The 55,166-nt window shown below is 65.5% G+C and carries 54 protein-coding genes, 1 tRNA gene and 1 pseudogene (1 of these 56 running past the window's edge); 24 read left to right on the forward strand and 32 right to left on the reverse strand.

The features are described 5' to 3' along the window. The 7 genes from WAQ08_RS04285 to rimP form a co-directional block, all read right to left on the reverse strand. Nucleotides 1-120, reverse strand: the start of a protein-coding gene (locus tag WAQ08_RS04285) for a GMC oxidoreductase (protein WP_422189397.1). It extends 1,545 nt beyond the left edge of the window; only the first 120 of its 1,665 coding nucleotides appear in the window; the start codon lies at nucleotides 118-120; its stop codon lies off the left edge, out of view. 154 nt (nucleotides 121-274) lie between these two features. Beyond that, nucleotides 275-2,107, reverse strand: coding sequence for a translational GTPase TypA (gene typA / locus WAQ08_RS04290; RefSeq protein ID WP_422189398.1), 1,833 nt, complete (start codon nucleotides 2,105-2,107; stop codon nucleotides 275-277). 55 nt (nucleotides 2,108-2,162) lie between these two features. Then, the gene (gene truB, locus WAQ08_RS04295) at nucleotides 2,163-3,200 is read right to left on the reverse strand and encodes a tRNA pseudouridine(55) synthase TruB (protein ID WP_422189399.1); all 1,038 of its coding nucleotides are present in this window, start codon (nucleotides 3,198-3,200) and stop codon (nucleotides 2,163-2,165) included. Nucleotides 3,201-3,234: 34 nt separating this feature from the next. Then, nucleotides 3,235-3,600 (reverse strand): 30S ribosome-binding factor RbfA, encoded by a 366-nt coding sequence (gene rbfA, locus WAQ08_RS04300; protein WP_422189400.1) that lies wholly within the window; start codon nucleotides 3,598-3,600, stop codon nucleotides 3,235-3,237. A 96-nt stretch (nucleotides 3,601-3,696) separates the two neighbouring features. Next, entirely contained in the window at nucleotides 3,697-6,717 is a 3,021-nt protein-coding gene (gene infB, locus WAQ08_RS04305; protein WP_422189401.1) for a translation initiation factor IF-2, read from the reverse strand. Between the two features lie 68 nt (nucleotides 6,718-6,785). Beyond that, nucleotides 6,786-8,264, reverse strand: a complete 1,479-nt coding sequence (gene nusA, locus WAQ08_RS04310) for a transcription termination factor NusA (RefSeq protein ID WP_422189402.1) — start codon at nucleotides 8,262-8,264, stop codon at nucleotides 6,786-6,788. Next, nucleotides 8,261-8,842 carry a ribosome maturation factor RimP gene (gene rimP, locus WAQ08_RS04315; protein ID WP_422189403.1) on the reverse strand — a complete coding sequence of 194 codons (582 nt, stop codon included), beginning with the start codon at nucleotides 8,840-8,842 and terminating at the stop codon, nucleotides 8,261-8,263. Before rimP ends, nusA begins: the two co-directional genes overlap by 4 nt. Nucleotides 8,843-9,167: 325 nt before the next feature. Between rimP and fabI the strand changes: the two genes are divergently transcribed. Beyond that, nucleotides 9,168-9,956, forward strand: a complete 789-nt coding sequence (fabI, locus tag WAQ08_RS04320) for an enoyl-ACP reductase FabI (protein WP_422189404.1) — start codon at nucleotides 9,168-9,170, stop codon at nucleotides 9,954-9,956. Nucleotides 9,957-9,985: 29 nt separating this feature from the next. On the opposite strand, the gene WAQ08_RS04325 is transcribed toward fabI, so the two are convergent. Then, complete coding sequence (locus WAQ08_RS04325) at nucleotides 9,986-10,909, reverse strand: metallophosphoesterase (protein ID WP_422189405.1); 924 nt, start codon at nucleotides 10,907-10,909, stop codon at nucleotides 9,986-9,988. Between the two features lie 99 nt (nucleotides 10,910-11,008). Between WAQ08_RS04325 and WAQ08_RS04330 the strand changes: the two genes are divergently transcribed. Next, complete coding sequence (locus WAQ08_RS04330) at nucleotides 11,009-11,695, forward strand: LON peptidase substrate-binding domain-containing protein (RefSeq protein WP_422189406.1); 687 nt, start codon at nucleotides 11,009-11,011, stop codon at nucleotides 11,693-11,695. Here the strand turns inward: WAQ08_RS04330 and kefC are convergent. From kefC to WAQ08_RS04345, 3 genes are read right to left on the reverse strand one after another with little or no spacing between them, the layout of a single operon-like run. Next, nucleotides 11,692-13,569: a glutathione-regulated potassium-efflux system protein KefC gene (kefC, locus tag WAQ08_RS04335; RefSeq protein ID WP_422189407.1), complete on the reverse strand. Its 1,878-nt coding sequence runs from the start codon at nucleotides 13,567-13,569 to the stop codon at nucleotides 11,692-11,694. The genes WAQ08_RS04330 and kefC overlap by 4 nt on opposite strands. Nucleotides 13,570-13,573: 4 nt before the next feature. Continuing rightward, complete coding sequence (locus WAQ08_RS04340; RefSeq protein ID WP_422189408.1) at nucleotides 13,574-14,188, reverse strand: NAD(P)H-dependent oxidoreductase; 615 nt, start codon at nucleotides 14,186-14,188, stop codon at nucleotides 13,574-13,576. A gap of 18 nt (nucleotides 14,189-14,206) precedes the next feature. After that, nucleotides 14,207-14,566, reverse strand: a complete 360-nt coding sequence (locus WAQ08_RS04345) for a winged helix-turn-helix transcriptional regulator (RefSeq protein WP_422189409.1) — start codon at nucleotides 14,564-14,566, stop codon at nucleotides 14,207-14,209. A gap of 101 nt (nucleotides 14,567-14,667) precedes the next feature. On the opposite strand from WAQ08_RS04345, the gene WAQ08_RS04350 reads away from it, so the two are divergent. The 4 genes from WAQ08_RS04350 (at nucleotide 14,668) to WAQ08_RS04365 (ending at nucleotide 16,718) form a co-directional block, all read left to right on the forward strand. Next, nucleotides 14,668-15,141: an SDR family NAD(P)-dependent oxidoreductase gene (locus WAQ08_RS04350; RefSeq protein ID WP_422189410.1), complete on the forward strand. Its 474-nt coding sequence runs from the start codon at nucleotides 14,668-14,670 to the stop codon at nucleotides 15,139-15,141. After that, a complete protein-coding gene (locus tag WAQ08_RS04355) occupies nucleotides 15,072-15,746 on the forward strand; it encodes an MFS transporter (RefSeq protein ID WP_422189411.1) in 675 nt (224 codons plus the stop codon). Before WAQ08_RS04350 ends, WAQ08_RS04355 begins: the two co-directional genes overlap by 70 nt. Before the next feature lie 104 nt (nucleotides 15,747-15,850). Beyond that, nucleotides 15,851-16,267: a MarR family winged helix-turn-helix transcriptional regulator gene (locus WAQ08_RS04360; RefSeq protein ID WP_422189412.1), complete on the forward strand. Its 417-nt coding sequence runs from the start codon at nucleotides 15,851-15,853 to the stop codon at nucleotides 16,265-16,267. 58 nt (nucleotides 16,268-16,325) lie between these two features. Beyond that, nucleotides 16,326-16,718, forward strand: coding sequence for a tautomerase family protein (locus WAQ08_RS04365; RefSeq protein WP_422189413.1), 393 nt, complete (start codon nucleotides 16,326-16,328; stop codon nucleotides 16,716-16,718). A gap of 19 nt (nucleotides 16,719-16,737) precedes the next feature. Here WAQ08_RS04365 and arfB read toward each other — a convergent pair whose 3' ends face one another. After that, on the reverse strand, nucleotides 16,738-17,157 hold the full coding sequence (gene arfB, locus WAQ08_RS04370) for an alternative ribosome rescue aminoacyl-tRNA hydrolase ArfB (protein ID WP_422189414.1): 420 nt from the start codon (nucleotides 17,155-17,157) through the stop codon (nucleotides 16,738-16,740). A 178-nt stretch (nucleotides 17,158-17,335) separates the two neighbouring features. Here arfB and WAQ08_RS04375 point away from each other — a divergent pair, with 178 nt between their 5' ends. Continuing rightward, nucleotides 17,336-17,887 carry an NADPH-dependent FMN reductase gene (locus tag WAQ08_RS04375; RefSeq protein WP_422189415.1) on the forward strand — a complete coding sequence of 184 codons (552 nt, stop codon included), beginning with the start codon at nucleotides 17,336-17,338 and terminating at the stop codon, nucleotides 17,885-17,887. Here the strand turns inward: WAQ08_RS04375 and WAQ08_RS04380 are convergent. The 8 genes from WAQ08_RS04380 to WAQ08_RS04415 form a co-directional block, all read right to left on the reverse strand. Beyond that, complete coding sequence (locus WAQ08_RS04380) at nucleotides 17,868-19,421, reverse strand: methyl-accepting chemotaxis protein (RefSeq protein WP_422189416.1); 1,554 nt, start codon at nucleotides 19,419-19,421, stop codon at nucleotides 17,868-17,870. The two genes, WAQ08_RS04375 and WAQ08_RS04380, sit on opposite strands and share 20 nt — an antisense overlap. Nucleotides 19,422-19,563: 142 nt before the next feature. Further along, nucleotides 19,564-21,198 carry an ABC transporter ATP-binding protein gene (locus tag WAQ08_RS04385; protein ID WP_422189417.1) on the reverse strand — a complete coding sequence of 545 codons (1,635 nt, stop codon included), beginning with the start codon at nucleotides 21,196-21,198 and terminating at the stop codon, nucleotides 19,564-19,566. After that, on the reverse strand, nucleotides 21,195-22,274 hold the full coding sequence (locus WAQ08_RS04390; protein ID WP_422189418.1) for an ABC transporter permease: 1,080 nt from the start codon (nucleotides 22,272-22,274) through the stop codon (nucleotides 21,195-21,197). The genes WAQ08_RS04385 and WAQ08_RS04390 overlap by 4 nt, the downstream gene beginning before the upstream one ends. Before the next feature lie 10 nt (nucleotides 22,275-22,284). Next, nucleotides 22,285-23,328, reverse strand: a complete 1,044-nt coding sequence (locus WAQ08_RS04395; protein ID WP_422189419.1) for a microcin C ABC transporter permease YejB — start codon at nucleotides 23,326-23,328, stop codon at nucleotides 22,285-22,287. Between the two features lie 5 nt (nucleotides 23,329-23,333). Then, entirely contained in the window at nucleotides 23,334-25,148 is a 1,815-nt protein-coding gene (locus WAQ08_RS04400; protein ID WP_422189420.1) for an extracellular solute-binding protein, read from the reverse strand. A gap of 40 nt (nucleotides 25,149-25,188) precedes the next feature. Continuing rightward, on the reverse strand, nucleotides 25,189-26,241 hold the full coding sequence (locus WAQ08_RS04405) for an LD-carboxypeptidase (RefSeq protein WP_422189421.1): 1,053 nt from the start codon (nucleotides 26,239-26,241) through the stop codon (nucleotides 25,189-25,191). 35 nt (nucleotides 26,242-26,276) lie between these two features. After that, nucleotides 26,277-26,876 carry a 5'-deoxynucleotidase gene (yfbR, locus tag WAQ08_RS04410; RefSeq protein WP_422189422.1) on the reverse strand — a complete coding sequence of 200 codons (600 nt, stop codon included), beginning with the start codon at nucleotides 26,874-26,876 and terminating at the stop codon, nucleotides 26,277-26,279. 9 nt (nucleotides 26,877-26,885) lie between these two features. After that, the gene (locus WAQ08_RS04415) at nucleotides 26,886-27,401 is read right to left on the reverse strand and encodes a MarR family winged helix-turn-helix transcriptional regulator (protein WP_422189423.1); all 516 of its coding nucleotides are present in this window, start codon (nucleotides 27,399-27,401) and stop codon (nucleotides 26,886-26,888) included. 175 nt (nucleotides 27,402-27,576) lie between these two features. Between WAQ08_RS04415 and WAQ08_RS04420 the strand changes: the two genes are divergently transcribed. Next, on the forward strand, nucleotides 27,577-27,798 hold the full coding sequence (locus tag WAQ08_RS04420; protein WP_422189424.1) for a hypothetical protein: 222 nt from the start codon (nucleotides 27,577-27,579) through the stop codon (nucleotides 27,796-27,798). Between the two features lie 92 nt (nucleotides 27,799-27,890). Then, nucleotides 27,891-28,241 carry a hypothetical protein gene (locus tag WAQ08_RS04425; protein WP_422189425.1) on the forward strand — a complete coding sequence of 117 codons (351 nt, stop codon included), beginning with the start codon at nucleotides 27,891-27,893 and terminating at the stop codon, nucleotides 28,239-28,241. A 10-nt stretch (nucleotides 28,242-28,251) separates the two neighbouring features. Here WAQ08_RS04425 and WAQ08_RS04430 read toward each other — a convergent pair whose 3' ends face one another. Next, the gene (locus WAQ08_RS04430) at nucleotides 28,252-30,108 is read right to left on the reverse strand and encodes an amidohydrolase (protein WP_422189426.1); all 1,857 of its coding nucleotides are present in this window, start codon (nucleotides 30,106-30,108) and stop codon (nucleotides 28,252-28,254) included. 96 nt (nucleotides 30,109-30,204) lie between these two features. After that, nucleotides 30,205-31,436, reverse strand: a pseudogene (locus tag WAQ08_RS04435) (MFS transporter). Between the two features lie 110 nt (nucleotides 31,437-31,546). Between WAQ08_RS04435 and WAQ08_RS04440 the strand changes: the two are divergent. Then, nucleotides 31,547-32,497, forward strand: a complete 951-nt coding sequence (locus WAQ08_RS04440; RefSeq protein WP_422189427.1) for a LysR family transcriptional regulator — start codon at nucleotides 31,547-31,549, stop codon at nucleotides 32,495-32,497. A gap of 38 nt (nucleotides 32,498-32,535) precedes the next feature. Beyond that, nucleotides 32,536-32,612, forward strand: a tRNA-Pro gene (locus WAQ08_RS04445). A 7-nt stretch (nucleotides 32,613-32,619) separates the two neighbouring features. On the opposite strand, the gene WAQ08_RS04450 is transcribed toward WAQ08_RS04445, so the two are convergent. Both WAQ08_RS04450 and WAQ08_RS04455 read right to left on the reverse strand, forming a co-directional pair. Continuing rightward, entirely contained in the window at nucleotides 32,620-32,769 is a 150-nt protein-coding gene (locus tag WAQ08_RS04450; RefSeq protein WP_422189428.1) for a hypothetical protein, read from the reverse strand. 8 nt (nucleotides 32,770-32,777) lie between these two features. After that, nucleotides 32,778-33,041 (reverse strand): DUF2024 family protein, encoded by a 264-nt coding sequence (locus WAQ08_RS04455; RefSeq protein ID WP_422189429.1) that lies wholly within the window; start codon nucleotides 33,039-33,041, stop codon nucleotides 32,778-32,780. A gap of 249 nt (nucleotides 33,042-33,290) precedes the next feature. Between WAQ08_RS04455 and WAQ08_RS04460 the strand changes: the two genes are divergently transcribed. The 3 genes from WAQ08_RS04460 (at nucleotide 33,291) to WAQ08_RS04470 (ending at nucleotide 35,432) form a co-directional block, all read left to right on the forward strand. Continuing rightward, nucleotides 33,291-33,857 carry a peroxiredoxin family protein gene (locus tag WAQ08_RS04460; RefSeq protein ID WP_422189430.1) on the forward strand — a complete coding sequence of 189 codons (567 nt, stop codon included), beginning with the start codon at nucleotides 33,291-33,293 and terminating at the stop codon, nucleotides 33,855-33,857. Nucleotides 33,858-33,874: 17 nt separating this feature from the next. Beyond that, nucleotides 33,875-34,576 (forward strand): MOSC domain-containing protein, encoded by a 702-nt coding sequence (locus WAQ08_RS04465; protein WP_422189431.1) that lies wholly within the window; start codon nucleotides 33,875-33,877, stop codon nucleotides 34,574-34,576. Between the two features lie 280 nt (nucleotides 34,577-34,856). Next, entirely contained in the window at nucleotides 34,857-35,432 is a 576-nt protein-coding gene (locus WAQ08_RS04470) for a Fur family transcriptional regulator (RefSeq protein WP_422189432.1), read from the forward strand. Here WAQ08_RS04470 and WAQ08_RS04475 read toward each other — a convergent pair. Beyond that, entirely contained in the window at nucleotides 35,425-36,201 is a 777-nt protein-coding gene (locus tag WAQ08_RS04475; RefSeq protein ID WP_422189433.1) for an FTR1 family protein, read from the reverse strand. The genes WAQ08_RS04470 and WAQ08_RS04475 overlap by 8 nt on opposite strands. 134 nt (nucleotides 36,202-36,335) lie before the next feature. On the opposite strand from WAQ08_RS04475, the gene WAQ08_RS04480 reads away from it, so the two are divergent. Next, nucleotides 36,336-36,659 carry a hypothetical protein gene (locus WAQ08_RS04480; RefSeq protein ID WP_422189434.1) on the forward strand — a complete coding sequence of 108 codons (324 nt, stop codon included), beginning with the start codon at nucleotides 36,336-36,338 and terminating at the stop codon, nucleotides 36,657-36,659. Between the two features lie 28 nt (nucleotides 36,660-36,687). Here WAQ08_RS04480 and WAQ08_RS04485 read toward each other — a convergent pair whose 3' ends face one another. From WAQ08_RS04485 to WAQ08_RS04495, 3 genes are all read right to left on the reverse strand, one after another. Beyond that, a complete protein-coding gene (locus WAQ08_RS04485; RefSeq protein ID WP_422189435.1) occupies nucleotides 36,688-37,017 on the reverse strand; it encodes a FecR/PupR family sigma factor regulator in 330 nt (109 codons plus the stop codon). A gap of 46 nt (nucleotides 37,018-37,063) precedes the next feature. After that, the gene (locus tag WAQ08_RS04490) at nucleotides 37,064-39,253 is read right to left on the reverse strand and encodes a TonB-dependent receptor (RefSeq protein ID WP_422189436.1); all 2,190 of its coding nucleotides are present in this window, start codon (nucleotides 39,251-39,253) and stop codon (nucleotides 37,064-37,066) included. A 354-nt stretch (nucleotides 39,254-39,607) separates the two neighbouring features. Further along, nucleotides 39,608-40,402: a hypothetical protein gene (locus WAQ08_RS04495; protein WP_422189437.1), complete on the reverse strand. Its 795-nt coding sequence runs from the start codon at nucleotides 40,400-40,402 to the stop codon at nucleotides 39,608-39,610. Nucleotides 40,403-40,517: 115 nt separating this feature from the next. Between WAQ08_RS04495 and WAQ08_RS04500 the strand changes: the two genes are divergently transcribed. Further along, nucleotides 40,518-41,405, forward strand: a complete 888-nt coding sequence (locus WAQ08_RS04500; protein ID WP_422189438.1) for an AraC family transcriptional regulator — start codon at nucleotides 40,518-40,520, stop codon at nucleotides 41,403-41,405. 285 nt (nucleotides 41,406-41,690) lie between these two features. Here WAQ08_RS04500 and WAQ08_RS04505 read toward each other — a convergent pair whose 3' ends face one another. Both WAQ08_RS04505 and hrpA read right to left on the reverse strand, forming a co-directional pair. Continuing rightward, on the reverse strand, nucleotides 41,691-42,563 hold the full coding sequence (locus tag WAQ08_RS04505) for an EamA family transporter (protein WP_422189439.1): 873 nt from the start codon (nucleotides 42,561-42,563) through the stop codon (nucleotides 41,691-41,693). A 16-nt stretch (nucleotides 42,564-42,579) separates the two neighbouring features. Further along, the gene (hrpA, locus tag WAQ08_RS04510; RefSeq protein WP_422189440.1) at nucleotides 42,580-46,521 is read right to left on the reverse strand and encodes an ATP-dependent RNA helicase HrpA; all 3,942 of its coding nucleotides are present in this window, start codon (nucleotides 46,519-46,521) and stop codon (nucleotides 42,580-42,582) included. A 234-nt stretch (nucleotides 46,522-46,755) separates the two neighbouring features. Here hrpA and WAQ08_RS04515 point away from each other — a divergent pair, with 234 nt between their 5' ends. After that, nucleotides 46,756-47,862 carry a diguanylate cyclase gene (locus WAQ08_RS04515; protein WP_422189441.1) on the forward strand — a complete coding sequence of 369 codons (1,107 nt, stop codon included), beginning with the start codon at nucleotides 46,756-46,758 and terminating at the stop codon, nucleotides 47,860-47,862. Here WAQ08_RS04515 and WAQ08_RS04520 read toward each other — a convergent pair. Then, nucleotides 47,824-48,528 (reverse strand): hypothetical protein, encoded by a 705-nt coding sequence (locus tag WAQ08_RS04520; RefSeq protein WP_422189442.1) that lies wholly within the window; start codon nucleotides 48,526-48,528, stop codon nucleotides 47,824-47,826. The genes WAQ08_RS04515 and WAQ08_RS04520 overlap by 39 nt on opposite strands. 375 nt (nucleotides 48,529-48,903) lie before the next feature. Between WAQ08_RS04520 and argA the strand changes: the two genes are divergently transcribed. The 7 genes from argA (at nucleotide 48,904) to WAQ08_RS04555 (ending at nucleotide 54,092) form a co-directional block, all read left to right on the forward strand. Then, complete coding sequence (argA, locus tag WAQ08_RS04525) at nucleotides 48,904-50,286, forward strand: amino-acid N-acetyltransferase (RefSeq protein WP_422189443.1); 1,383 nt, start codon at nucleotides 48,904-48,906, stop codon at nucleotides 50,284-50,286. 45 nt (nucleotides 50,287-50,331) lie between these two features. Further along, nucleotides 50,332-50,604 (forward strand): oxidative damage protection protein, encoded by a 273-nt coding sequence (locus WAQ08_RS04530; RefSeq protein ID WP_125241751.1) that lies wholly within the window; start codon nucleotides 50,332-50,334, stop codon nucleotides 50,602-50,604. A 104-nt stretch (nucleotides 50,605-50,708) separates the two neighbouring features. Further along, nucleotides 50,709-51,173 carry a YeeE/YedE family protein gene (locus tag WAQ08_RS04535; RefSeq protein ID WP_422189465.1) on the forward strand — a complete coding sequence of 155 codons (465 nt, stop codon included), beginning with the start codon at nucleotides 50,709-50,711 and terminating at the stop codon, nucleotides 51,171-51,173. 16 nt (nucleotides 51,174-51,189) lie between these two features. Then, on the forward strand, nucleotides 51,190-51,630 hold the full coding sequence (locus tag WAQ08_RS04540; RefSeq protein WP_422189444.1) for a DUF6691 family protein: 441 nt from the start codon (nucleotides 51,190-51,192) through the stop codon (nucleotides 51,628-51,630). Then, nucleotides 51,627-52,280, forward strand: coding sequence for a DUF599 domain-containing protein (locus WAQ08_RS04545; RefSeq protein ID WP_422189445.1), 654 nt, complete (start codon nucleotides 51,627-51,629; stop codon nucleotides 52,278-52,280). The genes WAQ08_RS04540 and WAQ08_RS04545 overlap by 4 nt, the downstream gene beginning before the upstream one ends. Nucleotides 52,281-52,427: 147 nt before the next feature. Then, entirely contained in the window at nucleotides 52,428-53,591 is a 1,164-nt protein-coding gene (locus tag WAQ08_RS04550; RefSeq protein ID WP_422189446.1) for an SGNH/GDSL hydrolase family protein, read from the forward strand. Nucleotides 53,592-53,687: 96 nt separating this feature from the next. Continuing rightward, a complete protein-coding gene (locus tag WAQ08_RS04555) occupies nucleotides 53,688-54,092 on the forward strand; it encodes a hypothetical protein (protein WP_422189447.1) in 405 nt (134 codons plus the stop codon). Nucleotides 54,093-54,129: 37 nt separating this feature from the next. On the opposite strand, the gene WAQ08_RS04560 is transcribed toward WAQ08_RS04555, so the two are convergent. Continuing rightward, on the reverse strand, nucleotides 54,130-55,092 hold the full coding sequence (locus tag WAQ08_RS04560; RefSeq protein ID WP_422189466.1) for an alpha-E domain-containing protein: 963 nt from the start codon (nucleotides 55,090-55,092) through the stop codon (nucleotides 54,130-54,132). Nucleotides 55,093-55,166 lie beyond the last annotated feature (74 nt).

The raw sequence follows: 55,166 nt of genomic DNA on the forward strand, positions 1-55,166 counted from the left end.
CGTGGGCGCTGCCGCCATCGACAGCAGCTTGCCGGGCATGGCCACACTGGCCAGACCCAACTGGCCGCCAACTGCCAAAACCCGTTGTCCCCACAGGCGCCGATTCATCTTGTTGTCCATGAGTTTGTCTCCTGATCCAAATGCATTGAAAGATGCATGGATGCTAGAAAACGAAGGCCGGCGTGACATTCGCCACGCCGGCCACTCATTCACCGAATCAGCCAAAACCCGGGAAACTCCTCAGACAGAGCCCCAGGGGGAAACCATCAGCCGATCAGGCCTGGGATTCGCGCGAGGCGCGCTTGCGGTCATGTTCCTTCAGGTGGCGCTTGCGCAGGCGCACCGACTTGGGCGTGATCTCGACCAGCTCGTCGTCGTCGATGAAGTCCACGCCGTACTCCAGCGTGAGGTCGATCGGAGGCGTGATCTTGATCGCGTCTTCCTTGCCGGACACGCGGAAGTTGGTCAGCTGCTTGGTGCGGGTGGCGTTCACGACCAGGTCGTTGTCGCGGCTGTGGATGCCGACGATCATGCCTTCGTAGACCGGGTCGTTCGGCTTGACGAACATGCGACCGCGGTCGTCCAGCTTGCCCAGGGCGTAAGTAAAGATTTCGCCTTCGTCCATGGAGATCAGCACGCCGTTCTTGCGGCCGCCGATGTCACCCTTGTGGGCTTCGTAGCCGTCGAAGATCGACGAGATCAGGCCGGAGCCGCGCGTCAGGTTCAGGAACTCGTTGCTGAAACCGATCAGGCCACGGGCGGGGATGCGGTACTCCAGGCGCACACGGCCACGGCCGTCCGGCTCCATGTTGATCATCTCGCCCTTGCGCAGGCCCAGGGCCTGCATCACGCCACCCTGGTGAAGCTCTTCCACGTCGGCGGTGACCAGCTCCATCGGCTCGCTCTTGACGCCGTCGATGTCCTTGAACATCACGCGGGGCTTGGAGACGGCCAGCTCGTAGCCTTCACGGCGCATGTTTTCCAGCAGGATGGTCAGGTGCAGTTCGCCCCGGCCGCAGACCTCGAAGATGCCGTCTTCGTCGGTTTCCTTCACGCGCAGGGCCACGTTGTGCTGCAGTTCCTTCTGCAGGCGGTCCCAGATCTGGCGGCTGGTCACGAACTTGCCTTCACGGCCGGCCAGCGGCGAGGTGTTCACGCAGAAGTTCATGGTCAGCGTGGGCTCGTCCACCTTCAGCATGGGCAGCGGCGCGGGGTTGGCGGGGTCGGTCACGGTCACGCCGATGCCGATGTCCTCGATGCCGTTGATCAGCACGATCTCACCGGGGCCGGCTTCGGTCACCTGCACGCGGTCCAGGCCCTGGAAGGTCAGCACCTGGTTGATGCGGCCCTTGACGCTCTTGCCATCGGGGCCTTCCATCACGACCACGTCCTGGCCGGGCTTGGCGCGGCCCTGGCTGATGCGGCCCACGCCGATGCGCCCCACGAAGGTGGAGAAATCGAGCGCAGAAATCTGCAATTGCAGCGGCGCATTGGGATCACCCTTTTGTGCCGGCACGTGCTTGAGCACGGTGTTGAACAGGGCCGACATGTCGGGGCCCCACTGCTCGCCAGGTGTGCCTTCTTCCAGCGAGGTCCAGCCATTGATGCCCGAGGCGTACACCACGGGGAAGTCCAGTTGCTCGTCGGTGGCACCCAGCTTGTCGAACAGGTCGAACGCGGCGTTGATGACGGCGTCGGGCTTGGCACCAGGCTTGTCCACCTTGTTGACGACCACGATGGGCTTGAGGCCCAGGGCCAGCGCCTTCTTGGTCACGAAGCGCGTCTGGGGCATCGGGCCCTCTTGCGCGTCGATCAGCAGCACCACGCCGTCCACCATGGACAGCGCGCGTTCGACTTCACCGCCGAAGTCCGCGTGGCCCGGGGTGTCGACGATGTTGATGTGCGTGCCTTCCCAGCTCACGGCGCAGTTCTTGGCCAGGATGGTGATGCCGCGCTCGCGTTCGATGGCGTTGTTGTCCATCACGGTGTCGACGACCTTCTCGTGGTCGGCGAAGGTGCCGGACTGGCGCAGCAGTTGGTCAACCATGGTGGTCTTGCCATGGTCAACGTGGGCAATGATGGCGATGTTGCGGATCTGGGTGCTCATGGGAGGGCTCGGTTTCTTGAGAATCATGTCGGGCCGCTGTGGCGACCCAGGGGAATCAGCGGGCGGGAGTTGCGTCGGCCGGCGCCCCAGGAAGCGGGGCATCGATCTGGCCTTGCACCTCCAGCGGGCTCAGCAGGCGGGAGGGAATCAGTTCTCCCTCCTTCACGTGGGCACTGCCCAGGAAGATGCGCGGGCGCTGGTCACGCGTGGCGGCCGGGTTGTGACCGTACACGCGCACGGCCTCCATGTTGGGCAAGGTGGTGCGGCGGCGCAAGCCAGTCAGGAAACGCCCTGCGTCCTCGTCGGACAAGAGCGTGTCGGGCCAGTGCGTCACCAGCACGTCCAGCGGCTGCAGGAAGGCATCGCGCTCGGGTTCGGTCATCGCCAGCAAGGCATCCAGCGTCACGGCGCCGTCGAGCGACACCAGGCCGCTGCCTGTGCGGCGCAGGGCCGTGAGGTGGGCGCCACAACCCAGCGCCTCGCCGATGTCCTCGGCCAGGGTGCGGATGTAGGTGCCCTTGGAGCAACGCACGTCGATCATCAGGACGTCATCGTGCCAATCCAGGATGTCGATGGCGTGAATGGTCACGCGGCGCGCTTCGCGCTCGATCTGCACGCCTTCGCGGGCGTATTCGTACAACGCCCTGCCCTGGTGCTTGAGCGCCGAGTGCATGGGCGGCACCTGGTCGATCGGGCCGGTGTAGCGGGCGCAGGCCTGCTCGATGGCCTCACGGCTGGCGGCCACAGGACGCGTGCTCAGGACCTCGCCCTCGGCATCGCCCGTGGTGGTGCGCTCGCCCAGCTTCAAGGTGGCGGTGTAGCGCTTGTCGGCATCGAGCGCCACCTGCGAGAACTTGGTGGCCGCACCGAAGCACAGGGGCAAGAGGCCCGTGGCCAGCGGATCGAGCGTGCCGGTGTGGCCCGCCTTGTCGGCGCGCAACAGGCGCTTGACCTTCTGCAGCGCATCGTTGCTGGACCAGCCCAGGGGCTTGTCGAGCAACAGCACGCCGTGCAGCGACCGACGCGGCAAGCGCGCGGGCCGGCCTTGCGGGGCAGCAACCTGGGCGATCGGGGTGTCGGTCGTGGCGTTCATGGTGGGATACAGCGACTGGCAGCAGTGAACTGCGTCAGTCGTCCTTGGCCTTGTCGGCCACGGCCTTGTTGATCAGCGCGCTCATTTCCGCCGCGCGCTCGGTGGTGCGGTCGAAATGGAAGTGCAACGTCGGGACGGTGTGGATCTGCAGACGCTTGAACAGGCCATTGCGCAGGAAACCCGCGGCCTCGTTCAGGGCGGCTTCGCACTCGTCGGGCTTGCCGATCAACAACGAGAAGAACACCTTGGCGTGGGCGTAATCGGGCGTCACCTCGACGCTGTTGATCGTGACCATGCCGATGCGCGGGTCCTTGAGCTCGCGGATGAGCTCGGCCACATCGCGCTGGATCTGGTCCGAAACGCGCAGGCTGCGGTTGGGGGTGGAGCGTTTATGGCGCATGGTGATTTCCTGCCGTGAAACGGTGCTGGCTCTTTCAAGCACAAACCCCGCCTGCGGCTGGCAGGCGGGGTTGTGTGGGGGAGCCTGCGCGGTGGTTTACAGCGTGCGGGCCACTTCCTTGATTTCGAAGAACTCGAGGACGTCGCCTTCCTTGATGTCGTTGTAGCCCTTGATGTTGAGGCCGCACTCGAAGCCTTCCTTGACTTCCTTGACATCGTCCTTGAAGCGCTTGAGGCCTTCGAGCTCGCCGGTGTAGATGACGACGTTCTCGCGCAGCAGGCGCAGACGGGCGCTGCGACGCACCACACCGTCGGTGACCATACAGCCCGCGATCGTGCCGATCTTGGAGGCCACGAACACCTGGCGGATCTCGGCGGAGCCGATGACTTCCTCGCGCTGCTCGGGGGCCAGCATGCCGGACATGGCTGCCTTCACCTCATCCACGGCGTCGTAGATGATGTTGTAGTAGCGGATGTCCACGCCGTTGTGCTCGGCCAGCTTGCGCGCACCGGCATCGGCACGCGTGTTGAAGCCGATGATGACGGCCTTCGACGCGATGCTGAGGTTGACGTCCGACTCGCTGATGCCACCAACGGCGGCGTGCACGATCTGGACCTTGACCTCGGGGGTCGACAGCTTGAGCAGCGAGGCAGCCAGAGCTTCCTGCGAGCCTTGCACGTCGGCCTTGATGATCAGGCCCAGGGTCTGGACATCGCCCTGACCCATGGTCTCGAACATGTTCTCCAGCTTGGCGGCCTGTTGCTTGGCCAGCTTGACGTCACGGTACTTGCCTTGGCGGAAGGTGGCGATTTCACGGGCGCGGCGCTCGTCGGCCAGCACCATGAACTCGTCACCGGCACCCGGCACCTCGGTCAGGCCCTGGATCTCCACCGGGATGGAAGGACCGGCTTCGGTGGCGGCCTTGCCGTTCTCGTCCAGCATGGCGCGCACGCGGCCATAGCTGGAGCCAGCCAGCACCACGTCACCGCGCTTGAGCGTACCGGATTGCACCAGCACGGTCGCCACAGGGCCGCGGCCCTTGTCCAGGCGGGCTTCGATCACCAGGCCCTTGGCCATGGAGGTGACAGGCGCCTTGAGTTCCAGCACTTCGGCCTGCAGCAGCACTTGCTCCAGCAGGTCGTCGATGCCGGTACCCACCTTGGCCGACACGGGCACGAAGGGCGAATCGCCGCCGTATTCTTCCGGCACGACCTCTTCGGCGACCAGTTCCTGGCGGACGCGCTCGGGGTTGGCACCCGGCTTGTCGATCTTGTTGATGGCCACGACGATGGGCACACCCGCCGCCTTGGCATGGTGGATGGCTTCCTTCGTCTGGGGCATGACACCGTCATCCGCCGCCACGACCAGGATGACCAGGTCGGTGGCCTTGGCACCGCGAGCACGCATGGCCGTGAAGGCCTCGTGACCCGGGGTGTCCAGGAAGGTGATCATGCCGCGCGGCGTGTCGACGTGGTAGGCACCGATGTGCTGCGTGATGCCGCCGGCTTCGCCAGAGGCGACGCGCGTGGTGCGTATGTAGTCCAGCAGCGAGGTCTTGCCGTGGTCGACGTGACCCATGACGGTCACGACCGGCGCACGCGGCAGGGCCTCGGCGGTCTGATCTTCGTGCTCTTCCTCGAGGAAGGCATCCGGATCGTCCAGCTTGGCGGCAAACGCCTTGTGGCCCATTTCCTCGACGAGGATCATGGCCGTTTCCTGGTCCAGCTGCTGGTTGATGGTGACCATCTGACCCAGCTTCATCATCTGCTTGATGACCTCGGACGCCTTGACCGACATCTTGTGCGCCAGATCGGCCACGGAGATCGTCTCGGGCACATGCACCTCGATGATCTGCGGCTCGGTCGGCGCCACGAAGTTGGACGAGCTTTCGCCACGGTCACCACCGCGACGGCCACCACGGCCACCCGGGGCTTTCCAGCTGTTGCGGCCGGCGCCAGAATCGTTGCGGCCCTTGTTGGCCGTGGGTGCGCCACGCTTCTTGGCGTCGTCGGCCCAGCTGGAGGACAACTTCTCGGACTTGACGGACTTCTTGTCGCCCGGCTTGGCGGCACCAGCAGGCGCGGGGGCGCCAGCGGCCGTCTTGGGCTTGTGGATAGTGCCCTTGATGCCCGCGGCGGCCGCATCGGCCGGCTTGGGCGCCACTTCGGGCTTCTTGGCGGTCAGCACCTTCTTGGGGGCGGCCATCATCGCGCGGATGGCGGCTGCCTCGGCCTCGGCGGCCTTGCGACGGCGCTCGAGGTCACCCAGACGCTTTTGCTCTTCGGCTTCGATGTCAGCAGCCTTGACCACGCGCACGGCCGGAGCCGGTGCGGGGGCAGGTGCCGGCGCTGCAGCAGCGGAGGCTTCAGCCACGGCGGGCGCTGGCGCAGCGGCCTCGGCCGGCGCGGCCACAGCCACGGTTTCACCTTGCGCGGCGGCAGCGGCGGCGTCGGCACGGGCCTGCTTGGAGGCGCGCGCGGCCGAGTTCAGGGCAGCAGCCTCAGCCTGGGCGGCAGCCTGGGAGGCAGCACGGCGGGCAGCGGCTTCGGCCTTGGCGGCTTCGCCATCAGCGGCGGGCGCGCTTTCAGCGGCTTCGCGGGCAGCGCGCTCGGCGGCTTCGCGGGCAGCCTGGGCTTCACGCTCACGGGCTGCGGCGGCTTCACGCTCGGCACGCTCCTGCTCTTCGCGCAGGCGGCGCTGCTCGGCCAGGGCTTCTTCCTGACGGCGCAGCTCTTCGGCCTGGGCGCGGGCTTCTTCCTCGCGGCGCTGCAGATCGGCGGCTTCTTCGGCAGCGGCGGCCGCTTCATCGACACCGTCTTCGCGCTTGACGAACACACGCTTCTTGCGCACTTCGACCTGGATGGTGCGGGCCTTGCCCGAAGCGTCGGCCTGCTTGATTTCGGTCGTCGACTTGCGGGTCAGCGTGATCTTCTTGCGGTCGGCGCCGGCAGAGCCGTGCGACTGGCGCAGGTGATCGAGCAGACGTTCCTTGTCGGCTTCCGTGAGCACGTCATCGGGCTGCGCCTTGGGGACGCCAGCCGAATGAAGCTGCTCCAGCAGTGTCGCAGCCGGGCGGTTCAGCTCCGCGGCGAGTTGTGCGACGGTGGTCACGGCCATTGTGTTGATCCTTGCGATGTGCTTTGTGCGGTGTTCGAGGTCTTGGGAAGTGTGGGGCGCGCGTGTGATCAGTTGACGAACCAGTGCTCGCGGGCCTTGAGGATCAAGGCTTTGGCCTGCTCGTCGTCGATGCCGGTCAGATCGACCAGCTCATCGACGGCCAGATCGGCCAGATCGTCGCGGGTGTGGATGCCACCTTCAGCCAGCTTGGCGATGAGCTCAGGGGTCAGACCTTCCAGACCCTTGAGGCTCTCGGACAGCGCTTCGACTTCTTCTTCCTTGGCGATTTCCATGGTCAGGAGCGCGTCCTTGGCGCGGGTGCGCAGCTCGTTGACCGTGTCTTCGTCGAAGGCTTCGATTTCCAGCATTTCCTGCAGCGGCACGTAGGCCACTTCTTCCAGGCTGGTAAAGCCTTCGGCGATCAGGATGTCGGCGACCTCTTCGTCCACATCCAGTTTCTCGACGAACAGCTTGCGGATCGAGGTGGACTCGACCTCTTGCTTCTCGGCCGATTCCTCGGCCGTCATGATGTTGATCTTCCAGCCCGTCAGCTCGGAAGCCAGACGCACGTTCTGGCCACCACGGCCGATGGCGATGGCGAGGTTCTCCTCGTCGACCACCACGTCCATGCCGTGCTGCTCTTCATCGACGAAGATGGACTGCACGTTGGCCGGGGCCAGGGCGCCGATCACGAACTGGGCCGGGTCTTCCGACCACAGCACGATGTCCACGCGCTCGCCAGCCAGTTCGTTGGTCACGGCGGTGACGCGCGAACCGCGCACGCCCACGCAGGTGCCGATCGGATCGACACGCTTGTCATGCGACAGCACGGCGATCTTTGCGCGCGAACCGGAATCACGGGCGCAGCTCTTGATCTCCAGCAGGCCCTGCTCGATCTCGGGCACTTCCTGGCGGAACAGCTCGATCATGAAATCAGGGGCGCTGCGCGACAGCATGATCTGGGGGCCACGGGCCGCGGAATCGATGCCAGCGATGTAGGCGCGAACGCGGTCACCCGAACGGAGGTTTTCCTTCGGGATCATCTCGGTGCGCTTGAGGCGGCCTTCGACACGGCCCGACTCGACGATGATGTCGCCCTTGTCCAGACGCTTGACGGTGCCCACGAAGATCTTCTCGCCACGGGCGAGGAAGTCGTTGAGCAGCTGCTCGCGCTCGGCGTCACGGATCTTCTGCAGGATGACCTGCTTGGCAGCCTGGGCGCCGATGCGACCGATGGGCACGGATTCGACGGACTCTTCAATGTAGTCATCGACTTCGATGTCGGGGATCTGCTCTTCGGCTTCGAACAGCAGGATCTCGGCGTCGGGCAACTGCAGGCCGGCCTCGTTGGGCACGACGTGCCAACGACGGAAGGTTTCGTACACGCCGGACTCGCGGTCGATGGACACGCGGATGTCGACCTCGCCGCTGTAGAGCTTCTTGGTGGCCGAGGCCAGAGCGGATTCGACGGCGCCGAAGACGACATCGCGGTCCACGCTCTTCTCGCGCGAAATGGCGTCCACCAACATCAAGAGTTCACGGTTCATTTGTTTTGATCTCCGAGTTCCTGCACCTCTGGGGCGGCAGTGTCATCGACAGCCGGGGTTGCCGCCCGACGGCCGCGTCCTTTGAAGTCGATCACGGGCACCAGACGGGCCTCGCGGACTTCATCGAACGTGAATCCCAGCACCTGCTCGACGGCGGTCTTGCCCTCGCCCTGCTTGAAGACGATCTGCCAGCTGGCAGGCGTTTCGCCCTGGGCGGGCACGGCGTCGAGCACGCCTTTGTATTTCTTGCGGCCCTGGAAGGCCAGCTTGAGCGTGATTTCGACCTCTGTCCCGACGAAACGGGCGTAGTGCGCCTCGGTCTTGAGGGGGCGGTCGAGCCCGGGGGATGAGACCTCCAGGCGGGCGTAATCGGTGTTGGCCACTTCCAGCGCGTACTGCAGCTGGCGGGTGACTTTTTCGCAGTCTTCGACAGTGACGAACTCACCGGGCAGATCGTAGGCCTGACCCGGGAGGCGGTCGATGTACACGCGCAGCAAGCCCTGCGGGCTGCGTTCGCAGTCCACAAGTTCGTAACCCAAGCCGGTCACCGTGTCTTCAACAGCCTTCAACCAGTTCATGCACCCTTGCCAATTCGATCAGGCCCCTGCTGCGCACCCAGAAACAACTTCCGGGAAGAACCAACAGGCGCCCTTGACACATCAAGAAACGCCAATGCAAAAAAAATGGGCTGGATTCCTCCGCCCACACAACTACGTGTCACAAGACGTGCCGCAAGCCTTCCAACACCCTGATTAATCAATGCCAAGGAAAGAGCCTTGCGAGCCAATCCAGGATTTTACCCTGAGGAATGCACTGCAGCAAGACTTACCCCTCAAATTCAGGCGGACGGCCATGCGCGTGCCACAATCCGCCCCGTTTTAGCCATCCTCTCCTGGAGACCTCATGGGATTTCTCGCCGGCAAACGACTGCTGATCACCGGACTGCTGTCCAACCGCTCCATCGCCTACGGCATCGCCAAGGCCTGCAAGCGCGAGGGGGCCGAGCTGGCCTTCAGCTACGTGGGCGAGCGTTTCAAGGACCGGATCACCGAATTTGCCAAGGAATTCGATTCGACCCTGATTTTCGACTGCGACGTGGGCAGCGACGAGCAGATTGAGGCGCTGTTTGCCGATCTGGCCAAGACCTGGCCCAAGTTCGACGGCTTCGTGCACTCCATCGGTTTCGCCCCCCGCGAGGCGATCGCCGGTGATTTCCTGGAAGGCCTGTCGCGTGAAGGCTTCCGCGTGGCGCACGACATCTCCAGCTACAGCTTCCCGGCGCTGGCCAAGGCTGCCCTGCCCTACCTGAACGACAAGGCCGCCCTGCTGGCCCTGACCTACCTGGGCGCCGAACGGATCGTGCCGGCCTACAACACCATGGGCCTGGCCAAAGCCTCACTGGAAGCCAGCGTGCGCTACACCGCCGCCAGCCTGGGCCCCAAGGGCATCCGTGCCAACGGCATCTCGGCTGGCCCGATCAAGACCCTGGCCGCCTCGGGCATCAAGGGTTTCAGCAAGATCCTGGACGTGGTCGAGCAGAACGCCCCTCTGCGCCGCAACGTCACCATCGACGACGTGGGCAACGTGGCCGCCTTCATGCTGTCGGACCTGTCCGCGGGCGTGACGGCCGAAATCACCTATGTGGATGCCGGCTTCAGCCACGTCATGGGTGGCCTGAGCGAACTGGGCTGATCGCCTGATCGCACAGCTGCCGCCTGCGCTCAGCGCAGGTCGATGATGTCGATCACCGGCGGCACCAGCCAGCGCAAGGGCACACGGCTTTCGCCCATGCCCGAGGTGACGTAGACCGGCACGGGGGCCCAGTCGTGCAGCCCCCGGTCGAAACCGTTCTCGCTGTCAATCACCTTCTTGTACAGACCCGGCAGCCGAATCTGGCCGCCGTGCGTGTGCCCGGCCAGCACCAGCCTGGCCATGCCCGGCTCCAGCTGCATGGCCGAATCCGGGTTGTGCATCAGCACCACGATGGGCTTGTCATGGGGCGCCGCCTGCACGGGCGCGATGCCGTCCTTGCCCGCCCAGCGATCACCCATGCCTACCAGCGTGAAGCTGCCCAGGTCGGCATGCGTGTACTCGACCGGCGTCACGCCCAGGGACACCAGGGTCTGGTGAAGCTCGCGCTCCAGCCGGGGGCCGGGGCGCTGTTCATCATGGTTGCCCGGCACCGAGTAGGCTGGCATGGTCAGGCGCTTGAGGGGCGCCAGCAACGTGGTCAGGTTCTGGTCAGGCTCGCCGGTCAGATCGCCCGCGATCAGCACGGCATCCGGTTTGAGCTCGTTGAGCCGATCAACCACCCGCTCCAGGTAAGCCGGCGATTTGTAAAGCCCCAGGTGCAGGTCTGAAATCAGGGCCACCCGGGCCGGCACGCCAATGGGGATGGCCGTCTCCTGAACCGTGATCCGGTAGCGCTCGATGAAGCGCGCATCGATGAAGACCAGCAAGGCCGCCAGCACCACCACGGCGCCCGCCCTGCGCCCCCATGACCAGCTCGCCCCGAGGCGCCACAAGCGCCAGCCCTGCCAAGCCAGCAAGGGCCAGCTCAGCCAGCTGCTCCACAACAAGGCAAGTTTCAGATACCAGGACAAGGACAAGGACACGGGTTCGTAAGCGGGAACAGGTAGCAGCATGGGTAACAGAGCGGCAGCGCGTGTCAGAGTTCCCATGGATGGAACAGGCTCTTGCCGGCTGCCCTTGCCCAATCGGCGCCAAGGCGGACAATGGGCTGCATGGTTGCCCCCGCCTCCTCCTCGCTGGTCACGCGCATCCCGCTGTTCCCGCTGCAGACGGTGTTGTTCCCGGGCGGGCGCCTGCCCCTGCGCATCTTCGAGGTGCGCTACCTGGACATGATCGCGCGCTGCCATGCGGCGGGCACCCCCTTCGGCGTGGTGTGCCTGACGCGCGGTGGCGAGGTGCGCGTGCCACGACGCCCCAGCGCGGGCAATGGCTCAGGCGCCCCGGCTTATGCCCCCGAGGCATTCCACATGGTGGGCACCTTGGCCACCATCGATGAACTGGACCGGCCTCAGCAAGGCCTGATGATGGTGCGCTGCACGGGCACGCAACGCTTCAAGCTGCGCACCAGCGAGCAATTGCGGCACGGCCTGTGGATGGGCGAAATCGAATTGCTGCCGCAAGACCCGATCGTGCCGGTGCCCGATGACCTATTGCCCGCCATGCAGGCCCTGCAGCACCTGGTGGACAACCTGTCGGCCCGCCCCGAAGGCCTGGGAGACCTACCTCTGCAGGAGCCCTACCACTGGGACGATTGCGGCTGGCTGGCCAACCGCTGGTGCGAACTGCTGCCGGTGTCGAGCGACATCAAGCAGCGCTGCATGGTGCTGGACAACCCCTTGCTGCGGCTGGAGCTGGTCAACGACATGCTCGAACGCCTGGGAATCCGGGTGCCGCACTAGCCCCCTGCTGCCGGCGGCTCCGCCTTCGGTGATGGCGTGGGTGTGGGCGCATCACCCCAGCCCTGACGCTGCCGACGACGCTGATCCTCGCGCGCCTGCTCGCGCTCCTGCGCGAACAGTTCCTCGAGTTGCTGGCGGCCCTGCTTGGCCATGGACACCATCATGCCCTCGTCACGGTGGTGCGGCCACATGCGCTCGAGCTGCGCCACGGAATGACGCCTGAAGCGCTTGGCCAACTGGCGCGCCTGGTAAGGCGGCCACCCCATCAGCTCCAGCACGCTGCGGCTGCTCATCAGGGCGGCGTCCAGGGTTTCACGCTCGATCAGCTGCACGCCACGGTCACGCAAGGCATACCAATGCTGCACATTGCGGGCGCGCGCCACGATGCTCAAGCCCGGGAAGTGCTCACGGGCGATGTCGACCAGCTTGAGGCTTTGCTCCACGTCGTCGATGGCCACCACCAGCACCCGGGCGGATGCCGCACCGGCGATGCGCAGCAGATCCAGCCGCGTGGCATCGCCGTAGTGCACCCTGAACCCGAAGCGGCGCAGGGCCGCCACCTGTTCGGCATCGTGGTCCAGCACGGTGGCCTTCAGGCCATTGGCGTAAAGCAGGCGCCCCACCACCTGGCCGTAGCGGCCGAAGCCAGCGATGATGATGGGCGCTTCCTGCGGCTCGGCCAGCGCGTGGTCAGCAGCCTGCGCCGCGCCTTGCGAGGCCGAGGTGCGGCGCCCCCAGCGGTCCACCAGCACCAGCAGCAAAGGCGTCACCAGCATGGACAAGGCCACCGTACCGATCAGGATGGAGGTGGCCTGCGGGCTGAGCAGTTGTTCACCCGCCGCCTGCTGGAACACCACGAAGGCGAACTCGCCGCCTTGCGCCAGCAGCAAGGTGAACACCGGGCGCTCGCCAGCCGGCACGCCTACCGCCCGGCCCAGCAACCACAGCACCAGTGCCTTGGCTGCCAGGAAGCCCACCAGCAGCGCCGCCACCCAGCCGGCCTGCGCCCATAGCGCCGAGAAATCGATGGACATGCCCACCGCCATGAAGAACAGGCCCAGCAGCAAGCCCTTGAAGGGCTCGACATCGGTCTCCAGCTCGCGCTTGTATTCGCTCTCGGCCAGCAGCACACCACCCAGGAAGGCGCCCAGCGCCATCGACAGGCCCACCGCCTGCATCAGGCTGGCGATGCCCACCACCAGCGCCAGCGCTGCGGCCGTGAAGATCTCGGTGGATTGGCTGCGGGCCACCCAGCGCAAGGCATGGCGCAACAGCAGGCGCCCCAGCACCACGATGCCAACGATGACGCCGACCGCCTTGAGCGCCTCGACCCACGGGTTGCCCGCGGCCGCGGCATGCGTGCCCAGCAAGGGAATCAGCGCCAGAATGGGAATGGCGGCCACATCCTGGAACAGCAGGATGGCAAAGCCCGCCTGCCCACCGGAGGTGCCCAGCAGATTGCGCTCGTGCATGACCTGCAGGGACACGGCCGTGGACGACAGCGCCAGGCCCAACGCAGCCACCACCGCCACCGGCCAGGACACGCCACAGGCCAGCGCGACACCGCCCAGCACCGCGGCGCAGCCCAACAATTGCACGCTGCCCCAGCCGAAGATGGGCCGACGCAAAGCCCACAGCCTGGGAGGCTCCAGCTCCAGCCCGATCAGGAAGAGCATGAGCACCACACCGAACTCGGCCACGTGCAGGATGGATTCCGTGTCCCGCACCAGGCCCAGCCCGAAGGGGCCGATGGCGATGCCGGCCGCCAGGTAGCCGATGATGGAACCCAGGCCGAGCTTCTTGGCCAGGGGCACCGCGATGATGGCCGCGCCCAGGTAGACCAGGGCCGCTGCCAGCCAGTTGCTGTGTTCCATGGTCTCAGGCCTCCTGCGGGCGATCGGTGTCGGGCACGCGGCACTCCGGGCAATCGCCCAATTCCGCCATTTCGGGCCACTGCGGGTAGCTGGCCAGGCGCTGCTGGTAGACATCGGCATGCGCCTGCAGATCAGCCTCGCTCACGGCATGGGCGCCATGCAGCACCAGCGGTGGCAGGAAGCGCAGCCCGCACAGGGCGGCCGTCTGTTCATACGGCGGCACGAAGGCGTCGAAGAAGTAGCGGTTGTAGCCCTGCGGGTGGTAGGCGGACGCCGGCCCACCGGTGCTCACTGACAGCCACAGGTCCTTGCCGCGCAAGGCATGCCCATCATGACCATAGGCCCAACCGTGCGCCAGCACCTCATCGAGCCAGAGCTTCATCAGGGGTGGCATGCTGTACCAGTGCAGAGGGTGCTGCCACACGATCAGATCGGCATTGGCCAGCAAGGCCTGCTCGGCTGACACGTCGATGTCGAAATCGGGGTACAGGGCGTACAGGTCACGCACCTGGACCTGCGAGCCCACGCTGGCCGCGGCCTGCAGGAGCCGATGGTTGACGCGGGAATGGCGCAGATCCGGGTGGGCAGCCAGGACAAGGATGCGGGGGGCTTCGGGCATGGTGTGGATCAGGATTTCTCAGGCCGTGTCTTTGGCGTCTTCGAGATCGCCCGCGTGCGTTTCCATCCAGGCGGCCAGCGAGGCCAGGGGCTTGCGCAGGGTTTTGCCCAACGGGGTGACGTGGTATTCGACACGGGGCGGCACTTCGGCGTAGACCTTGCGGTGCACCAGGCCACGCTGCTCGAAGGCACGCAACTGGCGCGTGAGCTCCTTCTGCGTGATGGGGGCCACGGCGCGCTGCAACTCACCGAAGCGTACCGGCGCATCGATCAGGATCAGCCGGTAGAGGATGGGGATGGCCCATTTGCCGGACACCAGATCGACGAAGCGCACCATGGGGCAGCGCGCCACGGCATGGGTTGCATCATCAATTGGCATGGTTTCCTGGCGCCTCATTAGTATCCAAACGGTGCCTACTATACATTGCATACCAATGGATCAACAATGGGCCATCGACACCCTTGCGAAGGCACACGGCCATGGCTGGCAGACTCCATGACAAGTACACCCTCATCACCGGCGGCACGGGCGGCATCGGGCTGGAAACAGCGCGCCGCTTCCTGGCCGAAGGTGCCCATGTGGCCATCACCGGGCGCAACGAAGCCGCACTGAAGGCCGCTGGGCAAAGCCTGGGGCCACAGGCCCTGCTGCTGCACAGCGATGCCGGCCGGCTTGAGGACCAGGCGGCATTGGCCCGGCAACTGCGTGAGCATTGGCCCCGGCTGGATGCCGTCTTCGTGAACGCAGGCGATGTAACCCACCGCCCGGTCGAAGCCTGGGACGAAGCCACCTACGATCAGTTGATGACCACCAACCTCAAGGGGCCCTTCTTTTTGCTGCAGACGCTGCTGCCGCTGCTGGCCAATCCCTCGTCGGTGATCCTGTGCGGCTCGGTCAGCGCGCACATCGGGCTGCCGCAGAGCGGCGTCTGCGCATCTGGTGCGGCCAACTGACCGACCCGGCCCTGCCCCTGCTGTTCATGGTGGGCTGCCAGTGCACGGGCGTGTTCGTCACGATCTACAACGATGCGGGCTTTCGGCTGCTGGCGCCGCCCTTCGGGCTGAGCCCCACGCAGATCGGCCTGATCTTCTGTGCCTACGTGTTCGGCATGGCAGCGTCCTCGGCGGCTGGCGGCATGGCCGACAAGCTGAGGCAAGCACCCGTGCTGATTGCGGGCGTGTTGACCACCACGGTGGGCGTGCTGATGACCTTGTGGCCCCACCTGATCGGTGCCATCGGCGGCATCGTGATCCTGGCCATCGGCTTTTTCATGACCCATGCCGTGGCCAGTGGCTGGGTGGGGCGCATGGCCGGTGCGCACAAGGGGCATGCGGCCTCGCTCTACCTGCTGGCCTACTACCTGGGCTCCAGCGTGCTGGGGTCGATCAGGGGTTGGTTCTGGGAGCACGGCGGCTGGCTGGGTGTGTGCCTGTTCGCACTGGCAAGCGCCGGGATCATGATGGGCTGCGCCCTGAAACTGCGGCAATCGCGGATGCCCTTCTCATCAACGAGCGCCACTTTGCCCACCTCCAACGCCACGGCTCCTTCCAACGACTGAGCTCCGCACTTTGAACCGTCTGCCATAGATCTTCTTCGGCATCGACTTGAAAGCGGCTCAGGCAACTAGTTGTATAGCGAATTAATTACCATTACACTGCGGCCATGTTCGATCAATGCCTGTACTTCAACACCTCGGCCCTGGCCCGCCGGCTGGACAAGGAGTGGTCCGACGCCTTTGCGCCCTTCGGGCTCACGCCATCGCAGGCCTTCATGCTGCGCGCCCTGCTGGACCGCCCAGGCCTGTTGCAACGTGAACTGTCAGATGCCTTGTCGATCTCCCGCTCCACGGCCACGCGGGCGCTGGACCACCTGGAGGCCAAGGGCCATGTCGAGCGCCACAAGGCAGGCAGCGACGGCCGCGAAGTCGCCCTCTTCCCCACGCCTCAGGCCATGAAGATCAAGGCCGCTCTCAACGAGGCCAGCGGTGCCGTCACCGCCCGGCTCAAGAAGGTTCTGGGCGCACAGCACTTCACCGACACGGTCAGCCAGATCAAAGGCGTGCGTTCAGCCTTGGAATGAGTGCATTTTCAAAACCCAAATAGTTGTATAGCGAATTATTTTCAAACGGAGCCCGATCATGCCCATCCTGAACGTGAAAGTCAGCGCCACGCGCAGCCCCGAAACCACCCAGCGCATCGCCAGCCTGCTGCTGGAGTTGACCACCCGCATCCTGCACAAGGATCCGAAGGTCACGGCCATCGCCATCGATTACGTTCCCCGCGAGGACTGGATCGTGGGCGGGCGCACGCTGGCCGAGCAAGGCAAGCACAGCGTCTACTTCGACATCAAGATCACAGACGAGACCAACACCAAGGCCGAGAAGGCCCAGTACATCCGCGAGGCCTTCGATGGTTTCGCGGCCCTGCTGGGCGATCTGCATGAGGAGAGCTATATCTACGTGCAGGATGTGCGGGCCGCGGCCTACGGTTATGGCGGCCGCACGCAGGAGTGGCGCTACCAGCACGCCTGAGGGAACGACAGCGCCGGGCTCAATCCCCGCCCGACACCTTGCCCCGAAGGCGCTTCACGCCGGACCGGCTGGCCTTGCCCTCCAGCCGGCGCTTCTTGGACGCCAGCGTGGGCCGCGTGGGCCTGCGCTTCTTGGGTGGCACGGCCACGCTGTCCACCAGGGCCTGCAGGCGTTCGAGCGCTTCGGCACGGTTCTGCTCCAGGCTGCGGCTGGTCTGCGCCTTGATCACGACCACGCCATCCTGCGTGATGCGCTGGTCGCTCAAGGCCATCAACCGTTCCTTGATCACCTCCGGCAGGCTGGAATCCGGGATGGAGAAACGCAGGTGCACCGAGTTGGACACCTTGTTGACATTTTGTCCGCCCGCGCCCTGGGCACGGATGGCCGAGAGCTCGATCTCGTCTTCGCGCAGGGCAATGAGGGGGGCTGGGGGCTTCATGGTGTCTGTGGTCCTGGGCAGCACTGTAGGCCATGGCGGCCGCATCCCTGCGCCGGCTGAGGCTTTGCCAAAGCCAGATGGCACATGCAGCGCCAACGCTTATAGTGATCTGGTCCCGCTGCCTGCAGACGCGCTCAAGACGTCGATCGTTTCACCATCCACGTTCCTGGAGATTTGAATGGCCCAGTACCAGATCGCCGTGGTCGTCGGCAGCCTACGCCGCGACTCCTTCAACCGCAAACTGGCGCATGCGCTGACCAAGCTGGCGCCGCCGGAGTTCACGTTCAAGCTGGTCGAGATCGGCGATCTGCCGCTGTACAACCAGGATGACGACGGCTCACCGGCCGAGTCGGTCAAGCGCCTGAAATCCGAGATCAGCGCGGCCCAGGGCCTGCTGTTCTTCACGCCCGAGTACAACCGCTCCATCCCCGGCGTGCTCAAGAACGCGCTGGACCACGCCTCACGCCCCTATGGGCAGAGCGTGTGGAAGGGCAAGCCGGCCGGCGTGATCGGCGTGTCCGTCGGGGCCATTGGCACCGCGCTGGCACAGCAGCACCTGCGCAATATCCTGGCCTACCTGGATGTGCCCACCCTGGGCCAGCCCGAGGCCTTCATCCAGGCCAAGGACGGGCTGTTCGATGCCGACGGCAACGTCGGCGAAGGCAGCAAGCAGTTCCTGCAGGGCTGGGTGGACCAGTACGTGGCCTGGGTCAAACGCCACTCGGGCTAAGCCGGAACACCGACACCGCCTGGGCCAGTTGCGCGGCCTGGTGCTTGAGGCTTTCGGCCGCCGCGGCCGATTCCTCCACCAGCGCGGCGTTCTGCTGCGTGACCTGATCGAGCTGGTTCACGGCATCACCGATCTGGCCGATGCCCGTGCTCTGCTCCAGGCTGGCGGTGGTGATCTCGCCGATCAGGTCGGACACGCGCTGAACCTGGTTGACCACCTTGCTCATGGTCTCGCCGGCGGTGTGCACCAGGCGTGAGCCGTTCTCCACCTTCTCGACGCTCTCGCCGATCAGGCTCTTGATCTCCCGCGCGGCCTGGGCGCTGCGTTGCGCCAAGGAGCGTACCTCGCCGGCCACCACGGCAAAGCCACGGCCCTGCTCACCCGCCCGCGCGGCTTCCACCGCGGCATTGAGCGCCAGGATGTTGGTCTGGAAAGCGATGCCGTCGATCACGCCGATGATGTCGGCCACCTTGCGTGAGCTGGTGGTGATGTCTTCCATCGTGGCGACCACCTGGCCCACCACCGCACCGCCATCCACGGCCACGGCCGAAGCATTGGTGGCCAGTTGAGACGCCTCACGGGCCGTCTCGGCGTTCTGCTTCACGGTGGCCGTGAGCTGTTCCATCGACGCGGCCGTTTCCTGCAGATTGCTGGCCTGCTCTTCGGTGCGCTGAGACAGGTCGGCATTGCCGGTGGCGATCTGGGCCGAACCCGTGGCGATGGAATCCGAGCTGTTGCGCACCGAGGCGACGATGCCGCGCAGGGATTCGACCATGTGCCCCATGGCCTGCGTGAGCTGCCCGATCTCGTCATGGCTGTCGGTCTGGACCTGAACGCTCAGATCTCCATTGGCGATGGCTTCGGCCGCGGCCTGCACACGGCGCACGGGCAACACCACTGAACGCGTCAGCCACCAGGCCAGCAAGCCACCGGCCAAGGCGGCCAGCAGCGTGCCGATGATCAGGGCGGTGATGCCCTGGCGCGCCACCGTGCTGGCCTCTTCACGGGTCTGAGCCATGAAATCCTGCTGGTAGTCGGCCAGCTTCTCGACGGCATCGAGGTAGGCCTTGGCCGCCGGGAACACCTTGTCGAGCACCTCGGCGTTGACGTTCTCACCCGCGTCCTTGCGCTTGAGCAGGGCATTGCGCTGTGACTGGAAAGCCTCGCGCTGCGTGGTGATCACCTCGATCAGGCGGCGGGCCTCGTCGGTGTTCGCCAGTTCGTTCATGCGCTTGATGCGCTCGGTGGTGGCTGCCACCGTGACCTTGAGCTCATCCTTCACGCGAGCCACGGCGGCCTCGTCGGTGGCGAAGAAGAGCACCCAGGTGCGTGCGGTGTTGGCTTCGATGGCGCGGGCCCAGCTTTGGCTCAGCACCAGCATCTCGGCATCCTGGCCGCCCAGCTGATCGGTGATGGCATCCACCGCCCTGATCCGCTGAACCCCTACCCCGGCCGCGATCAGGCTGAGCAGGATCAAAGCGGCGAAGCCTATTGCCAGGCGCGTGCCCAGCTTGAGATGTCTGAAAAAGTCCATGGCACCCTCGTGTTTCTGCTGTGTGAGCTGGCCGGCCCATCAGCGCCGGGGCGGATGCGACCGTGGCGCGACTCAGGACTGCACAGCCGGTCTGTCCTTATCGACAGATCGGGGAAACGACTTGATGCCAGCAGGTGAAAATTCAGGCTGCGGGCGCACTGGCAGAAGCCAGCAAGGTCCGCGTGTAGGGGTGCGTGGGCGATGCCAGCAGTTGGGCGGCCGGCCCTGCCTCGACGATGTCACCGTCCTTCATCACGATGACGTGGTGGGCCATGGCAGCCACTACGTCCACATCGTGCGTGATCAAGAGGTAGCTCAGGCCACGCTCGCGCTGCAGGCGCTGCAGCAGGGCCAGCACCTGCTTCTGGATGGTCACATCGAGCGCGCTGGTCGGCTCGTCAAGCACCAGCACCGAAGGCTCGACGATCAGCGCGCGGGCCAGGGCCAGGCGCTGCCGCTGCCCACCGGAGAACTCGTGCGGGTAGCGCTCCAGCAAGCGGGGGAATGCCGCCTCCGTCAGGCCGACATCGGCCAGGGTGGCCAGCACACGCTCGCGCCGCTGTGCCTCGGTCAAGTTGGGGTGATGGATGCCCAGGCCCTCTTCCACCAGTTCGCCAACCGTCAAACGGGGCGAAAGAGATGAGAACGGGTCCTGGAACACCACCTGCACGATGCGGCGCAGGGGCTTGTCGGGCTGGGGCTTGAACTGCCAGGCCTGGCCTTGCACCTGCAGCACGCCTGTAGCCGGTTGCAGGCCCAGCGCGGCCAGGGCCAGCGTGGACTTGCCTGAGCCCGATTCACCGATCACACCCAGGGTCTGGCCAGCGTTCAGGCGCCAATCCGCACCCTTCACGGCCACGAACTCCCCCGACTTGAACCAGCCCTGGATGCCCGGCCTGGGCACGGGGTAGCTCACGCGCAGGCCGCGGGCCTCGATCAAAGGGGCCGCGTCAGGTGAGGGCTCGATCACATCGCGCACCGGCTTGCTGTCCAGCAGCTTGCGCGTGTAGGCATGCTTGGGCTGGGCGAACACATCGGCCACGGCGCCCTGCTCCACCAGCACGCCATGCTCCATCACGGCCACGCGGTCGGCGAAGCGGCGCACCAGGTTCAGGTCGTGCGTGATCATCAGCACGGCCATGCCATGGCGTCGCTGCAGATCGGCCAGCAGGTCCAGGATCTGCTGGCGCAAGGTCACATCGAGCGCGGTGGTGGGCTCGTCCGCCAGCAGCAGCTTGGGCTCGCAGGCCAGGGCCATGGCGATCATGGCGCGTTGACGCTGGCCGCCGGAAAGCTGGTGCGGAAAAGATCGCGCGCGTCGCTCGGGCTCGGGGATGCCGGTGCTGTCCAGCAGATCCACGGCACGCCGCCAGGCCTGCGCCTTGGACAAGGCCTGGTGCAGCTCCACCACCTCGGCAATCTGGTCGCCGATGGTGAACAGCGGGTTGAGCGCCGTCATGGGCTCCTGGAAGATCACCGCCACATCCTGCCCACGGATGCCGCGCAAGGTACGCTCGGGCAAGGTCAGCAGTTCGCGCGGCCCTTCGGGCGCGACATCGAGCACTGCGCGGCCCGTGGCCCAGGCCTGGGGCACCAGGCGCAGCAGGCTCATCGCCGTGATGGTCTTGCCCGAGCCCGATTCGCCCACCAGCGCCAGCTTTTCACCGGGGCGGATGTCAAAGCTCACGCCCTTGACCACGGTCTTGTCCCCAAAACCGATTCGAAGGTCACGCACGGACAGCAATGGGCGAGCGCCCTGATCAGCAAGGCCGCTCATGCGTTCATCTCCTTGCGGGGGTCGAGCGCATCGCGCAGGGCATCGCCCATGAAGGTCAACAGCAGCAGGGTCGTGACCAGCACCACGAAGGTCGACACCACGATCCACCAGCAATCCAGGTTGTTCTTGCCCTGGTTGAGCAGCTCGCCCAGGCTGGCCGTGTCAGGCGGCACGCCCAGGCCCAGGAAATCCAGCGAGGTCAATGCCAGGATCGCCGCGCTCATGCGGAACGGCAGGAAGGTGACCACGGGCGTGAGGCTGTTGGGGAGCACGTGCCGCCAAATGATCTGGCCATTGCTCAGGCCCAATGCACGTGCGGAGCGCACGTAATCAAGCTGGCGGTTGCGCAGGAACTCCGCGCGCACGTAATCGGACAAGCCCATCCATCCGAACAGGCTGAGCAGCACCAACAGCAGGCCCACGCTGGGGTCGAACACCGATGCGAAGATGATCAGGAGATAGAGCTCGGGCATGGAGCCCCAGATCTCGATCAGGCGCTGGAAGGTCAGGTCCGTGCGCCCGCCGTAGAAGCCCTGGATGGCGCCGGTGAGCACCCCCAGCACCACCCCGATCGCCGTCAGCGCCAGCGCGAAAAGCACCGACACCCTGAAGCCGTAGAGCAACCGGGCCAGCACGTCGCGCCCCCGGTCATCGGTGCCCAGCCAGTTGTCGCTGGAGGGCGGCGACGGGTTGGGCTCCTTGGCGAAGTAGTTGATGGTGTTGAAGTGATTGCGGTTGGGCGGATACAGCGCGAAGTTGCCCGGCTTGTCGAACTGCTCGACGATGAAGGGATCGAGGTAATCCGTGGGCGTGTCGAAATCACCGCCGAACGCGGTCTCGGGCACATCCTGGAAGATGGGCGCGTACCAGTGGCCGTTGTAGCGCGCGATCAGGGGCTTGTCGTTGGACAGCACCTCGGCGAAGAGGCTGATCACCACCAGCACACTGAAGATGATCAGGCTCCAGTAGCCCAGGCGGTGGCGCTTGAAGCGCAGCCAGGCGCGGCGCGCAGGCGATGTTGATGAGGCCTGGGAAGCGGCGGCAGTGGGCATGGGCGCAGAGGTGGTTTGGCTCATGTCCGTCCCGTCAGTCGAACTTCACCCGGGGGTCGACCCAGACGTAGCACAGGTCGCTGACCAGCTTGGTGAGCAGCCCGATCAGCGTGAAGAGGTAGAAGGTGCCCAGCACGACCGGGTAGTCACGCCGGATCACGGATTCATAGCCCAGCAAGCCCAGCCCGTCGAGCGAGAACAGGGTTTCGATCAGCAGCGCGCCCGTGAAGAAGGCCCCGATGAAGGCCGCCGGAAAGCCCGTGATGATGGGGATCAGCGCGTTGCGGAACACGTGCTTCCACAGCACGCGGCGCTCTTCCAGGCCCTTGGCCCGCGCGGTGATCACGTACTGCTTGCGGATCTCTTCGAGGAAGGCGTTCTTGGTCAGCATGGTCAGCGTGGCAAAGCTGCCCACCACGCTGGCCGTGACCGGCAGCGCGATGTGCCACAGGTAATCCACCACCTTGCCCCACAGGCTCAGTTCATCCCAGTTGGGCGACGTGAGCCCGCGCAGCGGGAACCAGGCCAGGAAGGTGCCGCCACCGAACAGCACCAGCAGCAGCACGCCCAGCACGAAGCCCGGGATGGCATAGCCGAACAGCACGATGATGCTGGTGACCAGGTCGAAGCGGCTGCCGGCACGCACCGCCTTGGCAATGCCCAGCGGCACCGATATCAGGTAACTGAGCACGAAGGTCCATAGGCCCAGCGTGATGGACACGGGCAGTTTTTCCTTGATCAGGCCCCACACGTCCTGGTGGTGGAAGAAGCTCTTGCCCAGGTCGAACTTGGCGAAGGAGACGACCATCTGCACGAAGCGCTCATGGGGCGGCTTGTCGAAACCGTAGAGCTTCTTGATCTCTTCGATCTGGGCGGCATCCACGCCCTGGCGGCCACGGTAGCCGGCGCCGCTGGAGCCTGCAGCCTCGCCCCCGCCACCGCCCTGCCCCCGCAACTGGGCCACCATCTGCTCCACCGGGCCGCCAGGCACGAACTGGATCACCCCGAAGGTGATGGCCAGAGCCCCCAGCAGGGTCGGGATCATCAGCAGCATGCGCTTGAGGATGTAGGACCACATGGGCGTCACTTCCCGGGTTGCTTGGCCCACCAGGTGGACAGGATCCAGTTTTCAGGCTGGTAGTACAGCGGCATCACCGATGGCTCGGCGAAGCGATGATTCCAGTAGGCCACCCGGTGCGTGGGCGAGTGCCAATGGGTGACGGTGAGGTGCTCGAAACGCAGCACGCGGTCCAGCGACTTGAGCGCCGCGGCCAGCTCGGGGCGGCTGTGCGCGCTGATCACCTTGTCCAGCAGCGCGTCCACCGCCGGGTTCTTGATGCCCAGGATGTTGTTGGAACCTTCGATGTCAGCCGACTTGGAACTGAAGCGATCAACCAGTTCGTTGCCAGGCGCCAGGCTGCCCAACAGACGATTGATGGTGATGTCGTAGTCGAAGACATCCATGCGCTTTTGCAGCACCGCAAAATCCGTCATCTTGTAGCGTGCGGTGATGCCCAGCTTGGCCAGGTTCTGCATGTAAGGCGTCAGCACGCGGGCCATGCTGCTGGTGCTTTCCAGGAACTCCACCTCGAAGATCACACCCTCGGCGTTGCGCAGCGCGCCATCGCGGTAGGTCCAGCCCGCCTCGGCCAGCAGACGGCGGGCTTCGCGCAGGTTGGCCCGCAGGCTGCCAGGCGGGTTGGTGTTGGGCGGCAACGGCACGGGCTGGGTGAACAGCTCAGGGCGCAGGTGCTTGCGCAGGGGCTCCAGCAGCGCCAGCTCGTCAGGGCCGGGCAGGTCACGCGCCTCGAAATCGCCATCGCCAAAGTAGCCCTTGACCCGTGTGTAGGCGTTGAAGAACAGCTGGCGGTTCATCCACTCGTAGTCCATCGCCAGGTTGAGGGCGCGGCGCACACGGGGGTCCTTGAACTTGGCCCGGCGCGTGTTCAGGAAGTAACCCTGGAAATCAGAAGCGTTGTGGTGCTTGAGTTCGCGGCGCACCAGCTCACCGCTGTCGAACTTGGCACCGATGTAGCGGCGCGCCCATTCACGGGCCGAGAACACCTGGACCATGTCGAACTCACCGGCCTTGAAGGCCTCGAGCTTGGCCGTGTCGTCCTGGTAGACCTTCTCGGTGATGCGGTCGAAGTTGTAGTGCCCCTTGCGCACGTTCAGGTCACGGGCCCAGTAATTGGGGTCACGCTCGTAGGTGATGTCCTTGCCGAAGTTGACGCGGCCGATGCGGTAGGGCCCCGAGGCGATGGGGATGTCGGTGATGATCTGGTCGAAAGGCTTGAGCTTGCCGTCCTTGCCCATCCCCCACTTGTGGCTGAAGACGGGCATGGAGCCAGCCAGCAGTGGCAGCTCGGCGTTGGCGCGCTTGAAATCGAAGCGCACGGTGCGTTGGTCGACAATGGTGACGCCCTGGATCTCACCGAACACGGAGCGGAAGGCCGGCGCGGCCTGCTTGCTCATCAGGCGGTCGAACGAGCTTTTCACATCGACGGCCAGCACGGCATCGCCATTGTGAAAACGCGCCTTGGGGTTCAGGCGAAAGGTGGCCGAGCGCTTGTCGGCAGCCACCTCGATGTCCTCGGCCAGCAGGCCATAGGAGGTGGTCGGCTCGTCCAGGTTGCCGGTGAGCAGGGTCTCGAAGACCAGCTCGCCCAGGTCGGGCGGCGCGTTGCCCTTCAGGGTGAAGGGGTTGTACTTGTCGAAGTTGGTGATGCGCAGGGGCGGCACCAGCGTGATCTGGCCACCCTTGGGCGCATCCGGGTTGACGTACTCGAAGTGAGTGAAGCCGGGCGGGTACTTGATGTCCCCGAACAGCGCATAGGCGTGGTCAGCCCAGGCGGGCAGGCAGGCACTGAACAGGAGGAAGGTCCAGAACAAACGCATGCCGTTGATTCTGCACCATCCTCAAGGGCCTGCTGCCCCGTCACCACATCACGAAGACATCGCGTCCCTGAACCGCCACATTCACTTTCCGCCCCAGCGGAAGTGAGAGCTTGGTGGGCACGTGGCCAAAGGGCAGGCCGGTGAGGATCGGCGTGCGCGTGAGGCCACGCAGGTGCTCGATGGCCGACTTGATGGTGTAGCCCCTGTCCAGCGGGGACTTGTTGTAGTCGGTGAAGGCCCCCAGCAGAATGGCCTTTTGCTGATCCAGCACACCGGCCTGATGCAGCTGCAGCAGCGCACGTTCGATGCGGTAGGGGTGCTCGTTCACATCCTCCAGGAAGAGGACGCCGTTGCGGATCTTGGGGAAATGCGGCGTACCCAGCAGGGCCTGCAGGATGGACAGGTTGCCGCCCCACAGGCGGCCGCCCGCTTCCAGGCCATCGAAACCGGCCTCGGTGCGAAAGCCCACGGCTTCGAGCTGGCCGGTCATGGCCTCCACAAAGCACTCCTGGGTGATGTCGTCCCCACCGTCGGGGTGTTCATCATTGCCGAAATCACCGCAGGCCATGGGGCCGGCCCACACGCCGGCCGTGACGCCGTGCGGCGTGTTGGCCGAGCCCGCAGCGTTGTGCGCCAGGGCCGCCAGCTGGAAGGCGGTGACATCGCTGTAGCCCACCCAGGCAGTGCCGCGCTCCACGCTGCGCGCGATCAGTGGCCAGTCGATGCGGTCCAGCAGGCGCATCAAGCCGTAGCCACCACGGGCAGCCAGGGCCACATCGGGCGAATCCTGGGCCACACGGTGCAGCGCCGCCAGGCGGACATCGTCATCGCCCGCAAAGCGCTGGTGCTTGCTCAGGGCATTGAGGTCCAGCGAGGCATTAAAACCGAGGGCCTTGAGCCGCTTGATGGCCTTGCGGGCGTTGCCGGCCTTGGCCACGACACCAGCCGGGCTGAACACGGTCAGACGGCGAGGCCGCTCGTGATCGTGCCCGCACGCCGGGCCGCAAGCAGGGCCATGTTGATGACCATGGTTGTGATCGTGCTGATCCTGGGCTGGGGCAGCGGGCTTCTTGGCGGCGGAGCGTGCAGGCATGGGTCGGTACAACAAGGGTTCAGGGGCGCCTGACCTCACTCGCCACGCATCAGCGAATCGAGTGTGAGGTCGTAGGCGGGGCCGAAGGTGTCCAGAAAGTAGCGCACCTCGGGCAGCATGTGTTCGAGGATCTTGCGTTCGATCTGCTGAGCCGCCTGCTCGAACTCGCGGTTGCCATAGCGCAGTTCGGCACGGCATTTGAGCCAGGCGGCCAGGCGGTCGGCGGCCTTGACGAGTTGGGCTTCGTGCTCGGGCCACTGCGTGTGGTCCATGGCCGATTGCACGCCCGGCTGCAAAGGCGCAGGCAGCAGCTTGATCATTTCCTGGCCGATTTGATCTTCCAGGTGGGCCGTGGCCTGGCGCATGGCCGGCGAGTATTTCACGGGTGTAGGCAGATCGCCCGTGATGGCCTCGGTGGCGTCATGAAAAAGCGCGCGCGTGGCCACGGCGTTGGGGTCGATGGGCTTGCCCAGCACATCGCGGGCGATCAGGGCCAGCGCATGGGCCAGCACGGCCACTTCCCAGCTGTGCTGGGCCACGTCTTCTTCGGTGGCATTGCGCATCAGGCCCCAGCGCTTGATGAAGCGCAGGCGCGACAGGTGCGCGTAGAACGGGCTGACCGGCGGCGTAGCCATGGGCAACGCTCAAGCGTTAGCGCCGCTGCCGGCGATCTTGGCCAGCAGTGCGAGCAGTTGTGCCTGCTCCGCTTCGGTCAAGGCCTGGGCCCCGCGCCGGTCGGAAGCCTCCACGGCCTCGGTGATGGCCTGCAGATCGGCTCGGCCCTGATCGGTGAGCTGCAGCCCGAGGGCGCGCTTGTCCGTGGGGCACGGCACGCGGCGCACATAGCCCATGCCTTCGAGCGAGTTGATCAGCGCCACGGCGCCCGAACGGGCAATGCCCAGCACATCAGCCAGCTCGGTGAGCTTGAGATCCGGGTTGCGGGAGATGATCACCATGGCGGAAAAGCGCGGCGGCGTGATGTTCCAGCGGGCCAGCCCCGCGATGAACAGCTCGTACTGCACGATCTGCGCACGGCGCACGGCATAGCCCAGCAGCCTGTCGAGCACCCCGTAGTCGATGCCGGGCACCCGGGGGTTGAAGGGGATGTCCTCGGAGGGAGGAAGGTACACCTCGGGCGGGGATGTTCGGCGTGCGCTCATGAACAAGGCGACCGGAAGCGGATGAGACCGTCCAGCCGCGTGGTGTGTTTGTTCTTCAGATAGGGGGAGACGTGCGCCAACGGGCTCGCGACCACATATCCCCTGGTGTTGCGGGACTATAGCACTGGCCCGCCAGGCGGTACTGGGGTACAAGGACAGCCAGGAGGTCAGACCGATGGCAACGCATTACACCATCCTGTTCTTCGAAGATCCGCCCCGCCCGCCCTCGGGCCAACCGACCCTGGCGCTGGCCTTGGTGCAGGCCCGTCAAGCGCTGGCACATGCCTGCCCCTACAGCCGCGCCCAGGTGATTGCATCGGATGGCCGGCTGTGGAACATGGAAGTGGACGACCATGGCGTCGTCGTGGACGATCCCGCAGACGACTTCGGGCCCTGAAAGCGCCGGGCAGTACGCGCGGGCAACAAGGTCACCGACGGGGTCATGCCGCTCATGCCATCCTGATACTCAATGACCTTTCGGGAGACGCCATGAACATGATCCGCACTGCCCTGCCCCCACGGGCTGCCATTTTGTTGAGCGCGCTGATGCTGGCCACCACCGTGACCCAGGCACAGGTATCGCGAGAACAACGCGACCAGTTCGCCGCACGCACCGTGGACCGCTGCATACAGAGCCAACGCGCCGACCCGACCCAGGCAGCCCAGACCGATGCGGCCATCCGCGAGTTCTGTGCCTGCTACGCGCGGCGCGTGGCCGATGCCATGCCGGACGACGTGCTCAACACCTCGCTGTCCGCGGCCACGCCTCAGCAGCTGGAGGCGGCACAGTCCGTGATGCGTCAATCGGCACAGGCTTGTCGCGGTCAAACTCAACCCTGAGCCCGGCGGATCAGAACGCGCACCCGCAACCCAGCCCGCCCCAGAACGAGCCCAGATCACCCACCGGCGGCCTGGACAAGGCAGCGAACAGGTGGCGGTGCCCATGCACACCGCACGGTGTGGCGCAACAGGCCGCAGCCGCTTGGCTGGCCTGTACCGAGCCCGGAACGGACAACCGGCTGTAGCGTCCCACGGGCGACCAGTCCGGGCTGGGCGTGGGCAGCGGGGGCGCGAGCGGCTTGAAATCCTCATCGCCGTGCACCACCTTGCCGCCGACCACGGTGAGCACGGCGCTCAGATCCTTGATGCGCGCCTCCGGGATGCCGAAGTAATCATCCGACAGGGCGATGAAATCGGCGTACTGCCCCGCCTTGATCAAGCCCTTGCGGCCGCTCTCGGTCGAGAACCAGGCGCTGCCTTCGGTGTACAGGCGCAAGGCCGTGTGCCGGTCCAGCAGGTTGCGCTGCGGGTACAGGCGCGTGCCGCCGACCGTCTCGCCGGTGACCAGCCAGTGCAGCCCCACCCAGGGGTTGTAGCTGGCCACGCGCGTGGCATCCGTGCCCATGCCCACGGGCACACCGGCGGCCAGCATCTTCTGCACCGGTGGGGTCTGTTCGGCCGCTTGCGCGCCATAGCGCTCAACGAAGTACTCGCCCTGGAAGGCCATGCGGTGCTGGATAGCGATGCCGCCGCCCAATGCTTTGATGCGGTCGATGTTGCGCTCGCTGATGGTCTCGGCGTGGTCGATGAACCAGTTCAGGCCCGTGAGCGGGATCTCGGCGTGCACGCGCTCGAACACGTCGAGCATGCGGGTGATGGATTCGTCGTAGGTGGCGTGGATGCGGAAGGGCCAGCGGTTGGTGGCCAGCACGCGGGTCACTTCCAGCAGCTCCTGTTCCATGGTGGCGACCAGGTCGGGGCGCGGCTCGCGGAAATCCTCGAAATCGGCCGCGCTGAACACCAGCATCTCACCCGCGCCGTTGTGGCGCAGGTAGCCATCGCCATCACCGGGCTTGAGCAGCCTGGCCCAGTTCACAAAGTCGTCTTTTTCGGCCTTGGGCTTTTGCGTGAACAGGTTGTAGGCGATGCGCACAGTCAGCTCGCCCGCATCGGCCAGGTGCTGGATGGCCTGGTAATCATCCGGATAGTTCTGAAAGCCCCCGCCCGCGTCGATCACCGAGGTCAGGCCCAGCCGGTTGAGCTCGCGCATGTACAGCCGCGTGGAGTTGAGCTGGTCATCCGGGTTCAGCCTGGGGCCCTTGGCCAGCGTGGCGTACAGGATGGTGGCGTTGGGCCGGGCGATCAGCAGGCCTGTGGGGTTGCCGTTGGCATCGCGCTGGATCTCACCACCGGGCGGATTGGGCGTATCGCGGGTGTAGCCCACCACGCGCAGCGCCGCGGCATTGAGCAGGGCACGGTCGTACAGGTGCAGGATGAAGACGGGCGTGTCGGGCGCGGCATCGTTGATCTCGTCCAGCGTGGGCAGGCGCTTCTCGGGGAACTGGAACTCGGCAAAGCCGCCCACCACGCGCACCCACTGCGGCGCCGGCGTGCGCTGCGCCTGCTCGCGCAGCATGGTCAGCGCATCGGAGAGCGACGGCACGCCATCCCAGCGCAACTCCATGTTGTAGTTCAGGCCCGCGCGGATCAGGTGGGTATGGCTGTCGTTGAGGCCGGGCACCACGCGGCGGCCCTGCAGGTCGATGCGCGTGGTGGCAGGGCCTGCATGGCGCAGGACGTCGGCATCGCTGCCCACGGCCAGGATCTCGCCATCCTTGACGGCGATGGCCTGGGCTTCAGGCTGTGCACGGTCCAGTGTGGTGATGCGACCGTTGATGAAGAGGGTGTCGGCGATGGTGGGGCTCATGTCACGCGTCGTGCTGGGGTCTGCTGGCCATGTCGGCCCCCGAGTGTGCAGGAAGCCCAGCCCATTTGACACACCACTGGCCCCGCTCGCTTCGGCTCATCGGACAAGGCGCGCACCAGCGGGTGCCTGCGAAGCACCCCACAAGCGCACGACCAGTGCCGCGATGGACGATGCCGTCGCCAGGGCGATGATGGCCGTCCATCCCCACCGTGCCAGGAACACCGCGCCCAACGCCGAGCCCACGGCCATGCCGATGAACATGCTGGTGAACAGCACCGCGTTCAGGCGGCTGCGGGCGCCAGGGTCGATGCCATAGACGATGGTCTGGTGAGCGATCAGCGTGGCCTGGATGCCCAGGTCGAAGCCGATGGCCGCGACCACCAGCAGCGCCAGTTGCCCCTGCACCGGCAGCCAAGGCGCCAGCGCCATGACGGCAAAGGACAGCACCACGAGGCCAGCGCCCAGGCGGGTGACCAGTTCCGGCCCCTTGCGATCAGCCAGCCGGCCGGCGATGGGCGCTGCCAGCGCTCCTGCCGCACCCGCCAGGCCGAAGGCACCCGCCGCAGCGGCCCCCAGGTGGAAGGGTTCACCATGCAGCATCACCGCCAGGGTCGACCAGAAGGCACTGAAGCCCACCGACAGCAAGCCCTGGGCCCAGCTGGCACGGCGCAGATCGGCATGGCGCTTCCACAGATGGCCCAGCGAAGCGATCAGGCGCGCATAAGCCAGTTGCGTGGTGGGCTTGAAGCGTGGCAGACCGCGCCAGGCGGCCACGCCGATCAAGGCGATGCTGGCCGCCGCCGCCAGGAACATGGCACGCCAGCCGAAGTGCTCCGCCACAAACCCGCTGACCACGCGCGACAACAGGATGCCCAGCAGCAGCCCGGTCATCACCGTGCCCACCACCTTGCCCCGGCTGTGTTCTGGCGCCAGGGTGGCCGCGGCTGGCACGATGTCCTGCGCCATGGTGGCCGACACGCCCACGACCAGGCTGGCCACCAGCAACACGCCAACGCCGGGCGAGGCGCCGGCCACCAGCAAGGCCGTGCAAAGCACTGCCGCCTTGATCAGGATGATGCGGCGGCGATCGAACCGGTCGCCCAGCGGCGCCAGCAGCAGGATGCCCAGCGCATAGCCCAGTTGGGTCAGCGTCGGCACGAAACCGGTGGCTTGCGCGGACGCACCGATATCCCCCCCAGCACGCCCAGCATGGGCTGGCTGTAGTACAGCGACGCCACCGCCAGGCCAGCCCCGCTGGCCATCAGGAGGATCAAGGACAGGGGCAGCCCCGTCGCCGCCTCATCATGCACATCACGAATGTTTGACATGGTAATCACCTCGAATCAACAGAATGGAGGCAGTGTGATCCCCTGGGGATTTGCTGTGTAGCCCCACCAGGCGCACAATGGCTATACGCATCACGCATAACCAAGTCATCATGGCCCGCCCTGCCCTTCCGGAAAGCCCATCTTCTACGGCCCAGGACCGCATCGCGCTGATGCAGACCTTCGTGCACATCGTGGAGGCGGGCAGCCTGTCGGCCGCAGCGCAACAGATGGGCGCCACGCAACCCACCGTCAGCCGCCGCCTGCAGGCGCTGGAGCGATCACTGGGCCTGCGCCTGCTGCGCCGCTCCACCCATTCGATGCAACTCACGGAAGATGGTGAGCGCTGCTACACGCGCGCCAAGGCCTTGCTGGAGGGCTGGGCCGCCTTCGAGGCCGACCTGCGGGGCGCGCGCGACGAGCCCGAAGGCACCTTGCGCGTGGTGGCCCCCCATGCGCTAGGGCAGGATCTGCTGATGGCCCCGTTGGCCGATTACCTGCGCGCCTTCCCACGCGTATCGGTGGACTGGCTGCTGCATGACCGTCGGCCGGATTTCGTCACCGAAGACATCGACTGCGCCATCCAGGTGGGCGAGATCACCGACCTTTCGGTGATCGCCATCAAGCTGTCGGAAATACCGCGCATCGTGGTGGCGGCGCCCTCCGTAGTGGGGCTTGCAACGCCCTCACACCCCTCCGAACTAGCAACCTTGCCCTGGCTGTCGCTGCGAACCTTCTACCGCGGCGAGATCACGCTCAAGCCCCTGGCCGGTGGCAGCGCTTGCCGCGTGCCGCTGCGCCCTCGCCTGGGCACCGACAGCCTCTATGCGCTGCGCAGTGCCGCCGTGGCGGGGCTGGGGGTGTGCGCCGCCTCGGCCTGGCTGATGCGCGATGACCTGGCAGAAGGTCGCCTGGTGCACCTGGTGCCCGGCTGGGTGCCAGAGCCCCTGCCCGTCTACCTGGTCTACCCGCACGCGCGCTTCTACCCCGCCAAACTCAAGCGTTTCATCGACGCCATGCGAGAAGCAGTGGCCTCCGGCGTCGACGGATTGTGGAATCCTTGAGCACAGGGCCGGAGTCAGGCTACAATGCAAGGCTCAGTCGGGGCGTAGCGCAGCCTGGTAGCGCATCTGCTTTGGGAGCAGAGGGTCGTGAGTTCGAATCCCACCGCCCCGACCACCTAACCTCATTCAAGGCCCGTGACGGTTACACCGTTTCGGGCCTTGTTCATTTGGCAGCGCGTCCGGGCAGCATCTCCAGCCAAGCCTTGAACTTCAAGCACCCCTGTGCCGAAGTCTTCGAAATCGACGTGGCGTATCGCTACTGCAGTCTTCATGCATCACCTCAGTCGCAGTTCTCCATCTCGATGATGGCGAAGCCGCTGCTCGCGATCTCTTCCTCGACCGCGGGGTTGGCAGATTCCATGTGGCAGTAATTGCACTTCTCGGCACGCAGCTCGGAAGGTGCCAAGCCCTTGGCGGCCAGGTAGGTGCGTCCATGCGCCAGCACGGCCTCCCGGTCACGAAGCTCGACGGGCACCAGGATGTCAAAGTGCATCCGACGCCCATCCGGGCGCTGGACATAGGTGTCGTAGACAGAGATGTGCATGGTCTTGCTCCTGCTTGGCCATCCGCTTGCGCGAATCGATGGAGGCAGTGTGCTGGCGTGCGCCAAATCAATGGGACCACTTTGTCCAGCAAACACACCAAATCGTCCAGACGGCGCGGCCATCTCAGGCCATGCCAGGCCGCTGATCCGCAGGAGCGACGAATGGGTATGTCATCTGGACGATTGGGAACATCCAGCCCCGGCGACAGACTCACACTGTCTGACCGGTACAGCCTGCAAGGAGCGCTCATGCACAACCCCCACATTGCCAATCTGCGACCTGCACCACCGCTTGAGGTCGATCACTGGTTCAATACGCCACAAGCTCTGCGCTGGGACAGCCTGCGGGGCAAGGTCGTTGCCTTGCATGCCTTCCAGATGCTGTGCCCAGGCTGCGTGGCCCATGGGCTGCCCCAGGCATCCCGCATGCACGAGGTCTTTGCCAAAGACCCACTGGCCGTCGTCGGGCTGCATACGGTCTTCGAACACCACGATGTGATGCAACCTCGCGCCGCGCTGGCCGCCTTCATCCATGAATACCGCCTCAGGTTCCCGATCGGCATCGATCGCCCTGATCCTCATGGCGGCCCCGTGCCACTGACGATGCAGGCGCTGGGCCTGCGTGGCACACCCAGCCTGATCGTGCTCGACAAGCGTGGGCGGATCCGCCTCCATCAGTTCGGGCGCAGTGATGACCTGCAGGTCGGCGCCCTGCTGGGCGAACTGCTGGCGGAGCCCGATGAAGATGAGAGCGCCGACTGCGACGATCAAGGCTGCCGCTTGCCCGAGAGCATCAGTGCAGGGGCAAGGTCTTGAGCCCGCTCAACCTAGGCATGCCCATTGGCAGGGTGCGCGCCGTGCTGACAGGCAAAGTACGCCCCTACACACGCCCGGGCAGCCTCAGCGCCATCGACAAACAGCCTCGAAGCGGCTCCGTCGCTGTCAACCTGCTGGGCCTTGAAGGCGATGAGCAAGCAGACACACGGGTGCACGGCGGCCCTGACAAAGCCGTGCACTGCTATGCCTGGCCCCACTACGATGCGTGGCGCGATGAGTTGACAAGCAGCAAGGCCACGCAGTTGCTGCAAGCACCGGGGGCGTTCGGTGAAAACCTGACGCTGGAGCCCGGCCTGGACGAACACCAGGTCTGCCTTGCCGACCAATGGGCCGTGGGCAGCGCCGTGTTCGAAGTGAGCCAGGGCCGACAGCCCTGCTGGAAGCTCAATGACCGCTTCGAGACGCCGGACATGGCCAGGCGGGTACAGCAAAGCGGGCGCGCCGGCTGGTACCTGCGTGTACTGACACCGGGGCAGATTGCCGCCGGCGATGTAATCCAGCTGACAGCCCGTCCTCATGGTGATTGGCCTTTGGCCCGCCTCCTGCAGCTCATTGCCGACCGCAACTGTGAGCCCCAAGTCATGCGCAGTGCATTGGCACTGCCGCTTCCCGCTTCATGGCACAAGCTGTTCCAAGGGCGGCTCGACAGTGGGCAGATCGAGTCGTGGCAGAAGCGGCTGGAAGGGCCTGGTCCATAGGCCCTGCGTCTGCGCATCCGCTGAAACCATCAACACCAGTGCGAGCTCATTGAACCGCAGCACTCATCGATGCCTCATCTCAGGCCGCCGACTCAGCGCATCAGGTGACACACATTAGTAGCACTTGACAGAACTACTCACCAAACATACAGTTTCACCGCAGCAAATGGCGATGATTGGCCAAGCAGCCAATCCTCAAGGGCCATTGCCGACATTTCCCTGTTGATACGAGGCATCAGGTTGATGCACATGAAGTGCCACCAAAATTCAGCGCGGCACATTGGGTCACACCGGCCTGCTTTTTTCTCGGCCTGAGCTGAGCCCCGAAGATGTCTCTCGCTCTCTCCAAGACTGTCACCGCCCTGCTGCAGGGGCCAAGCTGCGCACAACACTCAGGCGCGCACAGATACTGGAGCTCTTTGTCACGAGGCCCGAATGGCAAGCCAGCATCGATCAGATCTATGCAGCGCTCACGGCACAAGACATTGCCGTGTCCTACTCCGACATCTACCGGGTGGTCCGCTCCCTTGAAACCGGCGGCCTGATCTCCAGAGGCTGGGCTCCGGGCAAAAGCGTGCCCCTGTCGGTCTATGCGCTGACGTGTGATCAGGCCCCGCCACACAAACTGCATCAGCTTGTCTGCACAGCGTGCGCGCACCTTGAAGAGTTCCACGACGAAGCGCTTCAGCGCGAGCTTGAGCGCGTGTCAACGCTCTATGGATTCAAGCTGGAAAACATCGGCCCGATGACTTTCTCGGGACGTTGCAGCCACTGCGATGGACAACCGAGCAAAGGCCGCCTACAGCGGCGCCAAGCCGGTCGCGCGAACGCCGCCACGGCAACAGGTGCTACTTGAGAGGGATTCGCTCTCCAGGCTCTTTCCAGGACGCCTCTTGCCACCAGGACTTGAGGAAGAACATCAAGGGCGGCGCAAACAAGGCCATGAAGAGCCACATGTAGGCATCCCCGCCTTGCCTGAACGGATCGATCACAGGCTCCCAACGCTCATGGTCGATGGGCAGCCACTGCATGCGAAGCAACTCTTCGCAGCCATGGATCAGCATCTTCACGGCCAGCGCCAGCAGCAGCACCGCAGAAAAACGGAAAGCCGCCATGAGTCCGAAGCGAGAACGCGCCCATACCCAGATTCTGGTCGTCAGGAACACCGCGACCAGGCCCAGCAAGGCCCCCAGGATCGCAGGCTGAGGCCCTTGCACCTGATGGATCGAGCGCAGCATCACAAACAGCTCCAGCCCCTCCCTCAACACCAGGAAGACGATCATGACCAGCACAGCGGCAGCCGGCCGAGCGCCGTCCATCCAGGACATCACGAAGCCGGAAACCTTCTTGTCGATCCCTCGCCCTGAAGCCGCCACGCCCACCGCCATCATCGCCACGCTCAAGGCGGCGGCGATGGTGCACAAGGCATCGAACGCCGGCTCGGATTCGATCAACTGGAGCGCGGCAACGGACAACACGATGGCGACAAGGGCGATCACCACCCCGCGCCCGATGATCGGGAGCATTTCTTCTCGACCCGCGCGCACGAAGCACGCCCGAAACATCGCGACGATCAAAAGAGCTTCGGCGAACTCTCTCCAGGTCACAAGGAAAGCGTCGAACAAGACAACCTCCGCACACGACTAGAACGAAAACGATTTGCATTATCGACCATGGGACAATGCTCGTGCGCTCGAAGCTGTGCCTTCCCCAGACTGCAGAATGTGAACCTACAAGACATCCGGACATGCCTCTGCCAATGACCGATCAAGAAATCCTGGCACTCATCGACAAGGCCGTCGACCAGTTCGACGGCAACCTCGATGAGCTGGAGAGCGCCGTAGGGATGCTCATGCTGGGGCGACACTATGGGTGGCGCGTCATCCTGCTGATCCACAGCCCCAACACCATCCGCGAGTACCTCAAGATCCTCGGGCTCAAGAACCTGCGTGAGGTGCTGCCCGAAGTGGGCGTGCTGGCTCACCGCTCCACGGCCTGGCGCCTGGTGGATGGCACGAAGAATTTCTGGAAGGTCGTGCGAGGCCAGCTCTCCGGCATCCGCAGCCCACGCGTCGATCGCTGAGCCCCGCGCAAGTGCGCGCGACGCAGGCTCACCCGATTGATTGCAGCAGAAGCGACAAGACACAGGCCACGACGACCACCACGGCAATCACCCCAGCCATCACGCGCAAGCATCGCCACCATCGCGATGATGCTGATGGCGTTTCGAGCGCAGCCCGCACCGCCACCGCAGGCATCGACCTCAGGGTCTTGTGCATGGACTCCAGCGCCTGCCATGCGCGTTCATGATCCGGGTGGGCCATGCGCCACTCGGCGCACTGCCGACGGGTCTTGCCACTGACGGACACGTCGTTCAACGCCACCCACCACTGCGCCGCACTCGTCCGAACGGTTGGCGACAACCGCTTCTTGTCAGACATGATGGGCTGGCAGCGGGGGCAGTTTCCGAGCAGGCCGGAGCGGCCGTCAGAACGACTTGTTCAACGACACCCGGAAGGCGCGGGGCGAACCAGGCGTGATGTTGTTGTTGTTGTAGGCGTTGAGGTAGTACTTCTTGTCGAAGAGATTCTCCACGTTCAACTGCACGCGGGTCTTCTCGTCGAAGGTGTAGAACGCCGCGGCATCGACGCGGGTATAGCCCGGCAGCTTGGTGTTGGTGGCGCCGGTGCCAGACTGTTCCGTCGAGGCGAACATCTCGGTGCGGTGGATCACGCCCAAGCCGCCTGCCCAGGCGCGATTGAAGTCATAGCGGTTCCACAGCGTGAAGGTGTTCTTGGGCACCTGACCGACGGTAGCCCCCTTGCGCAGCACCGCCGAGGTATCGGCCAGCAGCTTCGCATCCGTGTAGGCATAACCGCCCACCACCGACCAGGCCGAGGTCACGTTGCCCGACAGGGTGAGCTCCAGCCCATCCGTGCGCTGCCCATCGCCCAGGATCGTGGCAGACGGATTCGCCGGATCCACCACGATCACGTTGGAGCGGTCCAGCCGGAACAGTGCCGCAGTGGCCGTCAGGTTCGGGCGCACATCCCACTTCAGGCCCAGTTCGTAGTTCTGGAACTTCTCGGGCTTGAGCACGGCCGACGAGACCGTGAGCGAGGACAGCTGATCACCAGCGCGCGGCTGGTAGGCAATGCTGTAGTTGGCATACAGCGACATGTCCTTCACAGGCTTGTAGATCAGCCCCAGCCGCGGCGACACCAGATCGTCGCTTGAGCTGATGCGCTGGCCGTTGCGATTGTTCAGGAAGTCGACTTCGAGGCGGTCATAGCGCAGGCCGGCAATGAGCTGCCACGCGGGCGACAGTTCGATCTGGTCCTGCACGTACACAGCGATTACCTTGGACTGGGTACCGTTGTCGGCATCGCTGGACGATTGCCGATAGGCGAACGGCAGGCTGGGGATCGGGTTGCTCAGCGGCACGTCGGTCGAGGTGACGGTGGCGCTGTTGTTGTAGTACCCGGTCATCCGGTAGTTGTCCGTGTCCTGCTGACCGATCTCGGCACCCAGCAGCAGCTTGTGCTTCATGCCGCCCAGGTTGGTCTCACCGGTCAGATCGGTCTGGTTGGACCAGCTGTCGCGCTTGGTCGCGTTGTTGTAGGCACTGATGGCCACCAAGTTGCCCGTCTTGAGCGCACTGCTGGCGAACACGTTCTGGTAGAACTTGTCCTGCTGGGTCACGCGGGTGCGGTTGCGCAACTGCACGCCGTTGCTGAACTCATGTTCCACCAGCGCCGTGAGGGCGTTCAGCTCGGAACCCGTGGGGCTGCCCTCGGCGCTGCCGAAGAAGGTGGATCGATCCGTGCTCACCGGCTTGCCGGCCAGACCGCCCGTCGATGGGATGCCGCGGTCGGCCACACGGTCGTCCTTGAAGTACTCGTAGCCCAAGGTCACCAAGGTCTTGGGCGCCAGCTTCCAGGCCAGCGTGGGGTTGATGCCCTGGCGCTGCAGGTTCACGCCATCGCGGTAGCTGTCGGAATCCTCATACAGCGCGTTGAGCCGGAAAGCCAGGTCCTCGGTGAGCGGCTGGTTGAGGTCGGCCGTGATGCGCTTGTTGCTGTCGGAACCGAGGGTCAACGATCCGCTGTAGTGCGGCGTCCAGCCGGGCGCCTTGGAGACCCGGTTGATCAAGCCGCCGCTTGCCCCACGGCCGAACACCATGGCGTTCGGGCCACGGAACACCTCGACGCTCTCGATGTTGTAGAGGTCGCGGTAGTACTGCATGTCATCGCGCATGCCATCGATGTAGAAATCCCCCGTCGTGCTGACACCCCGGAAGATCGGGGTTTCGCGATTGCCCTCGCCCTGCGCAAAACCCACGCCCGGGATGTAGCGCAGCGCTTCGGCCAGCCCTTGGGATGACTGGTCTTGAATCTGCTCCTTGGTCACCACCGAGATGGACTGGGGTGTGTCGATCAGCGGCGTATCGGTCTTTGTGGCCGTGATCGTCTTCTTCGCCGTGTAGGGCGCATCAGCCGTACCGGTGACGGTGATCGGTGGCAGCGCATTGCCAGACCCAGACCCCGTGGACTGGGCCATCGCGAGGCCTGTAGAACCGGCCATGCCGCTGGCGAACAGCAGTTGCACGGCCAGCGTGATCTGCGGGCTGGCCAGCGCCGCAGAGGTGGTGGGGAGAGATGTCTTGGACGTCTTCATGGGGTCAGCCTGGGTGAACTGCACTTGCGGTACAGCAAGGAAGGAATACGCCTCTTCGCCATCGCAAATGAGAACGCGTCTTATTGAAAGACCCGGACTTTAAACCCAATGAAGTAGCATCGTCAAGTACTACTCACAATGACAAGAAAAGCCCATAAACCGCATTGATATTCTTATCAATCAGCAAATAGGACATCGACATTCAAAAATAAAGTAGTCAATCAATGACAACTTTTGATGGCAAGCGCGCTGCGCTGAATCCCTGGCAATGCCCACCCCGGCCACCTGCTTGCACGTGCACCACCGCGCATGCCCCGTCATGACAAGGACATGCCTGAGGAGCGCAGCTCACGCTCACTGATTGACCTTGCCCGGCAGCGACAGATTGCCCGACGCCACCTTGAACACATCCACCACGCACAGCAGCGGGTTGTGCACGCTGGCGTTCACGCGCAACGCAGCCGTCACGCCATCAAAGCCGGCGGTGTTGACGACACCGATGTCATCGAAGGGCACGCGCACCTCCACCGTGCCGCCCTTGAACGTGGGTGACCAGCCCGGGCTGTCGATCAGGATGGGCAGACCCGGCCAGGTCTTGGGCAGGCGGGGCTTGGCATCCTTGGGGATATCCACCACCTTCAGGGCGCCCTTGCCGCAGGCTTCATCAGGCTGCAGCACCACCCAGTGCGAGTGCCACAGGTCACCGTCGTTGTCGGTGCGGCCATCGCCGTTCTCGTCGAACAGGGGCGTGTCGTCAAAATCCGGGTGCGAGGTCACCGCAAACGCCAGGATGCCGCTCTTGGCCTCGAAGCCCACGGCGGCCGGGTCGATCGAGGTCGGCCACACATAGGAGAAGACCTGGCTGCCCGCCAGCTTGCCGGTCTTGCCCGGCTTGCTCGCACCAGCCTTGCCCGAGACGTGCATATGGAACACCGCCACCCTGCCCTCGGTGCTGATCTTGGTGTGGACGATGTCGTAAGGCGCCTTGACGCCCTTGGCGGGCTGGCTCTGGATGCCGCCTGCGTGATCCCCGTTGTGCTGAGCGTCGTGCTTGCCGTCATGGGCCATCGCCAGTTGGCCAAGGCCTGCACAGGCCAGCGCGATGGCTGCGCGAGAAAGAGATCCGGAGCGAGATGCCTGGTGGTTCATGGTGTCCTCGTGGTGTCCTGGGGTGTAGGGCGATGCGGATTGCATGAAGACAGTGTGCGCAAGCCACCCGTATGATTGGGATCCATCCATCCACGAAACACACCAATTCGTCCAGATGAGCGAGCGCGCCCCACCACCCTTGGACCGGCTCTCCGCGCTGCTGACGCGCTTCCCTGTTGCCGCCCGCCTGTTCCACACCGGCGCGCTGTGCGGCGTCAACACCTTCGATGCGCAGCCCGGCCGGGGCTTTCTGCACGTGCTGCGGCGTGGGGAACTGGTCGTTACCCACCGCAAGGACACAGGCCTCATGCGCCGGATCGAGGTGCGCGAGCCCACGCTCTTCTTCTACCCACAGCCTCTGCGGCACCAGTTCCACAACGCGCCCAAGGAAGGCGCTGATTTCACCTGCGCCTCGGTGCATTTCGAAGGCGGCGCCAGCCATCCACTGGTGCGTGCCCTGCCGCCACTGATCGTGTTGCCACTGGCCAAGGTGCCGGGCCTGGAAGCCACACTGGATCTGCTGTTCCAGGAGGCCGATGGCGTGCGTTGCGGCCACCACCTGATCGCCGACCGGCTGTTCGACGTGGTGCTGCTGCAGTTGCTGCGCTGGCTGCTGGACCATGGCGAGGAAGGCGGCATCGCCCTCGGTCTGGCCACCGGCCTGGCCGATCCCCAACTGGCCCGCGCCCTGACAGCCATGCACGAGCAACCAGGGCACCCCTGGTCCGTGGATTCGCTGGCCGATCAGGCGGCGATGTCTCGCAGCGCCTTCGCCAGCCGCTTCAAGACCACCGTGGGCGTGACGCCCGCCGACTACCTGGCTGACTGGCGCATGACGATCGCGAAGAAGTGCCTGCGCCAGGGCCAGTCCGTCAAGGCCATCGCGCCGGACCTGGGCTATGCCAATGCCTCGGCCCTGTCGCGCGTGTTCACGCAGAAGACAGGCCTGTCACCCCGGGCATGGCTGCAGTCGCTCGAAGGCTTGGCTGATACGGTTGATTGAGCCTCCTCAGGCCATCCGCCCCATCCCGCGGACCAGCATCTCGATGCCTGCATCCATGTAGCGCTGCATGCCCGCCTCATCATCCGGCGCAGCCAGGTGCTGCATCAAGTCGCCCATGATGATCGCGCCACCACCTTCGCTTCGGACGCACCGCCGCGCTGGTGCGCATCGTCGGCAATTTCCTCAAGGGGCAGATCGGCTTGCCCAAGTGGCGGGCGAGTTGAGCGACTGAACAGGCCAGCGCATCGGCACCACGCGGGAGATGCGTGCAAGCGTGCGCCCGGCTCACGCGGCCGGAGCCGCCCCTCTTGCCGAGAGTGCACTGCCTGCCGAGGCCGCGATGATGCAGCCCATCGCGGCCCACTGCAGCGCCGTGAGGGCTTCGCCCAGCACCAGCGCGGCCATCAGTGCCGCCATGGCCGGCGCCGCGCTGAACAGCATGCCCACCACCCGGGCCGGCAACCGGCGCAGCGCCACCATCTCCAGCGAATAGGGCACGGCACTCGACAGCACGGCCACGGCCAGGCCTGTGACCAGCAAGGTGGGGGACCACTGTACCGAGCCGGCATGCGCCAGGCCCACCGGCAAGGTGAGCAACGCGGCAATGGCCATGCCCCAGGCCACCGCGCCGCCGCCGAATGTGCCAGCCACATGCTGCCCCGCCATGATGTACAGCGCCCAGCAGGCCGCAGCCCCCGCGGCGCAAGCCACGCCGATCGGGTCGAGCGATGAGGACGTATGCAGGGGCAACAGCATCCACAGACCCACACAGGTCAGCCCCAGCCACAGCAGATCCTGCAGGCGCCGGGAATTGAACAGCACCACGGCCAACGGCCCCGTCACCTCGATGGCCACGGCGATGCCGATGGGAATGCGCGCAAAGGCCTGGTAGATCAGCAGGTTCATCAGTCCCAGGGCGGCGCCATAGGCCAGCATGGGCAGCGCATGGGCGCGGCCGACCTTGAAGTGCCGCCAGGGACGCCACGAGGCCAGCAGCAGGCAGGCGGCCAGGCTGGTACGCAAGGCCGTCATGCCCTCGGGGCCGATCACCGGGAACAGGTGCTTGGCGAAGGCGGCGCCCAGGTTCACCGACACCTGCGACATCAGCAGCGCGCCGACGGGCCATGCAATGCGCTGGTCCGTGGCGTTCAGGCTCATGTGGTGAAGCGCGGGCTCAGAGCGACATCTGCGCCCAGGCCTTCTCGATGCGCTTGACGCTGATGGGCTGGGGCGTGCGCAGCTCCTGCGCGAAGAAGCTCACGCGCAGCTCTTCCAGCAGCCAGCGGAACTCTTCCAGGCGCGCATCGTGCGTGCCCTTGAGCTCGGCCAGGCGGCGGGTGTAGCGCTGGTCCAGCGGACGCAGTTCGGCCAGGCGCTGGGCGTCGCGGGCCGGATCACCCTTGAGCTTGTCCAGCCGCAGGGTGATGGCCTTGAGGTAACGCGCAAAGTGCTGCAACTGGGCCCAGTCGGTGCGGGCCACGAAGCGCTTGGGCACCAGGCGTTGCAGTTGGGCCTGGATGTCTTCAAGCACATCCTTGGGCGGGCGGGCATCCTTGAGCTTGCGCAACGCGGCGGCATATTCAACGAGCACGGTGCCGGCCAGGCGAGCCACTTCCTGCGCGATCAGGTTCAGGCGGCCACGGCCTTCTTCGATGCGGGCCTTGAAGGACTTGGCATCGGTGGGCAGCGGGTCGAGCAGGAAGGCGCGATCGAGCGCCACTTCCACGATCTGCTCGCGCAGTTCATCGGCCGTGCCCAGGCTCATGTAGGCCATGGCCATCTTCTGCAGATCGGGAATGTTCTTGTCGAGGTACTTCAGCGGCTCTTTCAGCTGCAGCGCGATCAGCCGGCGCAGGCCGGCGCGGTGCTTGGCGGCGGCCACATCGGGCTCGTCAAAGACCTCGATCTCGGCATGCGTGCCTTTGTCCACCAGGGCCGGAAAGCCCACCAGGGTGTGGCCACCGCGCTGGATCTCCATCAGCTCGGGCAGCTCGCCGAAGGTCCAGTCGGTCAGGGGCTGTACGGCCGTGGCCCGGCCTGAGCCCTGATCACTACGCCGAGGAGCAGCCTGGCCGCCCTTGGTTTGACCTGATCCAACTGCTGCACGCTCGCCATCGCCAGCCACGGTTTTGACAGCCGCGGGCATGGGCACGTCGGCGCCCTGCCCGCCTGGCCCGGCATTCACCACCGCCTGCGTCTTCAACGCCGCCAGGGCCTGGAAGGCGCCACGCGCCAGTTGCCCCAGCTCGGCCTTGAGCGCCGGCAGGTTGCGGCCCATGCCCAGCTGGCGACCATGTTCATCGACCACGCGGTAGTTCATGAACAGATGCGGCTGCAGCATGTCCAGCTTGAAGTCTGCGCGCTTGATGTCGAGCTGGGTGCGATCACGCACGGCCTTGAGCAGCACATCGAGCAGGCCACCTTCACCGAAGGGTGCGCTCTCGATGAAGCTGTCCACGTACTCGGGCAGCGGCACCAGGCGCGCGCGGGGCTTCTGGTGCAGGCTCTTGACCAGCGCCAGTACCTTGTCCTTGAGCATGCCGGGTACCAGCCATTCGCCACGTTCGTCGCTGACCTGGTTGAGCGCAAAGATGGGCACCGTCACGGTGACGCCGTCGCGCGCATCGCCCGGCTCGTGCAGATAGGTGGCGGCGCAGTCCACGCCGCCCATGCGGATCATCTTCGGGAAGGCCGCGCTGGTGATGCCAGCGGCCTCATGGCGCATCAGCTCCTCGCGGCTCAGGTGCAGCAGCTTGGGGTTCTGGCGGCCGGCCTCGCGGTACCAGCGCTCGAAGCTGTGGCCGCTGACCACCTCGGGCGGGATCTGCGCGTCGTAGAAGCCCACGATCAATTCGTCATCGACCAGCACGTCCTGCCGGCGCGACTTGTGCTCCAGCTGCTCCACCTGCGAGATCATCTTGCGGTTGTGCGCCAGGAAAGGCAGCCGCGTCTCCCACTCGCCGGCCACCAGGCCTTCGCGGATGAAGATGTCGCGCGCCTGCACCGGATCGACCAGACCGAAGTTCACGCGGCGGTTGGCATAGACCACCAGGCCGTACAAGGTGGCCCGCTCCAGCGCAACGACCTCGGCGGCCTTTTTCTCCCAGTGCGGATCAAGCAGCTGCTTCTTGAGCAGGTGGCCGCCCATGCGCTCCACCCAGGTTTGCTCGATGGTGGCGATGCCGCGGCCGTACAGGCGCGTGGTTTCGACCAGTTCGGCCGCCAGGATCCAGCGGCCCGGCTTCTTGCTCAGGTTGGCGCCCGGGTGCTTGTAGAACTTGATGCCACGCGCGCCCAGGTACCAGTCTTCATCATCACTCTTGCAGCCGATGTTGCCCAGCAGACCCGACAGCAGCGACAGGTGCAGTTGCTCGTAGGTCGCCGGGCTGCCGTTCAGGCGCCACTGGTGCTCGGTGACCACGGTGTGCAGTTGCGAGTAGACATCCTTCCACTCGCGCACGCGGCGCGGGTTGATGAAGTTCTCGCGCAGCAGGGCTTCGTACTTGCGGTGGCTGAGCTTGTGCTGCTCTGGTTGGCCCGGCGCATGGTGGCCATGGCCGCCACGCGATTCGTCCAGCCACTTCCACAGCTTGAGCGTGCCCATGAACTCCGACTTCTCGTCGTCGAACTTCTTGTGCTTCTCGTCAGCTGCCTGCTGGTGCTCCATGGGCCGGTCGCGTACGTCCTGCACGCTCAAGCTGGCCGCGATCACCAGCACCTCGGCCAGAGCCTGCCGGTCGCGCGCCTCCAGGATCATGCGGCCCACGCGCGGGTCCAGCGGCAGGCGCGCCAGGGTCTGGCCCAGCGGGGTGATCTCGTTGGCGTCGTCCACCGCGCCCAGCTCGTTGAGCAGTTGGTAGCCGTCGGCAACCGCTTTGCGCAGCGGGGGCTCGATGAAGGGGAAATCATCGACCAGGCCCAGGTGCAGCGATTTCATCCGCAGGATCACGCCGGCCAGCGAGCTGCGCAGGATCTCGGGGTCGGTGAAGCGCGGGCGGGCGTTGAACTCTTTCTCGTCGTACAGGCGGATGCAGATGCCGTTGGCCACGCGGCCGCAGCGGCCGGCGCGCTGGTTGGCCGCGGCCTGGCTGATGGGCTCGATCTGCAGCTGCTCGACCTTGTTGCGGAAGCTGTAGCGCTTCACGCGCGCCAGGCCCGAGTCGATCACGTAGCGGATGCCGGGCACCGTCAGCGAGGTCTCGGCCACGTTGGTGGCCAGCACGATGCGGCGCGGCCCGCCCGTGCGGAACACCTCATCCTGCTCCTGCTGGCTCAGGCGCGCGAACAGCGGCAGCACATTGACCTGCTGCCGCTGGTTGGCCATGTGCTTGCGCAGGTGGTCGGCGGTTTCGCGGATCTCGCGCTCACCGGGCAGGAAAACGAGGATGTCGCCGGAGCCCTCACGCCACAGCTCATCGGCCGCGTCGATGATGGCCTCGTTCAGGCCGTACTCGCGGCTTTCCTCGAAGGGGCGCCAGCGCTGCTCCACCGGGAACAGCCGCCCCGACACCATGATCACCGGCGCAGGGCCCTTAGCGCCCGCGAAGTGCTGCGCGAAGCGGTCCGCATCGATGGTGGCCGAGGTAACGATGATCTTCAGATCAGGCCGGCGCGGCAGCAACTGGCGCAGGTAGCCCAGCAGGAAATCGATGTTCAGGCTGCGCTCGTGGGCCTCGTCAATGATCAGGGTGTCGTAGGCGCGCAGGTCCGGGTCGGATTGTGTTTCGGCCAGCAGGATGCCGTCGGTCATCAGCTTGACGCTGGCACCGGGCTGCAGCCGGTCCTGGAAGCGCACCTTGTAGCCCACCACCTCGCCCAGCGGCGTGTTGATCTCCTCGGCGATGCGCTTGGCCACGCTGGAGGCCGCGATCCGCCGGGGCTGGGTGTGGCCGATGATCGGCGGGCGGCGTTTGCCCTGCTGCGGTTCGCGCGGCTGGCCCCAACCGGCGCGACCCATGGCCAGCGCGATCTTGGGCAACTGCGTGGTCTTGCCCGAGCCCGTCTCGCCGCAGACGATCACCACCTGGTGCTCGCGCAGGGCGGCCTCGATCTCGGTGCGTTTGCCCGAGACCGGCAGGGATTCAGGGAAGGTGATGGCAGGCAGCTGGGCAGACACGGACAAGCAGGGAACAGGCCGTCTTGACGGCGCGAACGGTGATGAAAGACCGCGATTATCCGATGCGCGGACGATGCAGGCCGGTTGTAGGCCGGTTGCAGGCCCATGTGCGGGACAAGCCCGATCCAGTTCGCCGCCTGATGGCCGATAAGCAGAGAGCCATCGCCCCCAACGCGCGCCATGCCCCATTTCTTTCCATCCTGCAAAAAAATCCTGCTGGGCCAGGACATGGCCATGCACCGCCCGCTGGCGCTGATGCTGGTGAGCTTCCTGGTGTACCTCGGCAACGCCTTGCTGCTGCAGTGGGCTGTAGGGCTGGACCTCCTGCGGCAAGGCGCCCAATGGGTCATCCCGTGGATGGTGTTCGGGCCGGCGGTGTTCTATGCCCTCGCGCGCTCGGGCTGGTCGGCGCGGCTCAAGGAGCCGTCCATGGTCATGGCCCAGGGCCTGTACTGCGCATTGCTGACGGTGCTGGTCTACGCCTTCTCGCACCACGATGTGCGGGGCTTCATCCTGTGCATCCTGCCGCTGATCATCATGTTCGGGCAGTTCACCCTCAACGGCCGGCAGTTCGCCGTGTTCACCGGCTGCACCATGGCGGCGCTCACCGCGGCCGTACTGCTGATGCGTCGCTTTGATGAGGTGCCGCGCGGCCTTTCTGCCGACCTGCTGGAACTGGTCTACGTGGCCCTGATCCTGGGCACCTCCACCAGCATCGCCCTGATCGGCGCGAACATCCGCCAGAAGCTGATGGCCAGCCGGGTGGAGCTGGCCGAGGCCCTGTCACGCGTGCACGCCCTGGCCACCACCGATGCCCTCACCGGCCTGGCCAACCGCCGCCACATGCAGGATCTGCTGGCCGAAGAGGTCAAGCGCCACCGCCGCCTGGGCCATCCGTTGTGCGTGGCCCTGCTGGATCTGGACCACTTCAAGCGCATCAACGATCTGCATGGCCACCAGGGCGGTGACGAGGCCTTGCGCCATTTCGCCCGCAAAGCCCGTGAGGCCCTGCGGGAGATCGACGTGCTGGCCCGTTGGGGCGGCGAAGAGTTCCTCTTGATGATGCCGGCGACTTCCCCAGAGCAGGCCATGAGCGGGCTGCTGCGCCTGCGGCAATGCCTGGCGGAACAGGCGCACCCGCCCGGCATGCCGGATCTGCGCATCACCTTCTCGGCGGGCGTGGCGCTGCATCACCTGAACGCGGCCATCGAACACACCATCGACCAGGCCGACAAGGCCCTGTACCAGGCCAAGGCCGAAGGCCGGGACCGTGTGTGCCTGGCACCTGATGCGACAGGCGCGTCAGCCGAAGCGACGCCGCTCGCGCCCGAGCTGGCGTGACAGGTGGGCTGCCACCAGCACATAGAAGGCCCCAACCGCTTCCAAGCCCTCTTCCAGGCTTTCCAGGCTGAGCTGGCCGCTCCAGCCTTCAGGGAACAAGGTCAGCATCCAGGCCGGATGATCCAGGACGCTCTCGGCAATCTGCGCCATCACAAGAACCACCATCGCCAGAATGAACATGCCGGTATCGGCTTCCACCCAGCCACGGCGCTGGAAAAACTCGCGCGCCAGGAAGATCATCACGTGCACGGCAGCGGCCAGCACCACCAGGCCGGCCACGATGCGGTAGGTCAGGCTCTCCGGGCCATGCAGGTAAAAGCCCAGTTGCACCAGCCTGCGCCCATGCGGCACCAGGTCGGGCGGCAGGCCGTTTTCGCGCATGCCCATGGCAAAGCAGAACACCGCAAATGGCAGGGCTGTCAGCCGGGGGCGACGCCCCGGCAGCAGCAGGTAGACCGCCGCGATCATCCAGACCACCACCGTCGCCACTTCGAGCGGGCCGTCCTCTTCGATGAAGGCGATCAAATGGCCAGTGTCGATGGCCCCAGGCGCCAGCACCAGAAGAACGGCGATGGTCAGCGCCACCGTCGTGGCCGTGAGCACGGCAGAGACCATGGCCCGCGCGTGAGAGGGCACCAGGGAAGAAGAGTAGACGTGCGTGTTCACGACTGCAGCAAACGGTTCGGGGACAACAGAAGGCCTTGCGCAAAACATTGCCTAGGCAATTTTCTTTCAGGTTGAACGTTATCACCCCGGCTCGCCGTTCATTGCAGGACTGTGCCGTAATCCCCACGTCGCTATCATCTATTAATGTCAAATGAATGACAGAACAGCCAAGCCATCGATCACACCCCGTACCTCCCGCAAGCGCTGATCCCCCCTGCTGCGGCGGCGGGCGATGATCAGCCTGCGCCAAGGAACAGCCAATACCCGTACCATTACGGCCATCGCGCTCACGACGTGTCCGCCCTCCGCAAGCTGGACAGCCGAAGAACGCTGCAAGCCCCAAGACAATAAGCCTCAAGCCCTCCCCATCCGTCCATGGACCTGGTCTTTCCCCATACCTTCGTGCCCTGGTTCCGCGCCGTGGCGCCGCACATCCACGCCCACCGGGGCAAGACCTTCGTCGTCGGCCTGTCGGGCGAGCTGATCGCCGCCGGCAAGTTGCCCAGCTTCGTGCAGGACTTGGCCCTGATGCAGGCCATGGGCATCCGCCTGGTGCTGGCGCATGGCTTCAGGCCCCAGTTGGAAGAACAGTTGCGCGCCAAGGGCCATGAATCGCACTTCAGCCATGGCATGCGCATCACCGATTCGGTCGCGCTGGACTGCGCTCAGGAGGCCGCCGGCCAGCTGCGCTACGAGATCGAGGCGGCCTTCTCGCAAGGGCTGCCCAACACGGCGATGGCCGGCGCATCGATCAGCGTGATCTCGGGCAACTTCGTCACCGCAAGGCCCGTGGGCATCGTCGATGGCGTGGACTTCATCCATACCGGCCTGGTCCGCAAGATCGACGCCGTGGCCGTGCGCCGCGCGATCGACGCCGGCGCCATGGTGATGCTCTCGCCCTTCGGCTTCTCGCACACTGGCGAGGCCTTCAACCTCAGCATGGAAGACGTGGCCACCAGCGCCGCCATCGCGCTGCAGGCCGACAAGCTGATCTTCGTGACCGAGGTGCGCGGCATCCTGCAGGGCATCGTGCAGGAGCCTCAGCGCGCTGTGGAGCTCGAAGCCGCCCAGCACGACCCGGATGCCGAGATCGACCAGGAACTGGCCTTGCTGGACGCCAAGCGCCTGCTGGCCGCCCTGCCCAACCCGCTGCAGCCCACCGACACGGCGTTCTACCTGCAGCACGCGGTGAAAGCCAGCGAAGGCGGTGTGGAGCGCGTGCACATCATCCCGTACAAGGTCGATGGCGCCTTGCTGATGGAGGTGTTCACGCACGATGGCGTGGGCACCATGATCGTCGACGAAAAGCTCGAGAGCCTGCGCGAGGCCAGCCCGGACGACGTCGGCGGCATCCTGCAGCTGATCGAGCCCTTCGAGCAGGACGGCACGCTGGTCAAGCGCAGCCGCACCGAGATCGAGCGCGACGTGTCGCAGTACACCGTGATCGAACACGATGGCGTGATCTTCGGCTGTGCGGCCTTGTACCCCTACCCCGAGGCCGGCACGGCCGAGATGGCCGCGCTGACCGTGTCGCCGCACGTGCAGGGCCAGGGCGATGGCGAGCGCATCTTGAAGCGCATCGAGCAGCGCGCGCGGGCCATGGGCCTGCAATCCATCTTCGTGCTGACCACGCGCACCATGCACTGGTTCAACAAGCGGGGTTTCTCGCCGGTGGACCCGAACTGGCTGCCCGAGGCCCGCAAGCGCAACTACAAGTGGGACCGGCGCTCGCAGGTGCTGGTCAAGAACCTGAAGTAACCCCCTTACCCTTTCCCCGAACGATTTCCCGAACGAGACGAGAACATGGCACGCACCATCCAATGCAAGCACCTGAACAAGGAAGCCGAGGGCCTGGACTTCGCCCCCTACCCCGGTGAGCTGGGCAAACGCATCTACAACGAGATCAGCAAGGAAGCCTGGCAGCTGTGGATGAAGCACCAGACCATGCTGGTCAATGAGAACCGCCTGAACCTGGCTGACGCCCGTGCCCGCCAGTACCTGGCCCGTCAGATGGAGCAGTTCTTCTTTGGCGGCGGTGGTGACCAGGTGCAGGGCTACGTGCCCCCGTCGGCATGAGCGATCACTGATCCACAGCCCTCCGCCAAGACCGCCCTGCCTTCGTTGCGAAGGGGGCGGTTTTTCTTTGGCGATACAGTCTCGTCAGAACAACCGCGAGCGCCCTGCACACGCCTTTGCACACCATGCCTATCACCATCGACTGGGCCCACTTCACACCCTGGTCCGCCCTGGCCGGCGGCGCCCTCATCGGCCTGGCGGCCTCGCTGCTGATCCTGCTCAATGGACGCATCGCGGGCATCAGCGGGATCCTGGGCGGGCTGCTTCGGCCCACACCTGGCGAGATCGGCTGGCGCGCAGCCTTCCTCGTCGGATTGATCGCGGCGCCCTGGCTGTACGCTCCCGTGAGCACCCTGCCGACGGTGCGCATCGAGGCCAGTGAAGGTCTGCTGGTGGCCGCAGGCTTGCTGGTGGGACTGGGCACGCGTTACGGCGCCGGCTGCACCAGCGGCCACGGCGTGTGCGGCCTGTCGCGCCTGTCACCCCGCTCGCTGGCCGCCACGCTGGTGTTCATGGCGGCGGGTTTTGCCACGGTGTACGTGGTTCGCCATCTCATCGCCCCGCACTGACCCGACAAGGCTCTCCATGAACGACACCGTACACGCCCGCCTGCCTATGGTCACGGCCTTGATCGCCGGCCTGGTCTTTGGCCTGGGCCTGCTGATCTCAGGCATGGCCGATCCGGCCAAGGTGCTGGGCTTTCTGGATCTGGCAGGCGCCTGGGATCCCTCCCTGGCTTTCGTGATGGGGGGGGCCATCGCGGTGGCCCTGCCCGCCTTCACGCTGGCGCGCCGCAGGCAGCAGGCCTTGCTCACTGGCGAGCCGATGCAATTGCCCACCAGCACCCGCATCGACCAGCGCCTGCTGGGCGGCGCCCTGCTCTTCGGCATCGGCTGGGGGCTGGCCGGCTTCTGCCCGGGGCCCGCCCTGGTCGCGCTGGGCATGGGGCTGGACCAGGCCTTGGTGTTCGGCCTGGGCATGCTGGGCGGCATGGTGATCTTCGAAGTGCTGGAGCGCCGCGCATGAGCAGCACCGCTCCCCTGTGGGCCTGGCTGGCCGCCGCGGGCACCCTCGTGATCGTGATGGCCTACGAGGCGCTGCAATGGCTGCCCGGGCGCAGCACGCCCGACACCCTGTCACGCGCGGCCCACGCCAAGCTGCGAGCCGAGTGGCTGCATGCGCTGTCTACGCAACATGGCTCCGAGATCCTGGCCGTGCAGACCATCCGCAATTCGCTGATGTCATCCACGCTCACGGCTTCTACCGCGGCGCTGGGCCTGATGGGCACCGTCACCCTGATCGGCGCGCCCTTGCTCAGTGCCTCGCTGAACCACATTCCGGGCGAGCCCTTCGCCTTCACACCCAGGCTGATGCTGGAGCTGGCCCTGATGGGCACCTTGTTCGCGGCACTGGCATGCTCGACCATGGCCGTGCGCTACTACAACCACAGCAGCTTCATCGGCTCGCTGCCCGTGGGCTCGGCCGAACGTGCGCGCTGGCAGGACACCGGCGTGACCTACCTTCGCCGCGCCGGCGTGCTCTACAGCTGGGGGTTGCGCGGCCTGCTGATGGTGGCGCCCCTGGTGGCGGGCATCGCCCACCCGTTGGCCGGCCCGGTGGCCGCGCTCGTGCTGGTGGCGGTGCTGGTGGGCTTCGACCGGTTCGCCCAGTTCTAAGCCAAGACATCTATCGGCCCCCATGGATGAGCGAGGGGTGTAACCCTCGGTTGTCGCCCATTGAGGCAGACATGCAAGCACCGGCGTGGCACGCTGATCGTTACCTTATATGGCATCGATTGCCGTTAGCGTCACCCCGGAGCCCGCATGTCCTTTCGCCGTCTTCTCGCCCCCGTGGCCCTGAGCCTGGGCGCCTTGAGCGCCCTGCCCAGCGCGCACGCGCTCACCGCCGACCCGCTGGCCTTCGGCCTGTTCACCGCCGGTGATGTGCTCATCCAGCCCGAACTGGTCTACACCGTGGCCATCGCCGGCCCCAAGACCTGGAAAGCCCTGATCGACCTGGGCGCGCCCTACATGTCGCCCTATGCCGAGGCCACACGGCAACTGGCCATCAACAAGGCGCCCACGCTCAAGCCGGTGGCCACGCCGCCCAACCCGCCGGCCGTGACCTACCCCACCAGCTACAGCCAAGCCATTTCCTTCGGCGACAGCATGAGCGATACCGGCAACATGTTCGAGGTGACGCGCAAGCTCGGTGGCATTGGCCTGCCCACGGCCCCCAACGACCGCGGCCGCTTCTCGGATGGCCAAGTGGTGGTCGAAGCCATGAGCAACGCGCTGAACCTGCCCTTCCTGAACTACGCCTTCGGTGGCGCGCAATCGGGGCGCGGCAGCCTGCTGCCTTTCTTCGCCATGGAGCACGGCCTGCTCAAGCAGGTCGATGACTACCTGGCCAACCTGGGCGGCAGCAGCAAGAAGGCCGATGCCCAGGCCCTGTATGTGATCTGGACCGGCCCGGACGACTTCTACTGGGGCAACAACATCTACCTGTCGTCCACCGCCGTGACGGTGACAGCCAACGTCAAGCAGGCCATGACCGCGCTGTACAAGCGGGGGGCACGCCACTTTTTCGTTCCTTTGATGCCCGACCTGAGCATCACGCCCTCGGCCAGGGAACACGTGAAGCTGCAGCGCACCTACATGACGGATTCCAAGAAGCGCAGCGCCGAGTTCGCCCAAGCACTCACGGCCATGCTCAAGGCCTTCGCCAAGCAATACCCCGAGGCCAAGGTGCGCACCTTCGACACCTTCACCTACTCGCAGCAGCGCATGGCCCAGGCCGCGGCCGAGGGCTACAACGTGACCGAGCCCTGCTACACCCCGAAGTTCATGGGTCTGCCGGGCGCCGTGTGCGCCGACCCGAAGCAGTACCTGTTCTGGGACACCAACCACCCGACGGAGGCTGGCTCCATCGTGATCGGCACGGCCTTCGCCGAGGCCGTGGTGGCCACGGCGCTGCCCTCGAAGTAAACAACAGGGCGCGCACAGGGCCGAGCCCACAGGCGCCCAAGGGGAGCATTTGCCCTGGTTTGCCAGGACATGCAGGCTGTCGCACACTGGGTTGACATGACACCCAAGCTCAGCCCCTCGCGCCTGCCCATGGCCCTGCCGCTGCTGACCGCCATCGCGGTGTCGGTGGCCGTTGCCCTCAGCGGTTTGTTCACCGGCTGCAGCCAGCGCGACATGACCGAGGACCAGGCCGTGGACCTGCTGGCCAAGCGGGTGCTGGCCGATGGCCTGTACCCGGCCTCGCGCCAGGGCGAGTGCCTGTCCTTCGAGGTGGAGCAGCGCCTGGATGCGCGCTTCGAGATCGCCGTGCGCGAGAAGCACGGCGGCACCTGCCCGGGTGACCCGGGCACCGGCCCCGTGCTGGACCGCTTCGAGGTGCAGCAAGATGGCGCCAAGCTGCGCCGCTATGACCCGATCGGTGGCGCCTACGTGGATTACACAGCGCCAGCCACTGGCGGCTGATCAGCGAGGCCGACCAGCCAAGTCACCACGCCCGGCCTCAGGCCTTGGCCGGCATCAGGAAGTCACGGCTGATGCCGAAGCCCAGGTCACCCACGCGGTCCAGGAACTGCGTGAGGTAGGCGTGCAGGCCGGTGGCCAGGATTTCGTCGATGCGGCTGAACTGCAGGTCGGCGCGCAGACGGCCGGCCTTGCGCAGCGTCTCGTGGCTGTGGTCGTTGGCCACGGCGCGCAGGTTGTTGACCACCTCGTCCACGCAGAACACCAGCGAGCGCGGCATCTCGGCGCGCAGGATCAACAGTTCGGCCACCTTCTCGGGCCGGATCACGTTGCGGTAGACCTTGCGGTAGACCTCGAAGGCCGACACGCTGCGCAGCAGCGAGGACCAGTGGTAAAAATCGACTTCCTTGCTCTCGTTGCCCACGGAGGGCCCGAAGAACTCGGTGTTGCGGGCGTGGAACTTCACATCCAGCAGGCGCGCGGTGTTGTCGGCACGCTCCAGGAAGGTGCCGCAGCGCTGGAAGTGAAAGGACTCGTCCTGCAGCATGGTGCCCAGGGTCACGCCACGCGACAGGTGCGATCGGAACTTCACCCACTCGAACAGTTCGCCCGGATCTTTGGCCAGCGCGTTGTCCTTGAGCAGACGGTTGAACTCCAGCCAGGTCTGGTTGGTGGTCTCCCACACCTCGGTGGTCAGGGCGCCGCGCACGGCACGGGCGTTCTCGCGGGCCGCGCGCAGGCAGTTCAGGATGCTCGACGGGTTGCTGGCGTCGCTCACCATGAAGGTCATCACGTGCTTGGGCGTGAGCTCGTCGTAGCGCTTGGCATAGTCAGCGGTCAGTTCGCTGATGCTCAGCAAGCCTTTCCAACCATTGAGCGCAGTTTCCGGCGCCTGCGGCAAGAAGGCGGACTGGTAGTTCACGTCCAGCAGACGCGCGGTGTTCTCGGCCCGCTCCATGTAGCGGGCCATCCAGTAGAGGTGGTCAGCGGTACGCGACAGCATGGGTTTGATCTCCAGCAGGGTGCCGCCCGCACGGGGCAGCGTCTCGTGTTCGTGGTGGACGAGGTGGGGCGGCA

Origin of the sequence: Aquabacterium sp. (genome assembly GCF_049274795.1) — a bacterium.
In the GTDB taxonomy this organism is placed as follows: domain Bacteria; phylum Pseudomonadota; class Gammaproteobacteria; order Burkholderiales; family Burkholderiaceae_C; genus Aquabacterium.

Excerpts from the sequence above, each read along its gene's own strand:
- typA (WP_422189398.1), bottom strand. The coding sequence starts at position 2,107 with ATGAGCACCCAGATCCGCAACATCGCCATCATTGCCCACGTTGACCAT.
- truB (WP_422189399.1), bottom strand. The coding sequence starts at position 3,200 with ATGAACGCCACGACCGACACCCCGATCGCCCAGGTTGCTGCCCCGCAA.
- rbfA (WP_422189400.1), bottom strand. The coding sequence starts at position 3,600 with ATGCGCCATAAACGCTCCACCCCCAACCGCAGCCTGCGCGTTTCGGAC.
- infB (WP_422189401.1), bottom strand. The coding sequence starts at position 6,717 with ATGGCCGTGACCACCGTCGCACAACTCGCCGCGGAGCTGAACCGCCCG.
- nusA (WP_422189402.1), bottom strand. The coding sequence starts at position 8,264 with ATGAACCGTGAACTCTTGATGTTGGTGGACGCCATTTCGCGCGAGAAG.
- rimP (WP_422189403.1), bottom strand. The coding sequence starts at position 8,842 with ATGAACTGGTTGAAGGCTGTTGAAGACACGGTGACCGGCTTGGGTTAC.
- fabI (WP_422189404.1), top strand. The coding sequence starts at position 9,168 with ATGGGATTTCTCGCCGGCAAACGACTGCTGATCACCGGACTGCTGTCC.
- WAQ08_RS04325 (WP_422189405.1), bottom strand. The coding sequence starts at position 10,909 with ATGCTGCTACCTGTTCCCGCTTACGAACCCGTGTCCTTGTCCTTGTCC.
- WAQ08_RS04330 (WP_422189406.1), top strand. The coding sequence starts at position 11,009 with ATGGTTGCCCCCGCCTCCTCCTCGCTGGTCACGCGCATCCCGCTGTTC.
- kefC (WP_422189407.1), bottom strand. The coding sequence starts at position 13,569 with ATGGAACACAGCAACTGGCTGGCAGCGGCCCTGGTCTACCTGGGCGCG.
- WAQ08_RS04340 (WP_422189408.1), bottom strand. The coding sequence starts at position 14,188 with ATGCCCGAAGCCCCCCGCATCCTTGTCCTGGCTGCCCACCCGGATCTG.
- WAQ08_RS04345 (WP_422189409.1), bottom strand. The coding sequence starts at position 14,566 with ATGCCAATTGATGATGCAACCCATGCCGTGGCGCGCTGCCCCATGGTG.
- WAQ08_RS04350 (WP_422189410.1), top strand. The coding sequence starts at position 14,668 with ATGGCTGGCAGACTCCATGACAAGTACACCCTCATCACCGGCGGCACG.
- WAQ08_RS04360 (WP_422189412.1), top strand. The coding sequence starts at position 15,851 with ATGTTCGATCAATGCCTGTACTTCAACACCTCGGCCCTGGCCCGCCGG.
- WAQ08_RS04365 (WP_422189413.1), top strand. The coding sequence starts at position 16,326 with ATGCCCATCCTGAACGTGAAAGTCAGCGCCACGCGCAGCCCCGAAACC.
- arfB (WP_422189414.1), bottom strand. The coding sequence starts at position 17,157 with ATGAAGCCCCCAGCCCCCCTCATTGCCCTGCGCGAAGACGAGATCGAG.
- WAQ08_RS04375 (WP_422189415.1), top strand. The coding sequence starts at position 17,336 with ATGGCCCAGTACCAGATCGCCGTGGTCGTCGGCAGCCTACGCCGCGAC.
- WAQ08_RS04380 (WP_422189416.1), bottom strand. The coding sequence starts at position 19,421 with ATGGACTTTTTCAGACATCTCAAGCTGGGCACGCGCCTGGCAATAGGC.
- WAQ08_RS04385 (WP_422189417.1), bottom strand. The coding sequence starts at position 21,198 with ATGAGCGGCCTTGCTGATCAGGGCGCTCGCCCATTGCTGTCCGTGCGT.
- WAQ08_RS04390 (WP_422189418.1), bottom strand. The coding sequence starts at position 22,274 with ATGAGCCAAACCACCTCTGCGCCCATGCCCACTGCCGCCGCTTCCCAG.
- WAQ08_RS04395 (WP_422189419.1), bottom strand. The coding sequence starts at position 23,328 with ATGTGGTCCTACATCCTCAAGCGCATGCTGCTGATGATCCCGACCCTG.
- WAQ08_RS04400 (WP_422189420.1), bottom strand. The coding sequence starts at position 25,148 with ATGCGTTTGTTCTGGACCTTCCTCCTGTTCAGTGCCTGCCTGCCCGCC.
- WAQ08_RS04405 (WP_422189421.1), bottom strand. The coding sequence starts at position 26,241 with ATGCCTGCACGCTCCGCCGCCAAGAAGCCCGCTGCCCCAGCCCAGGAT.
- yfbR (WP_422189422.1), bottom strand. The coding sequence starts at position 26,876 with ATGGCTACGCCGCCGGTCAGCCCGTTCTACGCGCACCTGTCGCGCCTG.
- WAQ08_RS04415 (WP_422189423.1), bottom strand. The coding sequence starts at position 27,401 with ATGAGCGCACGCCGAACATCCCCGCCCGAGGTGTACCTTCCTCCCTCC.
- WAQ08_RS04420 (WP_422189424.1), top strand. The coding sequence starts at position 27,577 with ATGGCAACGCATTACACCATCCTGTTCTTCGAAGATCCGCCCCGCCCG.
- WAQ08_RS04425 (WP_422189425.1), top strand. The coding sequence starts at position 27,891 with ATGAACATGATCCGCACTGCCCTGCCCCCACGGGCTGCCATTTTGTTG.
- WAQ08_RS04430 (WP_422189426.1), bottom strand. The coding sequence starts at position 30,108 with ATGAGCCCCACCATCGCCGACACCCTCTTCATCAACGGTCGCATCACC.
- WAQ08_RS04440 (WP_422189427.1), top strand. The coding sequence starts at position 31,547 with ATGGCCCGCCCTGCCCTTCCGGAAAGCCCATCTTCTACGGCCCAGGAC.
- WAQ08_RS04450 (WP_422189428.1), bottom strand. The coding sequence starts at position 32,769 with ATGAAGACTGCAGTAGCGATACGCCACGTCGATTTCGAAGACTTCGGC.
- WAQ08_RS04455 (WP_422189429.1), bottom strand. The coding sequence starts at position 33,041 with ATGCACATCTCTGTCTACGACACCTATGTCCAGCGCCCGGATGGGCGT.
- WAQ08_RS04460 (WP_422189430.1), top strand. The coding sequence starts at position 33,291 with ATGCACAACCCCCACATTGCCAATCTGCGACCTGCACCACCGCTTGAG.
- WAQ08_RS04465 (WP_422189431.1), top strand. The coding sequence starts at position 33,875 with ATGCCCATTGGCAGGGTGCGCGCCGTGCTGACAGGCAAAGTACGCCCC.
- WAQ08_RS04480 (WP_422189434.1), top strand. The coding sequence starts at position 36,336 with ATGACCGATCAAGAAATCCTGGCACTCATCGACAAGGCCGTCGACCAG.
- WAQ08_RS04485 (WP_422189435.1), bottom strand. The coding sequence starts at position 37,017 with ATGTCTGACAAGAAGCGGTTGTCGCCAACCGTTCGGACGAGTGCGGCG.
- WAQ08_RS04490 (WP_422189436.1), bottom strand. The coding sequence starts at position 39,253 with ATGAAGACGTCCAAGACATCTCTCCCCACCACCTCTGCGGCGCTGGCC.
- WAQ08_RS04495 (WP_422189437.1), bottom strand. The coding sequence starts at position 40,402 with ATGAACCACCAGGCATCTCGCTCCGGATCTCTTTCTCGCGCAGCCATC.
- WAQ08_RS04500 (WP_422189438.1), top strand. The coding sequence starts at position 40,518 with ATGAGCGAGCGCGCCCCACCACCCTTGGACCGGCTCTCCGCGCTGCTG.
- WAQ08_RS04505 (WP_422189439.1), bottom strand. The coding sequence starts at position 42,563 with ATGAGCCTGAACGCCACGGACCAGCGCATTGCATGGCCCGTCGGCGCG.
- WAQ08_RS04515 (WP_422189441.1), top strand. The coding sequence starts at position 46,756 with ATGCACCGCCCGCTGGCGCTGATGCTGGTGAGCTTCCTGGTGTACCTC.
- argA (WP_422189443.1), top strand. The coding sequence starts at position 48,904 with ATGGACCTGGTCTTTCCCCATACCTTCGTGCCCTGGTTCCGCGCCGTG.
- WAQ08_RS04530 (WP_125241751.1), top strand. The coding sequence starts at position 50,332 with ATGGCACGCACCATCCAATGCAAGCACCTGAACAAGGAAGCCGAGGGC.
- WAQ08_RS04540 (WP_422189444.1), top strand. The coding sequence starts at position 51,190 with ATGAACGACACCGTACACGCCCGCCTGCCTATGGTCACGGCCTTGATC.
- WAQ08_RS04545 (WP_422189445.1), top strand. The coding sequence starts at position 51,627 with ATGAGCAGCACCGCTCCCCTGTGGGCCTGGCTGGCCGCCGCGGGCACC.
- WAQ08_RS04550 (WP_422189446.1), top strand. The coding sequence starts at position 52,428 with ATGTCCTTTCGCCGTCTTCTCGCCCCCGTGGCCCTGAGCCTGGGCGCC.
- WAQ08_RS04555 (WP_422189447.1), top strand. The coding sequence starts at position 53,688 with ATGACACCCAAGCTCAGCCCCTCGCGCCTGCCCATGGCCCTGCCGCTG.
- WAQ08_RS04560 (WP_422189466.1), bottom strand. The coding sequence starts at position 55,092 with ATGCTGTCGCGTACCGCTGACCACCTCTACTGGATGGCCCGCTACATG.